Origin of the sequence: Clostridium sp. AM54-37XD (assembly GCF_003478225.1) — a bacterium.
Lineage (GTDB): Bacteria > Bacillota > Clostridia > Lachnospirales > Lachnospiraceae > Coprococcus > Coprococcus ammoniilyticus.
The window spans coordinates 230685-288355 of sequence record NZ_QUEV01000001.1 but is presented as its reverse complement, the minus strand read 5'-3'; the positions used below and the strand labels follow the sequence as shown (position 1 = coordinate 288355).

Genomic DNA, 57671 nt, shown 5'->3' with positions numbered 1-57671 from the left:
TACCCGCGGAGCCATGAGTCCTATACCGTCGCCGACATCAGTGCTCTGATCTCCGCACACATACAGACGGCGCATCATCTGGCGCGTTTTTATCGCATTCGTATCTGCATACCCTGCCATGCCATTTCCCGATACAATAGTTGCATCCGGGCACTGCATCAGCAGTTCGCGTACCAGCATCGCCTTCTGATCCGGTTTGTCAAATGCTTCACACACGATCGGATATCCACCGAATAATTCCTTTACATTGTCCGGGGTTACTTTCGTCTGCACTGTCTCATACGTCAGATATGGATTGATCTGATACAGGGTTTCGAGCAGGGCTTCCGTCTTCGGCTTCCCGAGCTGGGATATAAAGTACATCTGACGATTGAGATTCGTCACATCCACCACATCGAAATCCACCAGAAGCAAATGTCCGACGCCACTTCTTGCAAGCATGACTGCAATATTTGACCCAAGTCCACCGATACCTGCAACAGCCACCTTCGCCGCACGTAACTTCACCTGCATCTCTTTCGGAAATCTTGCATCAAATGCACGATCCAGTTCTTCCTGCGAGATCAGTTCCTGCATTTTCTTCTGCATCTCTGTCATGTCTCAACCTCCACCAACAAATCGTAATACCTCGATCACATCTTCATCCTGAATGATCGTATTGCCAAGTTCATCTTTTGGAATAATGTCCAGATTGCGCTCTACAACGACACGCTCCGGCTCAAATCCGGCTTCCTTCAAATATTCCAGAAGATTCTTACCGGCAATCTCTTTTTCTTCACCATTGATTTTTACCATGTATGTTCTCCTATCTTTATTAATTACACATTCTCTGCACTACAGGACATATGCCCTGTAACACAAAAAGGCACCGGATCATACAACTATAACGGTATGATCCGGCGCCTGTTATCTTCCTTGTGAAAAGTGGTGCCCCCAGTTCACAAATATTCATGTAAAATCATTTTACCTTATGCAGGGTGTTTGTGCAAGGACTTATTCATTTCACTATTGCAAACCGGAGTTTATTAAAGACGATTACCACTCATCTACTTCTATAAGTTTTTCCTGCAATGTCTCCTCAAGATCTGTAAAACCTGCAATACTTTCCAGGCAAGTTCAAAAGTCAGATTAAACTGAACGGTAACACCCATTCGATATATAGCATTGCTGTCTGCTAGATCAAAATCTGCTTTGCCTTGCCATTTGTAAATTGTATAACCGGTCCTGAAATTATAACCGTAATGATCGTACACGCTCCAAACTTTCCTCCCAGGATTACACCTGTCACGACCATTAAAATATCTAATATCATACGAACGATCTTAACCTGCCAGTTATTTTTCTCTGCCAATGCAAAGGTTACTGCTTCATAAGAACCTCTGCCAAGAGATGCAGATGCATACAAACCTGTTCCAACTGCAAATAAGATCACCCCTGCCAGCATAATGAAGAAATTTATCCACATATATTTGCTGTATATATGGCATTTTGCAAACAAATCCACACACCCACTGTACACAACCTGATACAAAAATGTTCCTATATGAATCTGCGACCTGTCATAAATAGCCGCAAATAAGATCATCACAACAGCTACAACAAACGAAGCCATTCCGATACTTATATGAAATGTTTCTGAAATACCCTGCCACAAAACTGCAAGTGTTGCGCCTCCAAATCCCGCATACAAGGCAAGTGTGATTCCATAAGCTGCAATAACAGAACCTACTATAATTATCACTATTTTTTCAACCAATTCTTTGATGACATCATGTTCTTCCTCCATCTTCTGTAATTACATAAATAAAAAAGACTATAGAGCATACTGTTATGTTCAGAAACAGCAAAATCTATAGTCTTCTTTAACGCCGAGACAAGCATTTATATTGTTCTATATATACTGCATTGTATTGTTTTTGTCAATTTCCTTACTTCTTTATCATTCCAATTTATTTTTCACTTGACTATAATTTCATTTTTTTGCTAAATACGAAAGTTGCAAAAGACAAATGCACAAATGAAATCCAGAATGAAGATGCGCAGATCGTTGAGAATGCAATGTATTAAATTCTGGTCACATGGAAATTACAGCAGTCATCCCCCTGTGCCAGCGTCTTCGTCCGATGTAACTGCCCGCCTTCATTCCGGTAATTCCGCTCATCCATATTGCACAGACACGGAACAAATTCAAAACAGTTTTCCCTCTTACCGAGCTTACAGATACCACATTCCGTATATGTATTATAGAATTCATCGATTCCTTTTTCATAATGGAATTTCCAGTCAAGCTCATATTTTGATGTCTGGCTTGCTATACTTTCCTGCACTTTTTTATCCTGTACCTCATCTGTAAATAACGTACATTTTTTATTTGCATGTGCCTTCACCATAAACGGTGAGTCAAATACGGCAGTTACCATCTCGTTTACAACATCGGGATCAATCTTATCCGGCTCTGCTTTATGTAAGGAGAAAACAAATGCTGCAATATACAGATTCATTTCCAACGAACTGCCCCCTATGTCCGGGGTTCTCAAAAGCATCGCCTTGAATTCACGTTTTACCTTTTTCTTGTAGTCTTTCATATCCATATCCGGGTATATCTCTGCAAGTCTGGCTAAGGCTGATTTAAAACATAACAATTCTACTGCTTTTGCATAAATTCCGTATTTCAGCACACTTATCATCTATCCTTTCGTTTTCCAATGGCTCTTATTTCTTCAGGATCTGTGCGATCTCACTTTAAAAAAGTGTACAGATCCATGCAACTACAGCACAGATCGGAATATAAATAATGAAATGTAATATGTGTGTCTTCTTGTTATATCCGAACATATGCGGACCCACAACGCCTTTCAGTTCCGGATAGAAATGTGGGAAGAAGTTCGAATGACAGAGAAGCACCCAGTCAAAAAAGCAGATATCATAGATCTCCATACAATAAAGCATGATAAAGAATCGTGCAAAGAAATTTAAAAATCCATAATCATTTTTTACACCATCCCATACGCCTAGAACAACTGCACCTATAAACATAAGAAGTGCGATCACTTCTATGACCCAGCCGATCGCATGCGCACCACGGAACCGCTCTTTTGAATCAGGAATGACTTCCAGATTCTCCTTTGGTGCAGACGAGAAAAACCTCTTATCCTGAATAAAACCGACTACTCCATATAAAATGAGGAAATACGCCACCCAGATCATAACCGTTGCAACTATCGTTATCACCATTTTACTCTCAACCTCCTAAGTACTTTGAGTTAGTTCTATCTAACGATTATTATAGCATACTGACTTATGATTACAAGCCACTTTCCCCTTATAATTCCTTATATAAAAAGATGGGAGCCTGTGCTCCCACCTTCATAACCTAACTTAATTTTTCTACCTTGTTTCTCTGTATTTTCTTCAAAAATACATATCCCGCTAGGCATGAGACAAATTCTGTAATCGGGAACGCCCACCAGATCAACGAAACACCCATCTGACCATTTCTTACAAAAACAGAAAAAATAGCTGCCAATGGCAATATGATCACAAGCTGTCTGAGAAGTGATATTATCAGCGACTCAAGACCGCCATTCAATGCCTGATAGATGCCCTGATATGCCACATTGATTCCGGCAAATACAAAACTGATCGAGATAATTCTCATTGCACCGATAAAATACGCTCTTGACTGACCTGCATTGAACAGCGAGGCAAAGGCATTTGGAAAAATCTCTGTGATGAGAACGCCCAGGATCATCAATGCTATGGTATAAATAAGACCATAGCGGATTCCATCTTTGATCCTTTTCTTGCTTCCCATGCCATATGCAAAAGCTATGATCGGAGTGATTGCATCTCTCAGTCCAAATGCAAGGAACAATACAAACTGCTGCACCTTATAAAACAATCCATATGCCGTCTGGGCAGAAGGATTGAATTTTAAAATAAGATTCATCGCATAAACCATAATTGACATAAGTGCCTGTGCAATGATTGCAGGAAGACCAATGGAATAGATTTCTTTCATAGTTCTGGCACTCGGCTTCATATGTTTTATTCCATGTTCAAATTCCTTATTTAACTTCAGATGAAATACCAGAAGCAAACCGGCAGATACGATCTGTCCTATGACGGTAGCATATGCGGCTCCCGCTACTCCCATTTCCGGAACAGGGCCAATACCATAGATCATGATCGGGTCAAGAATAATATTTATAACAGCTCCCGCAACCTGACCGATTGTTGAATAAAGGGAACGTCCTGTTGCCTGTAATAATTTTTCAAACAATGAAAAGAAGATAATGCCAAAGGACAACACACAGCAGATCCGCAAGTATGTTGTTCCCATCGAGATAACTTCCGGATCAACGGTCTGTGATGAGATGTAGGCTTTCACTCCAAAGATACCAAATAACAGACATACCACATAAATAATTCCACCAAGAAATAAGCTGTTGCCTGCAACTCTTGCTGCTTTTTTCACATCTCTCTGTCCAAGTGTCATGGCAAGAAGTGCATTTGTTCCTACACCTGTTCCGATTCCTACAGCCACCATAAGCATCTGAACCGGAAATACCAGTGTGAGTGCATTTAATGCCGCTTCACTCCCCACCTCCATATTGCCTACAAATGCACTGTCCACAATATTATAGACAGCCTGCAATGCCATCGATAAGATCATCGGTATTCCCATCTGAACCATCAGCTTATTTACCGGCATCTCCCTCATCTTATTACTTTCCACCATCTTAATTTAATCCTCCTTTTTCACACAAAAAAAGTGTGTACTTATCTTATAAGTTGGACTTACGCTGATAAGCTACACACTTTCTAATGGCAATATATAATTAAAAAAACGAGCAGCAAAACTGGATTTACGCATGTTTGCTACTCGTTCAAGACGTTATTATATTTCTCATTTTCGAAAAAGTCAAACGGAAAATTGGGATAGCTTTAATCCGACAAACTCTGCCCGACTTTCTTGGTTTGCTGTGTGGCTGCTCCTTTGATACATAACTTCCAGCCAGATGAATGCGGTTAAAATATGCCATATGAAACGAACTCCTTATTTTCTCTTATCCCGGACAAATAATGATCCGGCGTTTTTCTGTTACACTCATAGTTTACATTGAAATATCACGCAAAAAAAGTACGCACTTTTTTATTACATAGTCACCTTTTCGTAACCACTTACTTCATTAAAAAAGATCCAGCATATTATCCAGATAGACAGCCTCCCGGACGTGCAGTTGATATTCCGGTTTTGTCATATAATAAAGCAAAAATTCCAGGACCAACGCACTGCCAAGACTCCGCCCCTCAATCTTAAAATGAGAAAATCCCATCGGCAGATATGTTTCTTTTATATCATTGATTCCGATAAATCCCGGATTTGTCATTGCCTTTGAAAAACGATAACCGCCCATGACATCCGAAGCCGTACACTCATGCTCCGGGCAGTCCTCTCCAAGATTCTTGCGACTGACCGTTTCATAACATTTGCGTCTGTCCTTGCAGCCAAAGGAACAACATTCATTACACAGGAATTCCACTTTATCCCTCTGCGACTGTGTCAGTGTTTCCCATTTGTCCCATGCCTTATTCAATCGGAAATCCGGCACAACATAACGGAAATCTTTCCGATCTGTCTCCTTTACCAACTCCTCAAAATCTGTCAGAACCTTTGTAGTCGATGATACAAAATAAAAACCCGGATATTGCTTTTTCAGGTAATCCAACAACAGCTCCGAATGCACGATCACCCCATTTTCTGCCTTTCCGTTTTTTTCAAATAATCTGCAAAGCTCGTTACATCTCTTATCTGCCAGATGCTCCTCGCAAAGCAGCGAGTTACTGAAGGTCAGCCGGGCTGAGATTCCATACTCGTCCATCAATTCCCGAACATCCTCCGGATCACAATCACCATATCCAACACGTCCGCCACCCCACAGGCAGTCCGCCGGAGCACCATAGATCGAACCGATCTCGCACCAGTCATAGAAATATTCTCTGTGCTCACGGAACAATGGCAGGAAGATACGATACAGCTCATAGAATTCGAACAGTCCCGGCAAATGATAATATGCTGTTTTATCTGTATGAATACATGCGTTTTTCGGTGCTTTACTAAATGTAATTGTAAATGGCTTCTGCATATATTACCTCATTTTATACTTTTTTTATATTTTCCTTTATTTTATACTTTTTTACAAGATAATTTCTATAAAGTAAGAATGCCGATAGTTCCCGGCTCTCGAACGTGACCATTATATAAGAAAAAGCAACCCGGCAAACATGATCACCCCGATTACATTTGCTTTTGCCGGAAGTTTTGTTGGCAGGATCACGATTGCAAGCGGCAGCAGATTAAAAATACATGCCCATGCCGGAAGTGAAGTTTTTCCTGCCACAACAGCAATAAAAAATGCTGCCGCAAATACCAACATTCCCAGATATCCCAGATACATCGTATAACAGGTTGTCTTAAAGAAATCCCATACCGCGTGCAGAGCTTCTTCTGTCAGATTTAATTTTACAAAAAACCATTCAACCAGACAACAGAACAGATGATGCAATACAAGATTGATAAACATGACAAGTGTTGCTATCAGCATGATCAGATAATATGTTTCTGAATACTGCTGCATCCAGTCACAAAGAGCTATGTATCCGAATATCTCAAGCGTCATTGCACACACGCCCAACAACATCGCAACCGACAGATTCTTCAGTGGCATTCCATGAAAGGCTACCTTGGATTTTTCATAATCCTTAAAATTTGTCAGATCGACTTTTCCATTTGGAGCATATGTCAGAAATCCATCTGAAATCCCACACAATATATGCCCGATCAATGCCATCACCATAAATATTTTCCACTGTAACATAATATCTATTCTCCTTTATAAAAAAAATATGCCAATACAGTTAGCCTCTGCTAACTATATTAGCATATTCTTCATCAACCATGCAAATGCTTTCGCCGTCCGGAGCACCATATTAAATTATAAACGTTTCCAGATCATCCGGGATCAGAAGATTCCCACTGAAATATTTTCTTCCTTCTTCATAATACAATTCTTTTCGATGTGAAAGATTCCGATCCTCTGTATGATACAGCAACAGATTTTTCACATGCAATTCTTCTGCAAACTCACAGGCATTTTTCACTGTTGAATGATGCTTCTCGTATGGATGGAATATATCCGCCTGACTATCCAGACAAAATGCTTCGTGCAACAACCATGTACTGTTCTCTGCATACTTCTTTTCACATGGATTGTATGGTTCATCTCCGCAGCAGGTTAATCTCTCTCCATCTCCCAGTTCCATGCAGAAACCGAACTGTTTCGCTTTTGTGGATTGGATATCAAAAAATGTAACCCGTTTATTCAAAATTTCAACAGACTCTCCATTTTTAACTGCTATCAGATGCAGCCGTTTACCGATAAAATCTGTCTCTTTCTTTGGCAGAAGTTTTCTGGCCAGATCAAGCAGCAGATCAATGACTTCATCATGTGCATATATCACAGCTTCGCCTTCATATTCGCCCTGCTTCATATGCTGGCATATCATACGGATCATCCATATGATACCCGTAATGTGATCGATATGTTTATGTGTCACAAAGATAGTTCTAACCTCTTTCCAGTCAATTCCAGCATGCTTTAACTGATGCAGAATGGCACTTCCACCGCCACCATCCACCATAAAATATTCCTCATTTTCCTGCAACACAAAACAGGTGTTATAACATTCCGTAACAAGTGCATTTCCTGTTCCAAGCATCGTAATATTCATAAAGTATCACCTTCTTCTGATCGTTCCTTTTGTTCGTTCCATCACCCATGCAAATGCTTTCGCCGTCCGGATTCCCGGTTCTTTAAAATGATTTCCCGAATTCCATTCCAGCATACTGTCAATCTCCTGCTCCTGCAGCCATCCATACAATTCCCGGATACAATCGCCTACCGCAGCCATAACCTGATTCTTCGTTCTTTCTTCCCGATCACCAAGACTCAGATAAACAGCAGGGCTTGCAATCCCATATTCTTTCACATACGAAAGAAATCCCGGAAACCAAACCGACGGGGATGCTGCCGCTATCCCGGCAAACCTGTCCGTCTGGCAGGATGCCCAAAGTGCAAACAGCCCCGCAAGGGAATATCCACCAAGACAATAAGTCTTACTTTCATCCTTACACAATTCCAATATCTGTGCCAGTAACGTCGACGCACCCTCGCCAAAATCTTCATTTCCAAATACAGCAGGTGCTCTCCACGGAGACAGATCCTGATTCCAGCTATCTACTTTAACTGCGACCATCTGAAATTCCAGAGAAGTCCTCTTCTTTATCTCTGAAACCTCATTTTCTATATCATGCACATCATGATCTCCCACTGGCTGAATCAATACAATATTTGCTTCCGGATCACCATATTTATATACAACCATTTTTGCTCTCCAAATTTAAGTATATTATTATAATATCTGAAACACCACCACTCCGCAAACACATAATATACTTCCCTTTCTCCTGAAATACCGGACAAAATAACGCTATCTGATCAAGGCACTTCGATTATATTGCTGACTCTGATATACGTTCCATTTATATATGCCTCAAGCCAGATCGATGTATCCGGATATGTATATTCTGCCGGCAGCTGCAATTCACCTCCTGCTGCTCTATCCAAAAGAAGCGAACCATCCCGCTCAATATGCCAGCCCAGATTATCATATCCTTCGACTTCATCTCTTGTGATCACGCCATTTTCATAAGTCAGTGTAAATGCTTCAACAACCGGTGTTTCTGCAATTAACTGATATCTGTGCGAAAAATACCGGATACTTCCAAATCTTCCGTTTTTCTTTTTATACACAACCGTTGCATCGCAGTCTCTGAAATTAATACCGGCTTCCCTGCCAACGATCGAGCCGGTTTCAGGGCCGGGTGTTCCAACCATACCTGATACATTTACATTTATCCAGTCTTCAGAACCATAAATTTCTCCGCCTGCAATTCCTACATACGTTCCTCCAGACACATATGCCTTTTCAAAAGTGATATTCTTCATCTGCAAGGAATAAGAATATCCTACAAATCCGCAATGTCCACCGTATTTTGTATCTATATGCATATTTTTTATTATATGATTTTGTCCATCTATAAGCCCCACAAATGTAGTGTGCTCAAGATATCTGTCTGGTCTGTACCATCCGCCCATCGGAACCCATTCCAGACCGTCAAGATCTATATCCGCCTCAAGGTAGAGTTCCACGGAATCATTATACCCTTTGACTGCATTGACATAATACACAACTCCAGCCAGTTGTTCCTTTGTTTCTACATGAAACACGGGAGCATTTTCTAATGCCCAGTCCGTGTCCGCAATCTCCATGATCGAGCCGGTATCCCCATAATTTTCCCAGTCTGTTTTTGTCGGATCATAGTCCTTGTTGTTATAGGTTTTCAAGTTACCTCGTCCGGCAGCATATTCCGGATCTGGATACGGATAGTCCCCATAAACACTGTCCTCTGAGTCTGCATATGAATATTCTTCATAAGTACTGTCTTCCAGATCTGCATCTGTATAATTCTCATATATTGATCTTGGAATAAATATGCCGAAAAGCACTCCGAATATAATTATAAATATTTTCCACATAGTAATTTCCCCTTCCCAATTATATAAACCCTATCTTTTTGTTACTACTGTATCAAAGACATATTTTTCTTTTATCTGCTTTAACATCTCCATATGCGGCATCTGCAAATGCTTCTGCTGATCCTCCTCCGATTCCCATTCCTCTACGAGCAGCAGTTTGTCCGGATCTTCGACATCCTCATAATAATTATATGACACACATCCTTTTTCCTTCCGAATCTGATCTAAAATCCCGGATGCCATCACAGTCTCAACAAATTTCCCTCTCATCCCTGATTTTGTTGTATATCTGACAAGCAAAACGATGTTTTTCATTTTTTCTCTCCTGTTATTTATAATTTTATTAGTCATGCCTAACCTCCGTAATTATAGCATGCCTTTATTAAATTATAAATTTTCCGCCGCATATAGCTTCCTTGTCTGTTTCCGGTTACGTCGGCGTCCCAACCTCGATCAGATTTCCATCCAGATCATAGAAACGAACCACCTTCTGTCCCCAACTGTGAACCATAAGTGGATTTACATATTCAATCGATGGATATAACCGCTCCAGCTTTTCAACAAAAGCTTCGATATCCCGCTCCTCAAAATATAGCTCGGCGGAATTATTGTGGGATATCACATCTCTTTTTAGAAAATCTTTCCATATCCTCTCATCCTGCAATACAAGTCCTTCCGTCAGGATCAGATTTCCGTCATTATCTAATATTGGTTCGAGTCCAAACAGATCATGGTAAAATTGCTTTGACCGTTCAATATCTTTCACAACAATTAACACATTCCTCAGTCTCATTCCACACCTCCATATTTTTATCTGTTTTAAATGATTTCCGGTCTTTCACATAAAAAGTCACATTTACCTTCGGACTCAAACAGGCACTTGTATTTACCGGCACTATGCATCTCATTACGAAATCTTTGGTAATGTCAATATATAATTAACTGGATGCAGTTATAACTCCACCTTTATTTTTTCTATTTTCTAATATATGACTCTGCCATAGACAGCAGCGTTTCTCTGTTGTTCAACTCAGGACTGCCAAGCACCTGATTCAGAAGCTCCTGCAGGATATCGCCGATCTCTTTTCCCGGCTTTACGCCAAGTGCGATCAAATCCTTTCCATTGATGGCAAGCTGTTTAATCGTCAGACAATCTTTCGCATCCGTGATCTCCTGATACAATTTCTCCAGATGCTCGATGCTGCCTCTCCGTTCTTCTAACTTATAATCACTCTGCGCCGCCATATCCGCCCGGCGGATCTTGATATAATAAGGGAAGAAATCTGCTCCCATCCTGCTGAGTGCTTTTCGGAAGGTTGTCTTTTTCAACATCTCCCCTAAACCATAATCATGCCACAGCACCATCTTGCATACCAGATCTGTCGTTTCATTGTCAAACCGCAGTCTGCGAAGCACCTTACGGGCAATCTCTGCCCCCTTCTCATTATGTCCATAGAAATGGTCGATACCATTTTCATCCACGGTATGACATTCCGGCTTTCCCACATCATGAAGCAGCGCAGCCCATCTGCATACTGTAGTTGGCTCGATAACCTTAACTGCTTCCATTGAATGAACGCCTACATTGTATTTATGGTATGGATTATTCTGCGGCTGTTCCATCATTCGGTCAAATTCCGGCAGGATATATGCTGTTATGCCTGTCACATATGCTTCCATCAATTTCTCCGGATGCGCAGAAGTCAGCAATTTGTCAAGCTCCACGCGGATACGTTCGGCACTGATATCCTGTAAGAACTGTGCCCGCAGGATCATCGCCTTTCTGGTATCCCTCTCGATCGTGAAATCAAGCTGGCCTGCAAACCGGATCGCCCGAAGGATTCTCAGAGCATCTTCATCAAATCGTGCCAGCGGATCACCGACCGCTTGATGACCTTATTGTCAGATCATCCATTCCACCGAACAGATCGATCACACCTGCTGAAGGACTGTATGCCATAGCGTTGATCGTAAAATCCCTACGCTTCAGGTCTTCTTCTAAATTTGCAGTAAATTCCACAGAATCCGGTCTTCTGTGATCGGAATATTCTCCATCCACCCGGTAGGTGGTTACTTCATATGCCTCTTTACCAAACATAACCGTAACCGTACCATGCTTAATTCCGGTATCGATCGTCCGTCTGAATAACGCCTTTACCTGTTCCGGTCTTGCTGCTGTCGTAATATCCCAGTCTCCCGGTTCTCTGCCAAGAATACTGTCTCTCACGCATCCACCAACAATATAGGCTTCATACCCGGCAGCTTCCAGTGTCTCTATTACCTTTTTCGCATTCTCCGGCATCCTGATCTCCATATCACAACCTCCTCCTTGGGTATTTCTATGCCTTTCTGTACACAATACCATTACTTTATTTTTTGATAGGGTATCTCTCATCTTCTCTTCTATTATACCCTATGATCTATCCTTCACTTGGGTATCACTTCTGTTTTCTAGCTGTCATACCCACGCGCCTACCCTTCGGCGGGGTATTAACAAGATTTTTCATCCAATATACCCTTAAGCGCCACCATCTACGCCATATTTCATGATTGCGCCACCATCTATGCCATATATTTCATGATATCAATTAAAAACAGCATATTCCATCCCAAATATATATTACATTAAAATAGGTGATAACAATCTATTAATATGTTTGTTATCACCTATTGCAAGTATCATAAATTCCGCAAAATCAAATACACTACTTATCTATCATCTGCTAATGGCTGGTCTTTCTTTTATCATACTTTGCCAAAGTATACCATAGTCTTTGCCGGTGTTCCTCTTAGTATGCCTTGCCAAAGTATACCATAGTCTTTGCTGGCTTACCGCAATGTACACAGACATCGGACAAATGCTCCTGCTCAAATGGCATACATCTGGTTGTTGCACCGGTCTCATCCTTGATTGCTTCCTCACAGGCTCTGTCGCCACACCACATAGCCTTGATGAATCCCTGCTTTCTTGTCAGAATGTCAGTGAATTCTTCCCAGTTATGAGCTCATGTGTATTGGCATCTCTGTGAGCAGTTGCCTTTGCAAGCATGTCTGCCTGCATCTTCTCAAGGATCTCTCCAACTGCTTCTGTAATATTATCTAATGAAACAACTGTCTTTTCTCTGTTATCACGACGCACGATAACTGCCTGACCAGCTTCAATATCCTTTGGTCCGATCTCGATACGAACAGGGATACCACGCATCTCCTGCTCAGAGAATTTCCAGCCTGGGTTCTTATTAGAATCATCCAGCTTAACTGTGAACTTCTCAGAAAGAGCAGCCTTGATCTCCTGTGCCTTTTCAAGAACACCTTCCTTCTTCTGGTTGATCGGAATGATCATAACCTGTGTAGGAGCGATTCTTGGTGGAAGCACCAGGCCGCTGTCATCACCATGAACCATGATGATCGCACCGATAATTCTGGTTGACATACCCCATGAAGTCTGGTGTACATACTGTAATTTATTATTTGCGTCTGTATACTGAACGCCAAATGCCTTGGCAAATCCATCTCCGAAATTATGGCTTGTACCGGACTGAAGTGCCTTACCATCATGCATCAGAGCTTCGATCGTATAAGTAGCCTCTGCACCTGCAAACTTCTCTTTATCTGTCTTACGTCCCTTGATCATAGGAATAGCCAGAACCTGCTCACAGAAATCAGCATAGACATTTAACATCTGGATGGTTCTTTCCTCTGCTTCTTCTGCTGTAGCATGTGCCGTATGACCTTCCTGCCATAAGAATTCCATCGAACGAAGGAAAGGTCTGGTTGTCTTTTCCCAACGAACAACTGAACACCACTGGTTATAAACCTTTGGAAGATCTCTATATGAATGAATGATATTCGAATACAGATCACAGAACAGAGTCTCTGATGTAGGTCTTACACATAAACGCTCCGGAAGTGGATCCAAGCCACCCTGTGTTACCCATGCAACTTCAGGTGCAAATCCTTCTACGTGATCCTTCTCCTTCTGAAGAAGACTTTCAGGAATGAACAATGGCATATATACATTTTCTACGCCTATTTCCTTGAATCTTCTGTCGAGTTCCTTCTGTATATTTTCCCAGATGGCATAACCGGCCGGTCGTAAAATCATGCATCCTCTTACACTTGAATAATCTGTAAGCTCTGCTTTCTTTACAACATCTGTGTACCACTGGGCAAAATCTTCGTCCATGGAAGTAATAGCCTCTACTAATTTCTTTTCATTAGCCATCTCAATTTTCTCCTTTATATACTTATAAAAATAATTCTATCGTGCAGCCTTTTAAATGTGTCTGACATCTATACCTGTCCTTTAAAAAGTTACATACCTTCTGTCATTATATAGATATAACCTGATATTTTCAAGGGATTTTTGCCGGTTCTGCCAGAATGTAAAACATTTTTTCTTGCAATTTGCACTGTTTCTGTATATATTATCCATGATGAAAAGCACTAAACACAGGAATGAAAAATCATTTGTCTGCAACGGATGATCTTTCCATATTCCAAACAAATAATGAGGGTAAAATAATGAATAAACAGGAGTCAAATACATCTTTCCATTTGAAAGGCGAATCAACAAAAACCGGAAAACTTCCGGTCTCTGAACAATATCTGGAAGATAAGGAAATCCAGGATCAGACAGAACAATTAAAAAATCAGACAGATATATCAACAGAAGGTCTGACAGAGACAGCCATTCTTCGTTTAAAAGCGGAGCAAACTTCTGCAAATAAGTCAAATGGTATCTCCGGTGCCACTTACAGCATCAGCACCTCCTACCACGAGGCAGTTGGGGAACAGCAGGCATCTCTGACAAGACAGCGCAAGAACCGCCATACCTTTGCAATCGTCCGGAAAACCATAACACTTGTTGTAATCTTTGCAATCCTGGTTGCAGGTATCTACTTCCTGTCCACACATCTCCGGAATCTGAAGCCACACGATGACAAATCCATGCAGGAGCTTCTCTGTGAATCAAAATGGACAATAGAAGATCTTGGCAGTTTCATATTCACAGAAGACAACAAAGTGATCAAAAAGAAAGGCTCCACCGAAACTGGAACCTATGAAGTAACAGATGACGACATTTTGATCATGCATTTCAAAAAAGAAGATCTGAGTTATCTGTTGGAAACCAGTTCAGATGGAACCGTAAAATGGGTACACAGCTATAATGGCTTTGAAGAAGTCATTATTCCGAATACCATTCCAATTACAAAATAATATTAAAATTCATCCAGCTCGATGATCTCAAAGGCTTTGCCCTCCGGCTCATTCTTAAAGATCATATGCTCACCCGTCACCGGATGTTCGAATTCCAGTCTGGATGCATGCAGACCGATCTGCTTATAAGATTTCTTTGTTTTCTGGAACTTTGGATTATACTTTGTATCGCCCCAGATTCCGGCTTTTTTACCAGCCATCTGTACACGGATCTGATGGGTTCTGCCTGTGATAAGATTGATCAGAACATAACTTAAGATTCCATCATCTGTCTCCATGACATCTAACACTTCATAATCCAGCTCCGCTAATTTGGCTCCCGGCGTATCTTTATCCACAATTCTTGTGACATTTGTCTTGTTATCGTGAATCAGATAATTCGTAATCGTTCCGGCATCATTCGGAAGTTCTCCGGTTAAGATTGCCTGATAATATTTGACCATCTCGCCATCTTCACTCTGCTTTGACAGCTTCGAAGCAGCCTCCTTGTTCTTGGCAAATAACATAATGCCGCCAACCGGACGATCCAGTCTATGGATCGGAGCCAGATATGGTTCCTCTGTCCGATGCTCTTTCTCAAAAATGCGAAGCTTCAACATACTGACCATATTTTCAGAATTCTTCTTGTCCGGCTGGGATGGCAGCCCATACGGCTTCACCGCAACCAATATATCATTATCTTCATATAATACTTCTATCTTCATCTGTTATCTCCTTATCAGAACCTATCAAAATCCAAAGCTCTGATGCACACTCTCCCATCTGTGCAGGCTCTGTCCTCACACTTTTTCACTACATTCTGAATCGGTATCCAACGCCCCATACAGTTTCGATGTACTGTGGCTTAGATGTATCAAATTCGATCTTCTCACGGATCTTCTTGATATGAACCGTAACGGTTGCGATATCTCCGATACTCTCCATATTCCAGATCTTGTTAAACAGTTCATCCTTTGAAAATACCTTATTCGGATTGCTTGCAAGGAAAGTCAGAAGATCGAATTCCTTATTTGTAAATACCTTCTCTTCTCCATCCACATAGACACGACGATCGGTCTTGTCAATCTTTAATCCACGGATCTCAATGACATCATTCTGCAATGCGGTTGAACCAATCAGACGCTCATATCTGGAAATATGTGCCTTTACTCTGGCAACCAGCTCACTTGGACTGAATGGCTTTGTTACATAATCATCAACACCAAGTCCAAGTCCACGGATCTTATCAATATCATTCTTCTTTGCTGTAACCATGATGATCGGAATATCCTTCTTCTCACGAATCTGACGACAGATTTCAAATCCATCCAGATCCGGAAGCATCAGATCAAGCAGGATCAGGCTGTAATCATTCTCTAATGCCTTATCCAGACCCTTTGCTCCATTTGTCTCTATCTCAACCTCAAAATCATTCAACTCCAGATAATCCCGCTCCAGCTCTGCTATGCTAAGTTCATCTTCAATTATCAGTATTCTGCTCATCTTTATTTTCCTCCTTGATGTATTTCTTCAATGTGAAATAGATCGTTGTACCTTCACCTTTCTTACTGGTCGCCCAGATCTTTCCACCATGTTCTTCCACGATCTTCTTGCAGATAGCAAGCCCCAGTCCGCTTCCACCTCTGGAACGTCTTGCACTGTCTGCACGATACGTTCGGTCAAATATATGCGGCAGGCTCTCTTTGTCGATCCCCCGTCCATCATCATTGATCGATACCTTGATCATTTTCTCACTTTCTTCTATAGAAATGTCAATATGACCTTCCTCTTTATCTGTATACTTGATCGCATTTGTCACAATATTGTTGATAACACGCTTCAACTGATCCGGATCAACAACAACCTTTACATCTTCCGCACAATAATTGTTATAGTTCAGTGTCATATTATGTGATAACAGATCTGCCCGAACCTCTTCCATACAGTCATTAAAATAGTCTTTTACCGATACTCTGTGGAATTCATACGGAATCGCATTGTTCGTGATATTGGTATATAGCGACAATTCGTTGATCAGCGCATCCAATTCATTTGCCTTATTATAGATCATCTTCAGATAACGATCCTGCTTCTCCGGTGTGTCTGCCACACCATCCATCAGACCCTCAACGTATCCTTTGATCGTTGTGATCGGAGTTTTCAGATCATGAGAAATGTTACTGATCAGCTCCCTGTTTTCTTCCTCATACTGCATCTTAAGCTCAACCGATTCATTCAGGCGCTCTCTCATGTCGTTAAATGACCGGCACAATTCTCCAATCTCATCTTTTCTTCCATCACTGACCTCTACCGGCTCTCCCAGATTCCCGGTACCAATCTCCTCTGCTGCCTCCTTCAGACGAACCAGCGGACGGATGAACTGTACATATACCAGTGTCGACAAAGCAGTTGTCAGAACCAGCATGATCAAGAACATCATAAGGATAAATCCAACCAGCGCACTCTTAAACTGGCTGACGTAATTACCATAATATGTAACCAGGAAAATACTGATCGATTTGCCATTGATCTGATAATCGATCTCATTACACAGATATGCCTGTGGAGATGTCAGCATATATTCATAAGTTTTGCCATATTTTCCAAATGCATATGAACCCTGATCGCCCATTTCCCCGGAACCGGACTCTGATGAACTGTTTTCTACTTCCTCCTGCTTGATTCCCTTCTCACCATTTATATAGATTGCACGTTTGGTAAGTAAAGACGCTTCCAGTTTTTCTACTTCATCTTTTATACCGGAATATGTAAATTCACCATCAATATAGACAAGCACCGATGTCCTGTAATTTCCGGCTTTCTGGTTCAGACTGTCCAGATATTTCTTATCATAGAATTTGCCCGGATCTGTCTGCAGATCCTCCTGCACATCCGACATGATGATCGACAGATTCCGGTATGTTTCCTTAATCGGATCGCTGATCGAATATAATGACTGTATACTGTAACCGTCACCAAACATTTCTGACAAATAACTTCGTCCAATCACGATCGTACCTACCAACATGATCAGCACGATAAAGATCCAGACGGAAACCAACGCCCATTTAACTTTTTTTATGATCTTCATATGTTTTCCTTTATAATTGTTTTTCCTCGCATTGCTCCAGATTTCTCTCGCATCGCTCATCTCGTAATCCTTCGGATTTCTCTCGCAATGCTCATCTCGTAATCCTTCGGATTTCTCTCGCAATGCTCATCTCGTAATCTTTCAGATTACTCGATGTCCGTGCTTCGCACTATCAGATCATAAAAATAAATCAGGTCTTGTGCAAGCACAACCTGGTTTATTTTTATGATCTGGCATTGCTCGGCATACGCTCATTATATCACGGATTCAATTTCTCTTATATGAAGTTTTTATAAAGAAAGACTAACAGATGGATGAAGCTGGCATATGTTCTTATTTATTCTTCTTACCAAATAATCGTTTTTTCTTTTTTCCTCCGGCTTCTGCTGCCGCGATCTCCCGTCTGGTCTGCTGCATTTCCCGGATCACGGTATCCAGTCTCTGATACCGTTCCTCTGCCCGCTCATCCTGTTCCTTCATAATAACATCCATCTGCTTTGCGATCTGCTCTGTTGCTTCCGCAGTTACTGCCTGACTGATCGGCTTGATATTCTCCTTTATCGAATTTCCCACAATCTTCGTCATCATCGACTGGAACTGTACCAGCTTAAAATCAACAATCCGCTCCTGATCCTCACCCGGCTCCTCCGTGATCTGGGTAACTGTATTGACCAGTTCCGAGGTGAAATCTGTTTCAACCTCCTTCGATGCCGTTTCAACCGGAACTCCATTTTCCAGAATATCATACATTTTCTGCACCAGTTCATGGATCGCCTTTAACTGGATCCCCCGATCCTTCAGCTCCTTTATCTTCTTCAAAATTCTGATATCCTGCTCATCATAGTACCGATGTCCCATATCATTTCGCTTGATCCTCATATCCAGTTCTTCTTCCCAGTAGCGAAGCACATGTGGTTCAACATCCACCATTTTTGCCGCCTCTTTTATCAGATATTTATTTCCCATTTGAATAGCACCCTCCTGATATTTTTTGTGAACCTCCCAGAAGGCCTGTCCACTTCACAAAATAATTCTACATTTATCTTCCCCTCTCTACAATTCTTATCGTGAGCATTCTTTTTACAGCTTTCTACATAAAAAAACATCCCGGTCAGAACATTATCCGGATTCCTTTTCAGCTTCCGGGCAACATCTCCAACCGGGATGTAATATCATATATTTGCAGGCTAATTATTGATCTTTACAATCTTATAAACCCCATCCGATGTCATGCGAAAATAAATATTCTTACTTGCTGAACCGATCAGCCATGCATCACCATCCCTACTCTTCCGCAGGTTATCGATTGCATCGGTTCCTACTGCCTCCAACAGCTTATCTGTGAAGATCTGATCAGCCGGGATCGCCATCAGCTCATCTATATTTGCAATGGACTCTCCGCTTCCAAGTTCCTGCGGATAGTTCAGGATCTCAGACAAGCCATTGACATCCTTATTCTGGAACACCGTTATGATCTGTTGTGCAAATGCTTTACTTTCCGCCTCTGCATGCTCAATTACATCTTCTCTCTCATCATAATGATCCTCAAATGAAAGCAACGGAAGGATACTGTCTACAACTGAATCCTCTGCTGTTACATAGATGTACAGACAATAATGAATATTCGTATCACTCCAGAAAACAACCCTGCCCGGATTCAGCTTATAATACGTTGCATTGTATCCCTGAACCCCTGATACCAGCATATCTCCGGTACCGGTATTCGTTACCCCTGCCAGATCAAAATCACTGTATACCGCAGACGCAAGGAACTGACAATCAATTCCGTTATAAACAAATTTTATACAGGCGATCTCTTTATTTTTGATCTCGTATGAAACATCCTTAACCATATTTGAAGAAGCAACATCAATGATCATGCCAAGCCGCTTAAAATCCTCCGGACCACTGACCGGGCCGTCAGTTACAACCTCTGTTGTCTCTTCTTTTGGCTGACTGTCGGCTTTTCCACAAGCAGTACAGACCGCAAGTAATCCTGTTAAAATGCACAGACTATAAATCCATTTTCTGAACTTCTGCACGTTATTTCCTCCTAATGGCAGCCATTCTGCTTGCACTTATACTGCATATTTGGATCGGTTGGATCCCATGTGTGCCAGGATGGCAGCTTATATGCAGTTGGCTTTGGAAATGGATCACTGCCCTTTTTATTTATGATCGTAACCTTTGTTCCGACCTCACAATTATCATATAACCATTTTGCATCTCCGGCGGTCAGTCGGACACATCCGTGAGAGCAGGTTGTCCCCAGCTTGTTATATGCATATACACTGAGTGCGTTATTATTATTTACATCATTATAATATACGGAATGGAACAGATATCCTTCATAGATACCGGTACACCACTGTCCCCAGCAAGGTCCCATCAGTTCATGCCATCTGTAGTGACTCTGTGTATGGAAGGTTCCAAGCGGTGTGCTCTGACCTGTAGAACAAATAAAGGAACGGACCGGAATGATATAACCCTTATCTCCATCCTTCGCATATACCGTAACAACATTTGAATACTTATTTACAATGATCTCATAAGAATCCTGCTTGCCAATAACATCATCCACTTCTACCGCACGTTTTCCGTTTGAGCAGAAATAGAACTTATAACCATCCACATATGCCCATTTCTTGCGATACATCACACCATCCGTACCGAAATAATAATAGGCATCCTTGATCTTCTTATAACCTGTCTGCGGATGTCCGTTATTATCGCAATAGTATGTATTTCCATCTATAGTGACAAGCCCTGTCGCATTTGCAAGTTTTCCATTTGTCCGGAAAATATAGATCTTACCGCTGATCGTATGTGGACCTGTATATGCAGTTCCGGTCCTGTCAAAATAATATGTATTCTTGTCAACGGTCTTCCATGCTTCCTTCACAGCCGCACCATCAGATTCAAAATAATAATACTTGCCATTGATCTGTTTCAGTCCGGTTGCCGCATATCCGGTATCCTCCATATAATAAAGCTTTCCATTATATGTTATGAACTGATTTCTGTAGAGCACACCATTCTTATTGAAATAACAGGTATGTCCATCGACAGTTGCAAGTCCGGTTGTTGCCTTTCCGTTACTGCCAAAATAAAACTTCTTGCCATTGATCGTGCGCCATTCATTCTGGATCATTCTTCCATATTTTGTAAAATAATAATACGTTCCCTTTACCTTTTTCAGACCGGAGAATGTATATCCCTTATATCCAACAAAATAAATATTTCCATTTACTGTAAAGAACTTGCTTTTCTGAAGTACGCCATTCTTATTAAAGAAATAACGATGTCCGTCAATCGTACAGAAACCTGTCTTTGCCTTTCCATCATAGCCAAAGTAGAACTTTTTGCCGTTGATCGTTTTCCAGGTCTTAACTGCCATTCTGCCCTTTTTGCTGAAGTAATAATAAGTTCCCTTTACCTTCTTCAGGCCGGAAAACGTATGTCCCTTATATCCAACAAAAAAAGTCTTTCCATTTACCTTGAAAAATTTGCTCTTCTGCAGCTCACCCTTATCATTAAAGTAATACCGGTTGCCATTAATCGTACAGAATCCCGTTTTTGCCTGTCCGTTATAGCCAAAGAAGAATTTCTTACCATTGACTACTTTCCAGACCTTCTTCTGCATTCTGCCATACTTATCAAAGAAATATCTGGCATCACCGATTTTCTTTTTACCGGTAACTGCCTGACCATTTTTCTTACTGAAATAATAGGTCTTTCCGGAAAGAACCTTCCAGCCCTTTACTGCCTTTCCATTCTCGTAATACTTCCGTCCGCCTTTTACATTTACCCAGCCGTTTTTCACTGTTGCCAGTTCTGCACCGGCTGTTGTCTGTAATTCTGCATCCGTAGCCTCTGCCTCATTTTCAGATGTATAAGCCTCTTCCGCTCTGGATGGTATTGATATTGCTCCTGCCATACATACGGCAAATGCCATCACCGCCAGTAAACCTCTAAGTATCTTTTTCATTGTTCTCTCCTCATCTAAGATATTCTTGAATATTTTCGATTCACCTGCTGTCTCCGTATTCCGATCACAAGTCCAATCTCCATTAATGTACATATGATGGCAGAACCACCTGCACTGATAAATGGCAGCGATACACCTGTATTCGGAAAGAAATTCACAGCCACACAGACATTGACTATAATCTGGAAAATGATATGTAAGATCACCCCGATCACAACCACACTTGCATATATATTTCTGGACTCTTTCACAACAATAACCATCTGATACAAAAGATATCCAAACATCAAAAACATAATAATAACACCGATCAGTCCAAGCTCCTCACAGATGATAGCAAAAATCATATCATTCTGTGCTTCCGGAATGTTGCTCAGCTTCTGTGTACCATTTCCAAGTCCCTTGCCAAGCAATCCGCCGCTTCCGATCGCATACAGAGACTGTAATGGCTGATAGCCAAGCGTACCTGCATACCGTTCCGGATCCAGCCATCCGAAGAATCTCCGAATCTGATATGGGTATTTGTCCATCTCACTGTCAAGCGGCATATTCGCCTTTAACCACATGATAAAGATAACAATCATTACAATACCAACCGCTGCAATGATCAGATGCATTTTTGGATGTTTTCCAACAATAAATGTCAGAATAAATACCATGAGCATAAGGATCAGGCAACTGCTCAGATTGGATGATATCTTCAATATCAGTCCCGCCTGAAGTGCAACTAACAGCCATAAGATCAAGGTATATCTGAATTTATCAAATTCCTTCCAGAAACGGTTCACATACCAGCCCATAAAAACGATCATACAGACCTTTGTTGCATCCGCAACCTGAAGCTGCATAAATCCCAGATTCAGCCATCTGGTCGCACCACCGGAATTAATACCAAGTGGTGTCTTTAACATAACGATCAAAACCAGAGATATAACATACGCCAGGATTCCACATTTCTTGATCAGCTTATACGGAACCCAGTTAAGGAATGCAGCAATAATAACTCCAAGTGCCATTACCTTCAACTGCTTTTTAAAGTAATATGCCGAATCGTAATTCGTGACGCGGCTGATCGACGATGTATAACTGGACGCACTGAAGATCATAATAAGTCCAAATGCCATAAGGAACACAACTGCAACTATGATCTTGATCTCTACTCCTGGGGTATAGGTATATCCTTTTTTCTCTGTCTGTCCGTTCTGTTCCACTTTTCCCCGAACACTCATATCCTGTCCGTTTGAAACCATGGTTACCCCTTTCTCACTTTAACGAATTTTTTATTTAATAGTAAATGTAAATTTCTCAACCAGCTTATCGGTATCATCATATACATATAAGGTTGCATCTCCCTTGATCGCAGATGACGGATCAATGCTCATCCATGTTGTATAACGATTCTTTACCTCTCCAAATGTAATGTCATTACTCTTTGTACCATCTGAATATATTACATACCCTTTCAGACTCATAGATGCATCATTTTCATTCAGATACATAGTATGTACATAGATCGTCTTGCTGGAATCCGCAGATGTCTTCTTATTTTTGTAATCATCCAGTTTATCATTTACAAATGATTCTACTGTCCATCCGATCAACTTTGTATAATCATCTTCTGCCGAACCATAATCTGCATAACGAAGATCACAGAGATAACTCATCGTTGTCTCATCACTGCGATCCTTATGATCCTTTACATAAGCTGCTTTTGCCTTGTTGATCTTATCCGTTACATCTTTCTTTGTAACCTGCTCGTATTTCTCAACAGCACCCTTGTAATCCTTGCTCTTGTAAAGAGAGCTTCCCCATTTTGTATAAGCACTGTCAATCTTCTTTGTGCAATCTTTATACTTGGAATCCACCTCACCGTAAGTCTTGATCGCATCCTCAAACTTCTTATCTGCCAGATATGTCTCTGCCTGCTTGATCAGACACTCATTTGCCTTATCGGAATAATCGGAATATTCTGATTTCAGGAACAGCTCTTTTGCTGCCGCATACTCTTTAGCTTCCATTTTGTCAGATGCATTATTGTAGTAACATTCCTTGATCTTATCTGCGGCATCCTTATAATCTCCGGCTGTCTCGTATGCCTTGACTGCCTCATCATATTTCTTCTGCTCTGCAAGTGTCTCACCATTCATGTAAGAACACTCTTTTACTTTTTCTGCCGCTCCGGTATAATCTCCTGCCTTTGTATAATACTCAGCAGCTTCTGTATATTTCTTCTCACCGTAGAGCTTCTCTGCCTGATTGAAATAACACTCTTTTGCCTTATCTGCTGCATCCTTATATTCATCTGCAACTGTTTCCAATGCAATTACTTTCTCATAAGATGCCGCCGCATCAATATAATTGCCTTCTTCTGCAAGACTTGCTGCATACTCATAATATACGCCGCCATTTACCTTAGTCTCTGCATCCTTCATCCAGCCGGCTTCTTATACAGTTCAACTGCATCATCGATCCGTCCATCCTTATAAGCCTCTTCTGCCTTGTTATAATTCAGATACTTTGGAACAACATAAGCAGCTCCACCGCCAAGAGCAAGAACAACTACGATCAGAATAATGATCAGTGCTACTTTTCCACCCTTGCCTTTTTTCTCTTTTGGCTGCTTTGGTGCCTTTGGTTCTTTTGAAGCCTTTGGAGCTTTCGGCTGTTTCGGAGCCTTTTCCTTTTTTGACTTTTTATCTTTCTTTTTTTCATCCTTTTCATTTACAGGCATACCACCCATAGCACCTGGCTGGCCAGGGATTGGTCTTGGCTGAAATGGCGGGATCCCATTCTGTGGTGCTGCACCCGGCTGACCCTGCATTGGTCTTGGCTGGAATGGCGGAACCATCCCATTTGGTCCCGGCATCGGACGGCCATTTGGTCCCGGCATTGGGCGGCCGTTTGGTCCCGGCATCGGCATTCCCTGATTCTTCAGCATATCGGCTGACAGAACCGTTGTACCTTCTTCATCCTCATTTTCTTCAACCTTCTTATCCAGATCAACTGCCTTTAATACAGTCGTCCCTTCTTCTTCCATTTCATCTGTATCAACAACAGCAGCATTTGCCTCTTTGCTGATGTCCGGCAATTCCTTTCCTATATCCTCATTTTTTGATACATCTGCTACCTGGGAAGCTACATCCTCCATTCCGACACTGTTACCGTTGTCAGCTGCCATATCCTCAACTTTTTTCCCGCAAACAGGACAAACCTTCATATCCGGTCCAAGTTCGCAACCACAATTATCACAATACATGACAGTTCCTCCTTATTTAATCTTGAAGAAAAATTCTTCATTTGAAAGCTGTATCGTACTATTATCCGGGATCACAACCTCAATATTGCTGTAAAGCATCTCCCCATTCAGGTATGTGTGATTGGTTGAATTATTATCCCTTAAATAATAAACACCATTTATATTTGTGATATAAGCATGTCTTCTGCTGACAGATTTATTGTCTGTAATCTTGAAATCAACACCCTGGTCTGCCTTACCCATACAGAATACCTGCTTATTAATATAAATCTTCTCTCCGGTTCTTTTTCTGACAAGAATTGGACGCTTCAGACCATCACTTAATGATTTCGACAATACTGTTGTCTCATCCTCGCTGTCATCCGGCTTTCTGGTTTGTCTGTCCTCGGACAGTCTGCCAATCTCTTCGTTTCTTCTTCGAACCTCCATCGCCAGTTTTCTGGCTTCTTCATTGTTCTTTCTGGCTTCATATTCTGCACGCATTCTGGCTTCCTCTGCGCGCATCTCTTCTTCCCGTGCCAACCGAACTTCTTCTGCCAGTCTTTCTGCTTCTGCCGAAGCTCTCCGGAATTCTTCTTCCGCCTGACTTGCCTGTTCCTCTGCCAGTAATCTGGCTGTATTTATCTCTTTTTTAGAATTCTCATCCTCCGCTTCCCGCATCTTACATGCATATAAAACTGCGGTCTGTGATTTGTTATTATATTCTTTTTCTGCGGCCTGTTTGTCAATCTCTGCCTGTATTCTGGCAGCTTCAGCGAGCATCCGCATCTCCTCTGCAGATCTGGCAACATTTGCCTGCTGTTTTGCATACTCTGCCAGCCGTTTTGCCTCACTCTCGGCGTGGAGCCTTGCGATCTCGGCATTTCTGGCAGCTTCCTCGGCACGAAGAATATTAATCTCCATCTTCGCATGATTTGCTGCAATCTCTTTGGTCTTTGATGATGTTTTCTCCGTATTTACCAGCAACTGGCTCTGCGCCCGTAACTCCCGGATAAACAAATTGAACTGGATCGCATTGAATTCCTTGTGTCCATTCAGATACTCTATGATCTGATTTGCACATTCGATCGCCGGTGTATGTGCATAGACAAGCACTGACAGAAAACTTCTGATAAACTCTTCTACACCTGTCATATCTGATGGATTATCAAATGGGAGAAATATCAACTGTACACTGAAATCATTCAATCTTACATACATATATTTCAGGTCAAATACGATCTTTCCCAATTTCAGACCGTTATGTACCATAGACACCATCTGTCTGCTGATACTGTACAAATACTCTACCAGTTCATCCCGGAATATCGGCTTCCCGATCAACTGTTCCATCGTCAGATCACCTTCAATACAGTATTCCAGTATTCTTTCACCTTTTACAAATGTTTCTTTACAGGTATTTGTATTTCCCGCAAAAGGCACATTATATATCTTTATCTCTTCCTGGTTCAGTGTCATTGATTCATCTAATTTGTAACGAACTCTCTGTTCCCTGCTCTTTTGCGTCATAAAGCCCTCCTCCACAAAGGAATCTTTCATTTATATGTCTCCTGAACGCCCCTTTTCTGTTACTCAAAAATAGTTTCAGAAAATGGGACAAACTCCCAGAGTTATTATAACAAACCACTTTGTAAAAGTAAATGCACAACAAAAAAGAGACTGGAAACATTCCAATCTCTTTTCAAGAGGCGCGAGCCGGATTTGAACCGGCGATGACGGTGTTGCAGACCGGGGCCTTACCACTTGGCTATCGCGCCATTTATTAAATTTTAAAGCTTTCGCTTTAAGCTCCCCGAGTAGGCTCGAACCTACAACCCCTCGGTTAACAGCCGAGTGCTCTACCATTGAGCTATCGAGGAATATCCTTCGTCAAAATCCATCCAGCAGGGCTCCTGCAATGCCATCTCCCTACAAATTCTATCATTTAGATAAAATACGCAGAAGGAGGGATTTGAACCCTCGCGCCGCGCGAACGGCCTACACCCTTAGCAGGGGCGCCTCTTCAGCCACTTGAGTACTTCTGCAAAATGCCTAAATGAAATGTTCCCACCAGGGATATTAAATTTTGACGCTAGTACATGATAACAAAGGATATATTGTTTGTCAAGTTTTTTTTACTCAATATTCATATATAAATGCCATGTATAGGATGCCTTATATGTGTTCCTGCCAACCTGAACCTCTGGAATAACATACATTGCTGTATATTTTCCCTCAATACAATTATTATATTCATAGGAATTTGTTCCGGCACCAACCGTTGCAACCTCATACCATTCCGGCTTTTCTGCCTTGATATCATTACATGCATATACATGATATTTTGTTACATTCTTTACACTTTCCCAGTTGATCTCTACAGAATTTCTTCCGGTACGCTTCATACTGATCTTTGCCTGTGGGATCACAGTCTGCATATCTGTCCATTTACCAAAATACTTCTTGCCATTGATCTTGACATAGGCTCTGACACGAACCTTGAAGCCTTTATTTTCAACGGAAGGAATGTTGATACTGAGCTTTGTTTTTGTAGAATAATACAAATTCAATCTTCTTCCTTCCAGTGAATATACTTCCATCTGATATCCGGTTGGATCATACTTATCACCAGCCGCTTTTGTCCATCCAATTGTTACAGTATTGCTTTCTGTTGGCTGCCACAATAAATTGTTATACCGGAATGCCGCTACTCTCTTTGGTCTTTTTGGTGATGAATAGAAATCATATGCTTCGATATTTCCACCCTTTGCCATAAAGCCGGAGCTGGAACGCTTTACAGGTACAACACGGACATTATTAACAGATCCGGTTCTGACACGGATCGATACCGCATTTTTCTTTACAACCGCTTTTTTCTTATCATTTACATATACAATATAACGGTTTGCACCTCTCACCTTATCCCACTTAAATCTGATATAATGAGGAGTCGCCTTGATCTGCTTGATCGTAGATTTTGCTGTCTTAGATGGCGAAGTTACTACTTCTAATCTCTTTCCTGCAGGTCCGATCTTATATTTTCCATTTTCTTTTTTATAAACAGCCTTTACAACTACATAATATGTTCTGCTTGACGTAAGGTTACTAATTTTTTTCTTTGTATTTTTACTTCCTACAACATCACATGTTTTATTTGTCAGGCGCTTATATTTTCCATTTCCTGATGAAATAAACACATCATAACCATATGCATTTTTCAGGCTCTTCCAGCTCACCGTAACCGAATCCTCTTCTGACCGGGTCTGTGTGAGTCCCTTTACTTCGCTTGCTGCAGATGCCTTCAATGTTCCGTTTGAAAAAAAACATACTGCCATCATAACAAATATAAATGCCTTTAATATTGATAAGTTTCTGTTTTTCATGCCAATCATTTCCTTTTTGTTAAAAATATATTACAAAAATATCAAATTTTTGATACATAGTCAACATTTATTTTCATCTTTTTAATGTCTACCGGCAGTTATTAATATACCAGTTTTACATGTGTATACCAGGTCTTATCTGCGGTATATTGTTTTCCTTTTATCTTTACAGTTGGAATAACATAAAGTCCCAATGACTTTCCTGGTGTTAGAAGTTTTGTCACGAAGCTGGTTTTGTTTCCCTTAACGGTTCCAAGCTTGCGATATATCCGGTTCTCGATTGGATCAAATGGATTTTCACATAAATAGATCGTATATTTTACTGCTTTGTCGACCTTCTTCCATTTCAGTCGCACATTATATCGTCCTGCCATGGTAGTCGATGTAATTTTTGCACCCGGTATGATGGTTTTAAGATCTGACCATTCTCCATAACACTTCTTATTATTGATCGTAATATATCCGGCAACCTTACATTTGAACCCTTTGTTTTTCACATCTTTTCGGCTAAAAGTCAGATATGGATTTGTGCTTGCATAGGTTTTAAGCTTTTTCTTTCCATCTGCGGAATAAATAACTATCTTATAACCCTCTGCATACACTTCATCTTTCGGATTTTTGTCCCATTTGATATTTATACGGTCATCTTTCAGTCTCCACTGTAAATAATTTTTTTTAAAAGATGCCAGATTTTTCACTTTTTTTGGTGTTGTTTTTATATTATAAACTCTGCGAGCCCAACTTTCCAGTGCTTCGCCTTCTTCTGTCGTTCTTCCTGCAACAAGCAACAGGGTTCTTTTTGTTCCGGCTTTTGCCTTTATGGTAACTGAAGTTTTTCCAACTACTGTTTTCAGAAGGTTTCCATTTTCATCCAGAACCTTATAATATTCTGCTCCCTCTGAAGCATCCCACTCAATCGTATAAGAATCTGTAGTTGCCTTTGTCTGTCTGATATTATTTACATATGCCGGTTTTGGTTGCATACCCCATATGTCGCTGTCTTTGTATCTTCTGTCGCTGCCCGGCTCACCAGATCTGTTGATCCGGCAATCACCAATGCCATGATCAATAATGCATATCTGACAATTTTGTTTCCCATTGTTTTTCTCTTCATCATATCTCATTCCCTCTTTCTTCAATATATTTGTGTATTCCGTCATTTTTATGGTCTTTATTATATATCATTCTGGTCTTGAATCCTAGTCCCTGATTATAAGATTGAAATTATAAAAAACACTGGAAAAACCATCAAAACTTATGATTTCTCCAGTGTTTTTTCAACTAAATACTTTTATGATTATTAAAGTAAAATTTTAATAATACTTGCTCATGTACATACTCATATACCATGTGGCATCTGCCTTATATGACTTCTTACCGATCTTTACAGTTGGTATAACATAAAATCCTGCATAATTACCGGTTTTCAGCTTTTTAACAGTATATGATGTTGTTTTCTTTCCTACTTTTGCAACCTTATACCATTTTTTATTGCTGGTAAATGAACCTGCATTCTTGCATGCATAGATAGTATAGCCTGTAGCATTTGAAACTTTCTTCCATGATAATTTTACAGAAGTCTTTGACTTTCTTGTAAGTTTAACATCTGCCTGAGGAATTACAACCTTAGTTTTTGACCATTTGCTGTAACACTTCTTACCATTTACTACAACATAACTTGAAACCTTTACTCTGAATCCTTTATTCTTTATTGCCTTCAAGCTAAATGTCTTGCTTCTTGTATATGAATTGGTAATATTATATGTTTTCAGCTTTTTCTTACCATCAACTGAATAAACAGCAATTCTATATCCCTGTTCATAGAACTCATTATTATCATTTCTATCCCAACCAACTGTTACTTTAGTTTTGCTATATTTATCCCAACTTATATTATGATAGGCTAAACTTGCAACTTTAACAGGAGCCTTAGGTGCAGTTTTAACACCAGATATCGATTCATAATTATAACTATAGATTGCTTCATATCCTGTTGAAGATACTCTTACAGGATATACATAGTATGTGCTTTGTGTTCCTGCTTCGGCTTTAAGCTTTACAGAAGTCTGTGAGCCCTTAACTTCTGCTACTTTTACACCATTTGTCATATTATTATCACGATATATAACATATTTTGTAGTACCATAAGAAGGTGACCACTGTATTGTTACTGAATTATATGTTGCACCAATCTGTTTAACTGTGCCCAGTGCGTCTGATGACGGTGCTGTAACAATTTCACCTGTAGCTGCCAAATTCTCTTTTGCATTATAAACATAACCAGTGCCACTTACATATGTTTCATATACAGGCACGGCTTTTACTTTATATGTACATCCCACACTTAAGCCAGTATAAGTATACTCTGGTTTATAACTATCTGGATAAATATCATCATCTACTCTTTTCCATTTAGCACCATTATTTGATGAATAATAGATGTAATATCCTTTTGCGCCATCAGCACCATTAAATTCTATCTTGGCTCTATTCTGCCCTACTTCTGTCTGCCTGATATTTGTAACATTTGTCGCTGCCATAGATGTAATACTCATCGCAAACAGCATAATACTTGTAATTGCCAGTAAAAGTAATGATTTACTGAATACTCTTTTCTTTTCCATAGAACTCTCCTTTACTTTTTAAAACTTTTTGCTCTGGCTGATTCAGCCCAAGAATCAGCCTATAATAATAATTTACGATATATTTGATCTCGTGTCAATTTGATGTTATTAGTGAATACTGCCAATTTTATTTATGCAGTTTGTACACATTTACACAGATTTTAAATACATCTTGCATATACTTTATATAAGTGTACGCATTCAAAGCATTTCCTTTTTATACAGTATTTTTTTCTAAATGATTTATTTGTCGTACGAGATCAACTGATTGATTGCATCCTCTCCTTCCTGATAAAATACTTTGATAGAATCTCCCGGCTGAATGAGGATCAGACTTTCATTTTCAGCAAAATCCTGCTTGTAGACATTTCGTTTTTCATCTGTAATATACACATAGGTACTATCCTCTAACTGGATGAACTGAATGTCTTTGACCGTGATCTGCTTGTTTGGAAGATTGTCGGACAGATCTTTGCCCGTCTTTAATCCATTCTGTGCCAGCAGTTTATTATAAGATATCAGTGTTTCCTTCTGTGTATTTCCGGTTGCTACGATGTTGTATTTCTCGACATCAACCAGTGCATACATTTTGACAAGACCACCGTTATCCTTTAATACCATGATATAAGTAGGAATACCACCAATATTTATTAATGAAGGGAAGGATGCTTTATATCCAAGGTGCTGTACCTGTCCTTCTGCTGATGCCATGGCAGAATGCTCTTCCGCTCCTGCGATTGAATAATATTTACTCTCTCCGGTACGAAGATTGATCATAACAAAACCGATATTGGATTCATCTCCATTTACGGAAGTTACGCCGGTGTATACCCACACATCTCCGTTCATGACCTTATAACCATAATCATCTGTTGTCGTTTTGCATCCCTTATTTCCAAATACACTGTTCCAGTAGCCACCGGATAATTTTCCGTACCAGTCATATTTTCTGCATGCAAGATCTCCGTCATAGACACGGTCTACCCATTTTGGTACATCACCGACTGCATGATATTCAGTATCACCGGTACATGGATCACAGATTACGATGCCCTTTACATCCTTTGCTCCGAACAGACCTGCATTTGCTGTCAGTACCGGACAGATATAATATGGATTTCCGTTATCATCCAATTCCAGATAAAAGCCTTCAAACATAGCCGTCGGATATGCCATTTGCACATGACGGTACAGATTCTGATTAAAATATGCAGAAGGTGAATAGATCATTGGTTTTTCAAGCTTTACATATTTTGCTTCATTCTTTACCGGATCGACGAGTACATATCCCGGTATACCGCTCTTTTTATTATTCATATATTTGATGAATCCGGCATATTCCAGAGCTGCTACCTTCATCGGACTTCCATTATAATCGATCGTACTGTAGTCACTGCTTACTTCGTACTGGCTGACTACATCAGATAAAGAACCGATCGCACGTTCACCGATAATAACTGCGGTATCTGTATCCATCAGTGCTATATCATTGATCTCTTTGCTTTCTACGATATCAGTCTCAAAATCACCATCTTCGATCTGTATCAGTCCGGCATATTTGGAAGATGCAAATAATTTGGATGATCCGATCCATCCAACAAGTGCTGCCAGAATCATGATTCCGATCACAATACCAAATATCTTCGTCAGTTTTGGTGATACAGGCATATCATCCATCTGTTCTGCCTTTAAATTCAATGTACAAATAAAAAGTGCAACAACTGTTACGATCATCCATATCCAGAATTCAACACTGTGAAGATTGATTGTCGGCGTTAATACATAATATAATACTGCTTCTATTACGATGATTACTGCCAGCATGATAAAATTCCATTTACCAAATTTTCTGCCGGATTGGTCTGCATCATAATAACTTTCTTTTTTCTTTTTGTTCTTACCCATATCCATCACTCTCCTTTTTTACGGAAAAAATGCGCCAGGAACATCCCAGCGCATCTCTCTTAAACATTTACTATTTAAATGGCTTTGAACATCACAATGCTATTGTAACCTGATGCACATAATTATGTATAGCTGTGAATATCCCTATTATAATTCTTTAATATATCAATTTTGATATAATAGAACGAAAACAGCTTTATTCTATATTATTCCTGCTGTTTCAGATAATCTGCAACCGCTGTTTCGTACAGATTATTTCCTTTGCTGTCAATTACTACAATAACAGGCAGATTTTCAACTGTCATCTTACGGATGGCTTCTGTTCCCAGATCATCATATGCAACGACCTCTGATTTCTTGATACATTTGGAAAGGAGTGCACCTGCACCGCCTACCGCAGCAAAATATACTGCCTTATTTTCTACGATGGCATCAATAACTGCCTGACTTCTCTTTCCTTTTCCGATCATTCCATTCAAACCTTTTGAAAGAATGAGTGGTGTGTATTTGTCCATACGACTGCTGGTTGTTGGTCCTGCCGATCCGATGACCTGACCTTTTCTTGCAGGTGTTGGTCCCAGGTAATAGATCACATTTCCATCCAACTGGATTGGAAGCTTTGATTCATCATTTTCATTCTCGATCAATGTATCATACATTCTCTTATGTGCAGCATCTCTGGCACTGTAGATCACACCTGATATATATACATAATCTCCTGCATGAAGGTCTTCAACCTGTTTTTTATCAAATGGTGCTGTAATATGCTTATCCATTTTTCTCATCTCTCTCTTTTTATTCTTCTATAAAATAAATTCTGTAATTCATATCTGCCATGTATTGACCTTAATGACAGTCTTTGAGATCCATTACAGAATCCTTGTTACATGTCTGTTGACATGACAGCACATATTTACTGCAAGAGGCATTCCTGCGATATGTGTTGCATAAGTCTCGATATTAACTGCAAGTGCTGTTGTCTTACCGCCCAGACCACCCGGTCCGATTCCTGTATGATTAACGGCATCCAGAATCTCACTCTCAATTCTTGCAATATGCTCATATGGTGAATGTTCTCCGGCTTTTCTGGTAAGAGCTTTCTTTGCAAGCTTTGCAGCCATTTCAAAATCTCCGCCCAGACCTACACCTACAAACATCGGAGGACATGCATTGGGACCTGCATCCTTGACTGCCTGAAGAACGGCTGCTTTTACGCCTTCTTCTCCATCAGCAGGCTTTAACATGAACACACGGCTCATATTCTCGCTTCCGAATCCCTTTGGTGCGATCGTAATCTCTATATTTTCGCCCGGTACAATATCATAATGTATGATTGCCGGTGTATTGTCCTTTGTATTTTCACGGATCAGCGGATCTCTTACAACAGATTTACGAAGATATCCTTCTGTATATCCCTGTCTGACTCCTTCGTTCACTGCATCAGTCAGATTCATGCCTTCTACATGAACATCCTGTCCGACATTAATGAAAAATACCGCCATTCCTGTATCCTGACAGATTGGTATCTGATCCTCTGCTGCTATATCCAAATTTTCACATAACTGCGAAAGAATCTGTCTTCCAAGTACACTGTCCTCTTCTTCTGCAGCATTTCTGACTGCCTGTTCCATATCCTCTGACAGCTTCAGATTTGCCTCAATACACATTTCTTTTACAGTCTGAATAATCTCATCTGTATTAATTGTACGCATTTTCTTATCCTCTTTTTTTAGTTATCCAGAAAATCATCATCATTCTTTTTGTAATATGGATCTTTTCTTCGTTTCATATATCTGTATATATGAGCCATCAGTGTCAAAAATGCCAGTGCAATGACCAGTACGATCATTATATACAGGATATCCATAATATAACTGGAAAGACCTGCCGTATTATTGGATGATTCCAAAAATTTACTTAATCTGTCATTTTTGGTAATAATATTCTGTGCTTCCGTTGTTGCCTCTGTTGTTGCTGTTTTAAATACAATGCCGTTGATAGCATTATATAACCCCAAATATATTTTAGCTGGCATATCCCACCTCCAATTTTTAGTAACTTTTTACCTTCTTTATGAATACCGGCTGATCTTATTCAGCCGGTATCCTTTATATTATTCTTCTGTTGAATCTTCTTCCGATGACTGTTCTTCTGATACTTCTGTATCTTCTGTTTCTTCCGGATTTTCTCCTTCCGGATCCTCATCGTCAAATTCTTCTTTTTGTACTTCTGTCATGGATGCTACCTTGACATTATTATCATAGTTCAGGTTGATAATCTTTACACCGGAGGTTACTCGTCCAAGTGTGGATATTCCATCACAGCTTGTACGAATAATAATTCCTTCTGTGGTAATGATCATAACATCATTTTCATCGGTAACGATCTTCGCTCCTACAAGATCACCTGTTTTTTCAGTGATCTTATAACATTTAACACCTTTACCTCCACGGTTCTGTACGTTAAATTCTGAGATTAATGTCCTCTTACCCATACCATTTTCGGTAACAAGCAGGATTTTTTCTCCCTGTGAACTCATCTGCATGGAAATTACGATATCATCTTTTCCAAGATGGATACCCTTTACACCCATGGAAGTTCTTCCGGTCTGTCTGACGTCTTTTTCATTAAAACGAATCGACATACCCTTCTTTGTAATCAGGAAGATATCATCATCTCCATTTGTTGCTTTCACTTCGATTAGTTCATCATTATCACGCAAAACAATTGCTGTAAGTCCTGTCTTTCTCACATTCTGATATTCTAAGATATCTGTTTTCTTTACCATACCATTTCTGGTTGCCATGAACAGATATTTACCATCCTCGTAGCTCTTTAACGGAATGACTGCTGTGATCTTCTCACCTGCCTGAAGCTGAAGTAGGTTTACGATTGCAACACCTCTGGCTGTTCTTCCTGCTTCCGGTATCTCATATCCCTTCAGACGGTATACTCTACCGGTATTTGTAAAGAACATCAGATAATTATGTGTCGTTGTTACGATCAGATTCTCAATGTAATCTTCATCGATCGTCTGCATACCACGGATACCCTTACCACCACGATTCTGTGCCTTGAAGAGGTCTTCCGGCATACGCTTGATATAACCGAGCTTTGTCATGGCTATGACAATATTTTCTCTCTCGATCAGTTCTTCGTCTGTTACTTCGTCAACATCTCTGCCAAGAGCGGTTCTTCTCTCATCACCATATTTCTGAGAAATAACAAGAAGCTCATCTTTGATAACTCCAAGTAATTTCTTTTCATCTGCAAGAATTGCTTTCAGATAACTGATCTTATCCATCAGTTCTTTATATTCTGCCTCTAATTTCTCACGTTCCAGACCTGTCAGAGCACGAAGTCTCATATCTACAATTGCCTGTGCCTGAATCTCTGTCAGTCCGAATCTTTCGATCAATGAATTCTTCGCATCCTGTACACTCTTGGAACTACGGATAATGTTGATAACTTCATCGATATTATCGAGTGCGATCAACAATCCCTTTAAAATATGTGCCCGTTCCTCTGCCTTATTCAGGTCATACTTTGTACGTCTGGTTACGACATCCTCCTGATGCTTCAGATAATATCCAAGCATCTGGCTAATATTTAAGATCTTTGGAACACCATCTACAAGTGCCAGCATATTAACACCAAATGTATCCTGAAGCTGTGTATGCTTATATAACTGATTCAGAAGTACATTTGCATTTGTATCTTTCTTTAATTCGATGACAACACGGATACCTTCTCTGGAGGATTCATCTCTTACATCCGTGATTCCTTCTACACGCTTGGTCTTTACCAGCTCTACGATCTTCTGGATCAGTAAAGCTTTATTTACCATGTATGGAAGCTCCGTTACTACAATCTTATGCTTGCCATTTGGCATTGCTTCAATATCTGTAACGGCACGAACCTTGATCTTACCACGACCGGTTCTGTATGCTTCTTCAATTCCACGACGTCCAAGGATTTCTGCTCCCATAGGAAAATCAGGTCCTTTTATGATCTGCATGATCTCATCAATGGAGGTTTCTCTGTCTTCTTCTATACGATTATCAATGATTTTTACGGTTGCACCGATTACTTCCTTTAAATTATGTGGTGGAATATTGGTAGCCATACCAACCGCAATACCGGTTGTACCATTTACCAATAGATTAGGAAAACGTGATGGAAGTACCGTTGGCTCTTTTTCTGTCTCATCAAAGTTTGGTACAAAATCTACTGTATCTTTATTGATATCAGCTAACATTTCCATACTTATCTTTGATAACCTTGCCTCTGTGTATCGCATCGCAGCAGCGCCATCACCATCTTCTGAACCGAAGTTACCATGACCATCTACCAATGGATATCTTGTATTCCAGTCCTGAGCCAGTTTTACGAGAGCATCATAGATGGAACTATCTCCATGTGGATGATATTTACCCATGGTATCACCGACGATACGGGCACATTTACGATGTGGCTTATCCGGACCGTTGTTCAGTTCTATCATTGAGTGAAGGATTCTTCTCTGAACAGGCTTCAAACCATCTCTTACATCAGGAAGTGCTCGTGCTGCAATAACACTCATGGCATAATCTATATAAGACCGCTCCATGGTCTTCTTGAGCCCGACTTCACTTATTTTGTCAAAAATCTTATCGTCATCCATGTTCTTCTCCCTTTCGTTTAAATGTCAAGATTCTTAACGAACTTGGCATTTGTCTCTATGAACTGTCTTCTAGGTTCAACTTTATCTCCCATCAGTACATTGAAGGTCATATCAATCTCTGATTCATCATCATCATCAATCGCAACTTTTAATAAAATTCTCTTTTCCGGATCCATGGTTGTCTCCCATAACTGTTCTGCATCCATTTCACCAAGACCTTTGTATCGCTGGATCTTATTTGACTGATCTCGTCCAACTTCATTCAAGATACTGTTCAGTTCATCATCACTGTAGGCATACCAGATTTTTTTATTCTTCTCCAACTTATAAAGTGGTGGCTGTGCCAAATATACATGTCCTTTTCGGATCAGATCCGGCATAAACCGATAGAAAAATGTCAGAAGCAGGGTTGCGATATGAGCACCATCTACATCGGCATCCGTCATAATAATAATCTTATTATATCTGAGCTTATCAATATCAAAATTCTCATGAATACCTGTACCAAATGCTGTGATCATTGCTTTGATCTCGGCATTCTCAAGGATTCTGTCGATTCTTGCTTTTTCTACGTTTAATATCTTACCACGGAGTGGAAGGATAGCCTGTGTTGCACGGGATCTTGCTTTCTTTGCAGAACCACCGGCGGAATCTCCCTCTACGATGTAGATCTCACAATTCTTCGGATCTTTATCGGAACAATCTGCAAGCTTTCCGGGAAGTGCCATATTATCTGCAAGATTTGCTTTTCTTGCTACATCTCTGGCTCTTCTTGCTGCAATTCTCGCACGCTGAGCCATTACAGATTTATTTATAATTATTTTTGCTATATTCGGATTCTGCTCTAAGAAATAAGTAAGCTGTTCACTTACGATACTTTCTACAACAGGTCTTACTTCTGAATTTCCAAGCTTCTGCTTTGTCTGACCTTCAAACTGAGGTTCACCGATCTTTACAGATACGATCGCAGACATACCTTCCCTCAGATCTTCACCGGACAGATTATCCTCTTTTTCTTTTAACAGATTATTCTTTCTTGCGTAGTCATTGAAAATCTTGGTAATGGCTGCCTTAAAACCTGTTAAATGTGTACCACCTTCCGGTGTATTAATATTATTTACATAACTGTGTATCATTTCGTTATAGGAATCATTATGCTGCATAGCAACTTCTACATATACACCATCCTTGAGTCCCTCACAGTAGATTACCTTGTCATAGAGTGCTTCTCTGTGTCTGTTCATGTATTCAACAAACTCTTTGATACCGCCCTCATAATGGAAATGTCTCTCCTTTGGAGGATCTACACGAAGATCTGTTAATGTAATCTTCAGACCCTTTGTAAGGAATGCTGTCTCACGAAGTCTTGTCCGTAATGTATCATAATCATAAATCCAGTCATCAAATATCGTCTTATCCGGAAGAAATGTTACCTTTGTTCCTGATTTATCTTCCGGTGCATCGGCAATGATCTGCAATGCACTGTCTACATTACCACGCTTATAAGTCTGCTTATATATATGACCATCTCTTATAACTTCGACCTCTAACCATTCGGAAAGAGCATTTACAACAGAAGCACCTACACCATGAAGACCACCGGATACCTTATATCCTCCACCGCCAAACTTACCACCGGCATGAAGAACGGTAAATACTACTTCCAGTGCTGATTTTCCCGTCTTCTCCTGAATACCTACAGGTATACCACGTCCATTATCAACAACCGTTATGGAATTATCAGAGTTAATAAAAACTTCTATGTGATTACAATAACCAGCCAGAGCTTCATCTACAGAATTATCAACAATCTCATAAACAAGATGATGCAATCCTCTTGTAGACGTACTTCCTATGTACATTCCCGGTCTTTTTCTGACAGCTTCAAGTCCTTCCAGAACCTGTATCTGTTCAGCATCATAATTATTTGACATTTTTTTCCTCCTTAATATTCCATAACAAACGAAACTTATATCTTCGTAACGGTTCCGTTTGTAACATGATACACATTATTGATCACTACTTGTTCTTTTATAAAATCATCATAACCTGTACAGGTTATGATTGTTTGTATATCTTTGATCTCCTCTAACAACGCTTCTCTTCTGCTGCTATCAAGCTCTGACATAACATCATCCAGGAGAAGTATCGGATTATCATTTATAATTTTCTTTACCAACTTTATCTCTGCGATTTTCAAAGAAAGAGCGACTGTTCTCTGCTGTCCCTGTGATCCAAATCTTCTTGCATCGATTCCGTTTATCATAAACATGATGTCATCTCTGTGAGGTCCTGTCTGGGTGCTCATATAATTCAGATCTACATGAACCTTATCTGACAACACCTGTTCAAATTCATCTTCACCAACATTCTTATCATAGATGATCTCCAGCTTTTCTTTTCCGGAAGTCAGCTTCAAATGGATTTCTCCGATCAGATCATTTAACATCGTTATAAAATTCTGTCTTTCTTTTATAACCTTTCTTCCGTAATCCACAAGCTGCATGTTCCATACATCTAAAGTATCCATCAGACTTTTATTATAAGCAATCTGCTTTAACAGATTATTTCTCTGATTCAATATCTTGGAATAGGAAGACAGATTCTGATAATACAATCTGCTTAACTGACACAACTCCAGATCCAGAAATCTTCTTCTCTCAGAAGGACCGTTTTTTATGATAGATAAATCCTCCGGCGAAAAAAATATCACATTTAATAAACCAAAAAGTTCAGTTGTACGTCTGATAGGCAGTCCATCTATAGCAACTCCTTTATTCTTGCTTTTACGCAAATGCATATCAATTCGATGACTTATATCACTTTTTTTGATGCAAAGACGAATATGTGACTCTTCTTCACCTATTTTTATGATTTCCCGATCCTTACTTCCACGGTGGGACTTGGTTGTAGCTGCCATATAGATAGATTCCAGTATATTTGTTTTTCCCTGTGCATTATCACCATATAAAATATTGGTATTCTTATCAAACATAATGAATAACTCATCATAATTTCTATAGTTGTTAATATTCAGTGATTCAACATACATACTATCTACCAGCCACATGTGTAGAATTATTTCTGGATACTGATCTTATCTCCATCAAATTCTACTTCATCTCCATCATACAGTTTTTTTCCTCTTCTGGTCTCAATCTCACCATTTACGATAACAAGACCCTGAGATATAACCTCTTTTGCTTCTACTCCTGACTCTACAAAACCGGCTGCCTTTAATGCCTGACCTAGTTTTATAAATTCATCTCTCAGCTTGATTATTTCCATTTTTTCTTATCTCCAATCCTGGATTATCTGCTTCCGATACCCATTGGAAGGATCAGATAAATATAATTCTCTTCTTCATCCTTGATTACACAAGGTGATTTTGTATTATTCATGTATATAGTAATATCATCATCGTCAATTGCACGGATCGCATCCATTAAGAATTTTGGATTGAATCCAATGATGATATTGCTTCCCTCTTTATGAATCTCTATCTCTTCATTCATTGAACCGATCAGAGAATCTATCTTCAGATATAACATGTTATCTTCTATCGTGAGCTTGATCGGTTTCTTATCTGATTCTTTGATTAGAAGAGATGAACGATCCAGACAGTCAAGAAATTCTCTCTTGTTGATAGTGAACTTGATCTGATAATCAACATTTAACATATTATCAATTCTGAAGAATTCACCTTCTACCAGACGAGATACAACCTTTGTTCTGTCAAATTCAAATAATATATTATTATCTGCAAAGTAGATATTTACATCATCATCTACTCCACCATTTACAATCTTACTAATATAACTGAGTGCCTTGCCAGGAACGATAACCTTCACATCCTGACTCTCATCCTTTAATTCTACATTACGGATAGCGATACGATGTCCGTCAATAGCTACAACACGAAGTCTGTTATTAGAAACCTCAAATAATTCACCTGTCATAACGTTATTGTATTCGCTGTCTGAAATTGAAAAGATCGTCTGGTTGATAATCTCTCTTAATGTAAACTGTGAAATTGTAATATATTTGGATTTTTCAACAACCGGAAGACTGGAAAAATCCTCTCCTGATTTTCCTGCAATGGTAAATAATGATTTCTCACATTTGATAGTTGTCTTGAAATCTTCATTTGTTTCCATATGTATCTCACTATCCGGAAGCTTTCTTACGATGTCCGATAAAAGCTTTGCTTCGATCGCAACCTTTCCTTCTTCGATAACAGTTCCTTCAACATAAGATTCTATTCCAATTTCCATATCATTTGCTGTGAGTTTTATATTTCCATTTTCAGCTTCAATGAAAATACATGAGAGAATTGGATGTGTGGTTTTTGTAGATACAGCTTTTGATACATTACTAATTCCCTGCATCAATTTTCCCTTCATACACGAAATCTTCATTTTGTTTATAAACTCCTTTCCCGGTTGTCTGTAGATATATATTTAATAATAAAAGTAGTAATAACAGTAGTAGTAGGTGTGGATTTGTTGAAACTTCAAAATATCCTTATAAATTCTTATGAAATCAATTATGTGTCTATGTTAATTTTCCTGATATTCAATGTTATTGTAAGTGGACTTATAAACATTTGAAAATCGTCTGAATTGATTGAATTGTCAGATACTAACATTTCATAACAATAGTACAGACATTCATCCACATATAAATAACATTAGCTGTGAGGACTGAGCTTCTTGATAATGACATCAATCGTCTCTGCATATTCAGGATCACTTTCAATCCTCTTATCTACTTTGTTGATATTACTTAAAACAGTCGAATGGTCTTTACCGCCAAATACATCTCCGATGCTTTTTAATCCCTTTGTTGTAAATTTACGGCATAGATACATGGATATCTGTCTTGCATTGGCTACATCCTGACTACGTTTTGAAGATTTGATATCATCAACACTGATATTTAAGTGTTCGGAAACGGTATTAATGATAAGATCAGGTGTGATCGTAACGTTGGTTTCCTTGGATATCATATCTTTTAATATGTTCTTTGCAAGATCCTCTGTGATCGTAACATTTCCAAGTTCGGCATATACACTGATCTTGTTTAATGCTCCTTCCAGTTCTCTTACATTATAGGTAACGTTATTTGCAATATATTCCAGAATGTTGTCACTGATATTCTTGTATCCGTTCATCTCAACTTTATTTTTGAGAATTGCCATTCTGGTTTCATAATCAGGAGCATGAATATCGATCGGTACTCCCCATTCAAATCTGGAACGGAAACGCTCTTCCAGAGTTTTAATTTCTTTAGGAGGCTTATCCGATGACAGAATGATCTGCTTTCCTTCATCGTGAAGTGCATTGAAGGTATCAAAGAACTCCTGCTGGGTACTCTCTTTACCGATAAGATATTGAATATCATCGATCAGTAATACATCAACGGTTCTGTACTTTTCCCGGAACTCGTCGGTTTTGTTTTTCTTGATCGCTTCTACGATTTCATTTGTAAATTTATTGGAAGGTACATAGAGAACCTTCATATTCTTATTATGTTGTAAAATATAATGTGCGATCGACTGCATCAGATGTGTTTTGCCAAGACCTGCTCCACCATATAAAAACAGTGGGTTGAATTTGTCCAGTCCCGGTGAATCTGCGACAGCAAGACATGTTGCATGAGCGAGCTTGTTGCTCTCACCTACAACGAATGTATCAAATGTATATTTTGGATAGAGATTGCTCTTGGTGATCGCTTCGTTGTATTCTTCTTTGGTAACCTCTTCTTTGGAGGTTTTGTTCAGATTACTTTCTACGTCAATTACAATCTCGATAGAATCGTCATCCAGCACTTCTTTTATAGAAGTAACCAGGAACATATCGTACATTTTTTTATTAATAAAATCGATGGCTCTTGAACCCATACTATCATCAACTGCAAAATACAGTTTTTTTCCTTCGACAGAATATAACTTCAAAGGTTTGATCCATGTTTTAACAACAATAGGGGATAATCCATGTTCTGTCTCGAGAAGAGAGAGTATCTCGTCCCATTTTGATAAAATTAATTCTTCCATTCTTCCGAAAATCCTTTCCGTCCAGTCGTTGTGTCTATGGAGTTATAGGCATAGAACCACGTATTTATATCTTATAACAAAATGACCATTTTTTCAAGTTTTATTACCCTCTGACAGACATATGAGAAAAATTTTTTATATAATAGGAAGAAACTCATTTTGATATATGTTAAAAAACTGTTTTGAAAAAGAAGGTGTATAAGTTACATAATAATTATGAAAAAGTATTGTTATGTTAAGTAAAAAAAATGTTACCTTATAAATTGTGAACATCAAAAAATAAGATAAAATATGGATTTATGGAAGAAAGAAAACAATGAATCAAGATGTTATCCACAAGTTATTAACAATTTGTGGATAACATTATGTAAATTGATTATGGTAAAGTTCATATCAATGGATAAATGTGGAGAAAAAGAAAAACCACTAGATTTTGTATTTGAAAATTATATAGACACCAATTTTTGAAAAATATAAAATCACATTTTTCTAACTAAGCGTTTTATGATATGAAAACCCTTGATTTTAAAGGAAAAATTCAAAAAAAACTTGACTGTATGGGGTTATTTATTTATAATATGCAAGGACTTTGTAGGTATCTGTATGTGTTCGTTTGAGTCTGTTATAAACAGAGGAAACGAATGGATGTGGATAAATCATGGTCATAATAAATAAAGGAGGTGTGTAGATATGAAGATGACTTTCCAGCCTAAAAAGAGACAGAGATCAAAGGTTCATGGTTTCAGAAAGAGAATGAGCACTGCTAATGGCAGAAAGGTATTGGCCGCTAGACGAGCTAAGGGTAGAAAGAAATTATCAGCATAGGTCACAAGGTTGTGGCCTTTTTTAGTTTTTCTAATTTTCAATCAATGATTTGGTGGTTATGTTATGAGTAATTTTATTACGTTAAAAAACAGCAGAGAGTTTGGCAGTGTTTATAACACAAAGGATTCGGTGGCCAATAAATATTTAGTTATGTATCTGAGAGCCAACAGCTTGGAATACAATAGACTTGGAATCTCTGTTAGTAAAAAAGTTGGTAACAGTGTGGTAAGACACAGGGTAACCAGATTGATTAGAGAAGCTTATCGATTAAACAAAGACTGTATTTGCAGTGGTTATGACATTGTGTTCGTTGCCAGAGTAACAGCGAAGGACAAGGGGTATCATGAGATAGAAAGTGCTATGATGCATCTGTTCAGGCTGAAGAAGCTGACGATAGTCAGAGATGGTGAAAATTAAAAATGAAAAGAATGTTAATTGGTTTAATCAGATTTTATCAGAGGTATTTGTCCATGTTAAAAGGACATCCTACCTGCAAGTATTTTCCAACCTGTTCACAATATGCGATCGAAGCTTTGGAAAAGTATGGAGTGATAAAAGGTGGCCTCCTGGCTGTATGGAGAATACTTAGATGTAATCCTTTTTCTAAAGGAGGATATGATCCCGTTCCATAAAGGAGGACAAGATGTTTCTAACAGTAGAAGACGGTATGATCTTAGGACCGATATGTTGGTTATTCGGTAAGATTTTCGATCTGATGTATAAATTGATCGAGATTATCAGTAACAGCATGGGAATAGGATATGTTAATCTTAGTATCTGCGTTATCTTATTTACGTTTTTCATAAGAGCTTGTTTGTTTCCATTGAATTTCAAGCAGCAGAAATCTTCTAAGATTATGAGTTTTATCCAGCCGGAGATTAATAAGGCAACAAAGAAGTATAACAATAAAACAGATCAGGAATCCCTGATGAAGAAGCAGCAGGAGACACAGAAAATCCAGAAGAAGTATGGTGTAAGTCTTACATCCGGATGTCTGCCAACTCTGATCCAGCTTCCTGTATTCTACGGTCTGTATCGTGTTATCCAGAACATTCCTGCTTATGTAGGAGATATGAAGGATAAGTACCAGTATATTGTAGAAAGTATGCAGAAAGTGGCTATTGATAAGATTGATGCTTCTAAATTAAGTTCAATTAAGCTTGATTCTAGTGCAAATTATTATGATATCATCAATGCAGTAGCAAGTGATTCAGATGGCAGGGTATCTACAGCTGTTACAGCTTCCAATCAGATGATGGATGCAGTATCAAAAGGTAATCTTACAGATAATAAAGTTATCGATGTACTGGATAAGATATCCACACATGACTGGTCGCAGTTACAGGATATTTTTGGATTTACAAGTGGAAAAGAAGCAGATTATATTCATAACTTTGAAAATATGAACAGATTTTTATTTAATCTGAATATCGCAGATGCTCCCGGACTGAAGCTTTCAGCAGCACTGATCGTTCCAATCCTGTCAGCAGTATTGCAGTTTGTATCTTCAAAGATCAGCATGAGTGCTTCTAACACAAATTCAAATGATCCTACAGCAGCACAGGCAAACAGTATGATGAATATGATGACTTACGGTATGCCGCTTATGTCATTATTTATCTGTATTAATCTGCCAATCGCTATTGGTCTTTACTGGATCATAGGTTCTGTTATCACGATTATTACACAGCTTATTATCAACAATTATTATAAGAAGTGTGATAAAGAAGCAGTTCTTGAGAAATGTAGAGTAAAAGCAGCTAAGAAGCAGGCAAAGAAAGAAGCAAAGCATCCCGGTAAGAAGTCATTTTATGAGAAAATGATGGACGCTCAGAATGGTAATGTAAGTTCAGATAGCACCCAGTCTGAAAGTATTAACAAAATGGCATCTTCAAGACTGAAAAGTTATACGAATCCGACAGTTGATGAAGTGAAACAGTCAGAAAACAATGTTCATTACAAATCTGGAAGCATTGGTTCCAAAGCAAATATCATGCTTCAGTATCAGAATAAGAGTAATGATAAGGGAGGAAATAAATAATGGAGTTTGTAGAATTTAAAGGTAAAACTTTAGATGAGGCACTTATGCAGGCAAGCGTTGAGCTTGGATGTGCCAGTACAGACCTGGAATATAATGTAGTCAGTGAGGGAAGCACAGGTTTTCTTGGACTGATCGGTTCAAAGCCATTTGTCATCAGTGCCAGAAAGAAGAAAACATTTGTGGATGATGTAAGAGAATATCTTGAAACATTATTCAAGGCTATGGATATTCAGGCTGACATTAAGATCGAGTTTAACGAGACAGACAATCTTCTTGATATCGATGTAGAAGGACCGGAGATGGGAATTCTGATCGGTAAGAGAGGTCAGACATTAGATGCACTTCAGTATCTTATTAGTCTCGCAGTAAACAAAAAGAGCGACTCTTATATCAGAGTAAAGCTTGATACAGAGAATTACAGAGCAAGAAGAAAAGAAACTCTTGAAAATCTTGCCAAGAACATTGCATTCAAGGTAAAGAGAACAAAGCGTTCATTTGCACTTGAACCAATGAATCCTTATGAGAGAAGAATTATCCACGCTACTTTACAGAATGATAAGTATGTATCTACAAGAAGCGAGGGTGAAGAACCATATCGTAAGGTTATTGTATATTTAAAGAAATACGACAGAAATAACAAATAATAAAGTATTTTGCTAACAGATACTTGTATAAAAACAGAAAAACATATGTAAATATGAATTTCTGAAAAATATGATTTCCGGAAAATGAAAAATCAGGGTAACGGCTCTGATGAATCGGCTTCCGGAAATTTTTTTTAGGGATAGAAAAAAAGTATGTATAGGTGTATTATCTAAAAGTATGTTAGTATAAATAAAGTGATATGATAATATATGTTATTTGTTATGTCAGTGAATGATATATAGAATATTGATCAGATAGAAACAGGAGAAATCATATGCTTGTAAATGATACGATCGCAGCGATCGCAACCGGTATGGGAAATGCCGGGGTTGGTATTATAAGGATCAGTGGTAAGAATGCAGTTGAAGTTGCTTCAAAGGTGTTCAGGCCGGTAAATGAAGAGAAAAAAATAGAAAGCATGAAAAGCTACACAGCAGCATTTGGACAGGTATATGATGGTGATAAAGAGCTGGACGAGGGTATTCTGCTTCTGATGCGTGCTCCACATACTTATACTTGTGAAGATGTATGTGAGTTACAATGTCATGGCGGAATGGTTGTATTAAGGAATGTACTTGCTGCAGTAATTAAAAATGGTGCAAGACTCGCAGAACCGGGAGAATTTACCAAGCGGGCATTCTTAAATGGAAGGATCGATCTGTCACAGGCAGAATCCGTCATGGATCTGATCAGTGCCAAGAATGATTTTGCGGTGAAATCTTCTCTTATGCAGCTTCGTGGTGATCTGAAGAATCAGATCGTAGATATGAGAGAACAGATTTTATATAATGTAGCGTTTATAGAATCAGCACTTGATGATCCGGAACATTACAGTCTGGATGGTTACCCACAGAAACTACAGACAATTGTGGATAAGTTGGGTGATAATGTGGATAAATTACTGCAAACTTTTGATAATGGAAGGATCTTAAAAGAGGGAATCAAGACGGTTATCGTAGGTAAGCCAAATGCAGGAAAATCCTCACTTCTCAACATGTTTCTGGGAGAAAACAGAGCAATCGTTACGGATATTGCAGGAACGACAAGAGATACCTTAGAGGAAGTTGTCAACATAAATGGTATTATACTGAACATTGTGGATACAGCAGGTATCCGGGATACCGAAGATATTGTGGAAAAGATGGGTGTGGATAAGGCACTGGAATTTGCATCACAGGCAGATCTGATCTTATATGTGATCGATGGATCTGTACCGTTAGATGACAACGATAAGCAGATAATATCAGAGATTAAGGGCAAAAATGTTATTGCCATTATGAATAAAAATGACTTACAAACAGTTGTGGATAAAATGTGGATAACATGCGAGCTTGGTTGTGATATTGTAGAGTTATCTGCTTCTACAGGAGATGGAAAAGAAAAATTATATGATCTGTTAAATGACAAATTTTTTTCCGGCGAATTGGAGTATAATGACCAGTTGTACATTACAAATGCGAGACATAAAGAAGAACTGATGAAGACCAGAGAAAGCCTTTTAAAGGTAAGAGAAAGCATTGATATGGGTATGGAGGAGGATTTTTTCTCAATCGACCTGATGGATGCTTATGAACATCTGGGGCTTATTATAGGAGAAACGAACAGAGATGATCTTGCAGATAAGATATTTGAAGAATTCTGCATGGGTAAATAGGAGGATGGATAAATGCCAGTGGTTGAAGAAAATTATGATGTGGTAGTTGTGGGTGCCGGTCATGCAGGCTGTGAAGCTGCACTTGCTTCTGCCCGTCTTGGACTTGAAACAATTCTGTTTACAGTGAGTATGGACAGTGTTGCCATGATGCCCTGCAATCCAAATGTAGGCGGAAGCTCAAAAGGACACCTGGTAAGAGAACTGGATGCACTTGGTGGAGAGATGGGTAAGAATATTGATAAGACTTATATTCAGTCCAAAATGTTAAATGCATCAAAAGGACCTGCTGTTCATTCTCTTCGTGCGCAGGCAGATAAGTCAAATTATTCCCGTACAATGAAACATACATTAGAGAATACCGATCATCTGGTATTACGTCAGGCTGAGGTAACAGAGCTGATGGTAACAGATGGCGTTGTTAAGGGTGTTAAGACATTTTCCGGTGCAACCTATTATGCAAAGGCAGTTGTTCTCTGTACAGGTACTTATCTGAAAGCAAGATGTATCTATGGAGATGTCGTAAATCATACAGGACCAAATGGACTTATGGCAGCCAATCATTTGTCTGATTCCATGAAAGAAGCCGGAATCGGTATCCGCCGGTTTAAGACAGGTACACCTGCAAGACTGGATAAGAGGACAATCGATTTCTCTCAGATGGAGGAACAAAAAGGTGATGAGCATATCGTTCCATTTTCCTTTACAAATACAGAAGAAGATATCAAGCGGGATCAGGTATCCTGCTGGCTTTGTTATACAAATGAGGAGACACATGAGATAATTCGTGAGAATATCAACCGTTCTCCATTGTTTTCCGGTGTGATTGAGGGTACAGGACCAAGATACTGTCCTTCGATCGAAGACAAGGTTATGAAGTTTCCGGATAAGACGAGACATCAGATTTTTATAGAGCCGGAGGGTGAATTTACAAATGAGATGTATATGGGCGGAATGTCCAGTTCTCTTCCGGAGGATGTTCAGTATAAGATGATACGGAGCATGAAAGGACTTGAGAATGTCAGGATCGTAAGAAATGCTTATGCGATCGAGTATGATTGTATCAGTGCGATCAATTTGAAACATTCACTGGAATTTAAGAATGTGGAAGGTTTATTTGGCGCAGGTCAGTTAAATGGAAGCTCCGGTTATGAGGAAGCAGCAGCGCAGGGTCTTATGGCAGGTATCAATGCAGCCAGAAAGGTACTTGGAAAGGAGCCTGTTGTATTGGATCGTTCACAGGCTTATATCGGTGTATTGATCGATGATCTGGTTACAAAGGAGACAAAAGAACCATACCGTATGATGACTTCCAGAGCAGAATATCGTCTGCTGTTAAGACAGGATAATGCGGATCTTCGACTGACCGATATCGGTCATGAAATCGGTCTGATCGACGATGAGAGATATGAGAAATTCTGTCAGAAACGTGCAATGATCGAAGAAGAAACAAAGCGTTTAAATGAAACCATGGTTGGCGGAAACAGTAAGATTCAGGAATTCTTACGTTCTATGGAGACAACGGAGTTAAAGACAGCAGTAAGTCTTGCAGAGTTGATCCGCAGACCGGAGCTTTCTTATGAGAAGATTGTACCGATTGATCCGGACAGACATCCGTTGCCTGCGGATGTGATCGAACAGATTGATATATCGATCAAGTATGAAGGATATATCAAGAGACAGACAGAACAGGTACATCAGTTTAAAAAGCTGGAAAAGAGGATGATTCCGGCTGATCTGAATTATGATGATGTATCGAATCTTCGAAAAGAAGCCAGACAGAAGTTAAAGGATATCAAGCCGGAAAATATCGGTCAGGCATCCAGAATCTCCGGTGTATCACCGGCAGATATATCTGTGCTGCTGGTTTATCTGAAGATGAAGCAGCATGACGTAGAATCAGAAAATAAATAAAAAAGCAGATATGAAGATAATATAAAATTATCTGTAGGTAAGTGTTATTTTTGAAAGCATATAATTTGAGATGTAATATATATGTTCAGAAATATATAGAAAGGATACCATAAATATGGATCGACTATATGAAGTAGTAAAGAAGATAGATATTGAATTAAATGATCATCAGTTAGAGCAGTTTCAGAGATACTATGAGCTTTTGGTAGAGTGGAATAAGGTTATGAATCTGACAGCCATCACAGAGAAGGAAGATGTCATTATAAAGCATTTTGCAGATAGTCTTCTGCTTGCAAAATATAAAAAGCTGGATGAATCTTTATCAGTCATAGATGTAGGGACCGGAGCAGGATTTCCCGGAATACCGCTTAAAATCGCTTTTCCGGGTTTAAAGGTAACATTAATGGATTCCCTGAATAAGCGTGTAAAGTTCTTAAATGAGGTTATCCGGACACTTGAGATGGACGATATAGAAGCTATTCACAGCAGAGCTGAGGATGGTGGAAGAAATGCACAGTATCGTGAGAAGTATGATCTTGCGGTATCAAGAGCGGTTGCAAATTTATCCTCTTTATCAGAGTTTTGTATGCCATTTGTTAAGACAGGTGGATATTTTATTCCATATAAGGCATCCGGACTGGATGAAGAGATACATGCAGGAAAAAAGGCGATTCGTATCCTTGGAGGACAGGTGGAAAATATCTTCCATACAACGATCCCGGATACGGATATGGAGCGTTGCTTTGTATTTGTAAAGAAGATGGCAGCAACACCGGAGGAGTATCCAAGAAAAGCAGGAACAGTGACAAAGAAGCCTCTTGGATTGAAAGAAAAATAAAAAAGTATAGTAGAAATGAAAAATATATAATATCAATGAAAGACATTATATAAAATGAGCAGGTATTTGTAAACCTGCTCCATTTTTATTAGGAAAATATACAGAAAAATGATCTGTTCGTTTTATTATCAAATGTTAGAATATTATCTTGTAGCACGAGTGTGCCGTTTTTCTTTACGTCTCTCTCGAATTTCTGTCTGTTTTTGTTTGATAGCTTCAACACCGTTTTTATCTATTGGTTTAATTGTTTTAACAACATAGTATTTTCCGTTATCAAGTGGTTTAAATTTTATCTTTCCACTGAAATAACCATGGTGCCAGCATTTCCCTGCACAGATGTAAGAAGACGGACTGTTTGAAAACCATTCAAGCCTCTTATTGATCTTCTTGTTACATTTGTAGCATCTTATACAGGCAATATCTTTATCGTCCATTGCTTCCTGCTTGCTTGAAAATTCTCTTGTAATGTATTCATACTGATTATTATGTATGGCTACAATTTCCTCTTCCTTTTTTGTAGGATGAATATACAGATCGAAGCTGTATAAATCTTTCAAATTTCTTGGATGCATCTCTTTTAAAACAAGAGCGGTATATCTGGCATCGTTTACAGCAGAATGAAAAGGTTCATCTTCCGGTATATTAAAATCTGCAACTGCTTTTTCCAGTTTACTGACGGTAGAACCGGTTGGGTCGACCATGTTTGCATATATCTGCTGAAGATTTAAAAATTTCAAAGGACGAGGAAGCTTGTCCATATAGTAGAAAGCCATATTTGTCTGTAATTCGGTAAGATCCATGGGACCCCAGGTACAGAAGATATAATCTTTACCGCACCATTCCAGAAATTCCGTACAGACTTCTTTAAATCCTCTTCCTTTTGCCAGATCCGTTTCATCATAATTTAAAATGGTTCTGATTTTTGAATGTAATTTTTTATAGATCCGGGGTTTTATCAAACTGGAGTATTCATCAATGATGCGATAGTTCTTATCTACTTTAACCGCACCGATTTCGATTATTTCAAACGGCATTCGGGGATGTTCTCCGATATGACCGGAATAACTTTGATTCCACTCAAGATCCATTACGATATAGTTCATGTGTATTGATCCTTTGATTTGTTATATGAAAATAACTGTCGTATACTTTCAAATTAATTTATATGCACTAAAATGCACCTGGCGGGATTCGAACCCACGGCCTTCCGCTTAGGAGGCGGACGCTCTATCCTGCTGAGCTACAAATGCAGAAGGGGAAAATATATTATAAACCCAACATTACTATGATACCCAAGAATGTAAGAAATGTCAATTTCTTAAAAAATAACATTTCCCTGGAGCCAGATTTCGCCTTTGAACCGGCGACCTGGAGCAGGTGTACCGAGCAGATCTTTTTCATTGATCGCTATAGCCATCAGCATTTCATTTGTTTCCACATTCAGAAGGTATACAGGTTCCTTTGTATAATCATTTTCGCACAGGCTGCAGTCCAGAATATTTCCTATGATAGAATAATGTTCTGTTTCAATGCCATATGGCATGAAATTCGTTTCTACGATAGAAAGGATATCTTCGTAATGTGCACGGCGACTTACCTGTGTATAGATATCCATATCATCTAATGTAAGGCTTTCCATGGCGGAACGGTCTCCTTGTCTGGCAGCTTCGATCAGTTTGTTTCGATTAACAGAGGAACATTTATGTTCTCTGTTTGCAGGTGGAAGCTGTTCAATATCAAGAATAACTTTACCGCTTGTTGACAGTCCGGACATATAAGCCTTAGTGATCAGATGGTTGGAATAGTTCATCCATTTTGTATTTGCATAATCAGAAATATTTGTCAGAAAGAAGATAAGTGTCATGCCCAGATTATAGTCTTCACAGACACCGGCATAGGATTCTTTATCACCATGTTTTTCTATATAGATCCGTTCCTGATTCATAATGAAAGAACTGCGGACATAGGGAAAATAGTATTCAAATGAAATGGTATTATCGATGTCCATTTCTCCGACAAGAGAGATACCGAAGTGTTTTCCAAAGTCCTTATTTAATTGAACCAGACGGGTGTCTGCATCAACAGTTACAATGTTTTTTGTTGTTGGGTTGGCAATGATCTCCTTTGTGATCGGAGTTAACTGCCGTCTGTTTTTAATGTCGGAAAATCCAATGGAACGTAAATAACTGTGCACACAGACACCTCCTTTCTGATTCTTAACTTATTTTACTATGGTCAAAAAAGTATATTTAATTAATAAATATGGAATTAAGCTTCAATCTTATCTTTTCCACCCATGTATGGACGGAGTGCTTCCGGAATTCTTACAGAGCCATCTGCCTGAAGATTATTCTCAAGGAAAGCAATCAGCATTCTAGGTGGAGCAACAACAGTGTTGTTTAAGGTATGTGCAAGATACTTCTTACCGTCTTCACCCTTTACACGGATCTGAAGTCTTCTTGCCTGAGCATCACCCAGATTTGAGCAGCTTCCTACTTCAAAGTATTTTTTCTGACGTGGAGACCATGCTTCTACATCCAGTGATTTAACCTTCAGATCTGCAAGATCACCGGAGCAGCATTCCAATGTACGTACAGGAATATCAAGTGAACGGAAGAGGTCAACGGTGTTCTGCCATAATTTATCAAACCACATTTTGCTTTCTTCCGGTTTGCAGACAACGATCATTTCCTGTTTCTCAAACTGATGAATACGGTATACACCACGTTCCTCAATACCATGAGCACCTTTTTCTTTTCTAAAACAAGGTGAATAGCTTGTAAGTGTCTTTGGAAGTTCTTCTTCCGGAATGATCTGATCGATGAATTTACCAATCATGGAATGTTCAGATGTACCAATCAGGTAGAGGTCTTCGCCTTCAATCTTATACATCATGGCATCCATTTCTGCAAAGCTCATAACACCTGTAACGACGTTACTTCGAATCATGAAAGGAGGAACACAATAGGTAAATCCTCTGTCAATCATGAAATCTCTTGCGTAAGAGATAACAGCAGAATGAAGTCTTGCGATATCACCCATCAGATAGTAGAAACCATTTCCTGCTACACGTCTTGCTGAATCAAGATCCAGTCCATGAAGATGTTCCATGATCTCTGAGTGATATGGAATCTCAAAATCAGGAACAACCGGCTCACCAAAACGTTCAATTTCTACGTTTTCGGAATCATCTTTACCAATAGGAACAGATGGATCAATGATATTTGGAATTACCATCATGATCTCTTTTACTTTTGCCTGAAGTTCAGTTTCTTTTTCCTGTAATTCAGATAAGCGTTCTGCCTGTTCTGTTACCTGTTTTTTTACTCCTTCAGCTTCTTCTTTTTTGCCCTGTGCCATTAATGCACCGATTTGTTTGGAGAGCTTATTACGATTCGCTCTCAGATCGTCAGCCTCCTGCTGAGTTGCTCTTGCCTGGGCATCAAGTTCAATTACTTCATCAACAAGTGGAAGTTTGCTGTCCTGAAATTTGTTCTTAATGTTCTGTTTTACTACATCTGGATTCTCTCTTAAAAATTTAATGTCTATCATTTTTTGATATTCCTCCTGGTTCATATGGAATAAGGTTGTTTATACTTATTCTCACATGCTTTTATATTTTTTTGACTATAGTCAATTATAATTATTTTTTATTATATTTAATTGTTTTTTATTATGATTTATTATTCTTCTTCCATAATATCAGCAATCTCTTCATCAAGCGTTTTTGCACGTTCAATGGCTTCTTTTTCTTCATCAGAAAGAGCTACATAGGATTCACCTTTGATCAGCTCTTTTGCATAAGCGAAGCATCCTTCTCTGGAATGCATACAATTTAAAACTACACCATTGTTACGACTGTCGAGAAATGCAATTGCGAAGCTAAGACTTCCGCCCATTCCCTCAAATGCATCATATTTGACTAATCCGATTTTGCTGATACATGCTGCAAGTGTTTCCTGGATCTCTTTGTGTTCTTTTGTAAGCCGCTTGGAATTGTTCTTCACAGCATCCATTTCAGCAAATCGATCCAATATAATTTCTTCCATATCACCTGCCGTTTTACCACTTAAAAGGCGTTTGATATCTTTATTTCTTTTCTTTATATTCGCCATAAGATAGAATACAAGTCCAAATAAAACGATGACGAGTACAAGAAGTATGATTAAAATAATGGCAGGGTCAATACCAATCTTATCTAGTAAAGAACTGTTCATTCTGATATTTCCTTTCCAATTATTCTCTGTGAATAGAATATAACATCTCTGTTATTCTTTCCAATTCTTCCTGAGAATAATAATTTATTTCAATTTTTCCTTTATCATTGTTTTTTGATTTGATTTCAATCTTTGCACCCAGAATATTTTTCAGACGGCTTTCAATATCATTGTAGAAGATAGAAAGATCTTTTGTGTCTACATTATTCTGCTTTGGTTCTTTTGGTGCACTAAGTAGTTTCTTGACATAGATTTCTGTATCACGAACACTTAATTTATTATCAAATATAAAGTTTGCAGCTTCTGTCTGTAGAGCAGCATCCTCAATCGGAATTAACGCTCTGGCGTGTCCGGTTGTCAGCTTGTCTTCAATGATCATCTGACGAACTTCATCACATAATTTCAGAAGTCGAAGAGAGTTTGCAATCGTTGAACGATTCTTTGAAACCTTTTCAGCTACTTCTTCTTGTGTAAGACTGTATTCGTTGATAAGACTTTCATATGCCATTGCTTCTTCAATCGGATTCAGGTCCTCACGCTGAATATTCTCTATGAGAGAAATCTCCATAATTTCACGGTCTGTGTATTCTCGGATTACAACAGGTATTTCCTTTATTCCGGCCATCCTGGCAGCACGCCATCTTCTTTCACCGGCAATAATCTCATAGAACTTTCCTTTTTTTGTTACAATAAGAGGCTCTAATACTCCGTATTGTTTGATAGAATCAGCCAGCTCCTGTAAAGCATCTTCATCAAATTGCTTTCTTGGCTGTGATTGGTTTGGTTCAATCTGTGTTATTTTAATTTTCTGTTCTACTTCTTTTACAACTTCCTTCACAACTTCTTTTGTGACAGTTTTTGTTGTCCCACTGGAAGCAGATTTTGATTTACTCTTTGGTGGATCATTTGTAGGAATTAACTGATCCAGACCTCTGCCTAAGCCTTTTTTTACAGGCATTTTATTTCCTCCTGTGAGTCATTTGATTTTTATTTGTAATAATCATTTGCTATGACTTCATCAGCCAGCATCATATAATGTTCAGCTCCGGCAGATCGTGGATCATATGCAATGATTGGCATTCCATAGCTTGGGGATTCAGCCAGACGAACATTTCTTGGAATAATAGTGTTGTAAATATGCTGATTCAGATTTTGTTTTACATTATCTACAACCTGCATTGACAGATTGGTACGGGAATCGTACATGGTAAATACAATCCCTTCAATCGTAAGTAGTCTGTTTAATTGTTTCCGTATCAGATTAACGGTGTAAATTAACTGGGATAATCCATCTAATGCAAAGAACTCACATTGAATTGGAACTAATACAGTATTGGCTGCTGTTAAGGCATTTACTGTTAACATTCCAAGAGCAGGAGGGCAGTCAATGATAATATAATCAAATTTACGTCTTACATTCTTGATATGGTTTTTAAGAATATACTGTGGATCTTCCACTGTAACAAATTCTACTTCTGCACCTGCAAGCTCTCTGCTGGCTGGGAGAAGATTCAGTCCTTTGATATCAGGGTAAACGTCGATAAGCATACATTCGCCTAAATTGCAGTCACCGTTTAACATATCATAAACACTGTACTCAAGGGAATTCTTATCAACTCCAAGTCCACTGGTCATATTTCCCTGTGGATCCATGTCAATTGCTAAGACTTTCTTTCCTTTTTTTGCAAGACATGCCGCAAGATTGATTGCAGTTGTAGTTTTTCCTACGCCACCC

Annotated in this window: 54 protein-coding genes, 4 tRNA genes and 1 pseudogene (2 of these 59 cut by a window edge); 9 read left to right on the top strand and 50 right to left on the bottom strand. The window is 39.1% G+C overall.

Annotation, left to right across the window (positions count from 1 at the left end; genetic code table 11):
• The 16 genes and pseudogenes from thiF to proS form a co-directional block, all read right to left on the bottom strand.
• Positions 1–597, bottom strand: partial view of a sulfur carrier protein ThiS adenylyltransferase ThiF gene (gene thiF, locus DXA07_RS01270; protein WP_118482984.1) — the 5' portion only. It extends 57 nt beyond the left edge of the window; 597 of the gene's 654 nt are visible here — the first part of the coding sequence; its start codon is at positions 595–597; its stop codon lies beyond the left edge, outside the window.
• Between the two features lie 3 nt (positions 598–600).
• Entirely contained in the window at positions 601–795 is a 195-nt protein-coding gene (gene thiS, locus DXA07_RS01265; protein WP_118482982.1) for a sulfur carrier protein ThiS, read from the bottom strand.
• A 379-nt stretch (positions 796–1174) separates the two neighbouring features.
• Positions 1175–1786, bottom strand: a complete 612-nt coding sequence (locus DXA07_RS01255) for a YitT family protein (protein WP_118482979.1) — start codon at positions 1784–1786, stop codon at positions 1175–1177.
• 277 nt (positions 1787–2063) lie between these two features.
• Positions 2064–2678: an L-2-amino-thiazoline-4-carboxylic acid hydrolase gene (locus tag DXA07_RS01250; protein ID WP_347559483.1), complete on the bottom strand. Its 615-nt coding sequence runs from the start codon at positions 2676–2678 to the stop codon at positions 2064–2066.
• A gap of 64 nt (positions 2679–2742) precedes the next feature.
• Entirely contained in the window at positions 2743–3234 is a 492-nt protein-coding gene (locus DXA07_RS01245; RefSeq protein ID WP_118482975.1) for a hypothetical protein, read from the bottom strand.
• A gap of 139 nt (positions 3235–3373) precedes the next feature.
• Positions 3374–4741, bottom strand: coding sequence for an MATE family efflux transporter (locus DXA07_RS01240; protein WP_118482973.1), 1368 nt, complete (start codon positions 4739–4741; stop codon positions 3374–3376).
• Between the two features lie 451 nt (positions 4742–5192).
• Positions 5193–6149 carry a hypothetical protein gene (locus DXA07_RS01235; RefSeq protein ID WP_243013839.1) on the bottom strand — a complete coding sequence of 319 codons (957 nt, stop codon included), beginning with the start codon at positions 6147–6149 and terminating at the stop codon, positions 5193–5195.
• A gap of 111 nt (positions 6150–6260) precedes the next feature.
• Positions 6261–6881: a DUF6796 family protein gene (locus DXA07_RS01230; protein ID WP_118482971.1), complete on the bottom strand. Its 621-nt coding sequence runs from the start codon at positions 6879–6881 to the stop codon at positions 6261–6263.
• A gap of 112 nt (positions 6882–6993) precedes the next feature.
• Complete coding sequence (locus DXA07_RS01225; RefSeq protein ID WP_118482970.1) at positions 6994–7794, bottom strand: MBL fold metallo-hydrolase; 801 nt, start codon at positions 7792–7794, stop codon at positions 6994–6996.
• A gap of 6 nt (positions 7795–7800) precedes the next feature.
• A complete protein-coding gene (locus tag DXA07_RS01220) occupies positions 7801–8448 on the bottom strand; it encodes an esterase (protein WP_118482968.1) in 648 nt (215 codons plus the stop codon).
• 113 nt (positions 8449–8561) lie between these two features.
• Positions 8562–9662, bottom strand: a complete 1101-nt coding sequence (locus DXA07_RS01215; protein ID WP_118482966.1) for a hypothetical protein — start codon at positions 9660–9662, stop codon at positions 8562–8564.
• A gap of 30 nt (positions 9663–9692) precedes the next feature.
• Entirely contained in the window at positions 9693–9977 is a 285-nt protein-coding gene (locus DXA07_RS01210; protein WP_182427481.1) for an antibiotic biosynthesis monooxygenase family protein, read from the bottom strand.
• A 115-nt stretch (positions 9978–10092) separates the two neighbouring features.
• Positions 10093–10455, bottom strand: coding sequence for a VOC family protein (locus DXA07_RS01205; protein ID WP_117807987.1), 363 nt, complete (start codon positions 10453–10455; stop codon positions 10093–10095).
• Between the two features lie 182 nt (positions 10456–10637).
• Positions 10638–11438, bottom strand: coding sequence for an HDIG domain-containing metalloprotein (locus DXA07_RS13855; RefSeq protein ID WP_348980714.1), 801 nt, complete (start codon positions 11436–11438; stop codon positions 10638–10640).
• A gap of 100 nt (positions 11439–11538) precedes the next feature.
• Positions 11539–11976 (bottom strand): hypothetical protein, encoded by a 438-nt coding sequence (locus DXA07_RS13850; RefSeq protein ID WP_348980713.1) that lies wholly within the window; start codon positions 11974–11976, stop codon positions 11539–11541.
• 475 nt (positions 11977–12451) lie between these two features.
• Positions 12452–13887: pseudogene (gene proS, locus DXA07_RS01195) on the bottom strand (proline--tRNA ligase).
• Positions 13888–14186: 299 nt separating this feature from the next.
• Here proS and DXA07_RS01190 point away from each other — a divergent pair.
• Positions 14187–14882 carry a hypothetical protein gene (locus DXA07_RS01190; RefSeq protein WP_117784560.1) on the top strand — a complete coding sequence of 232 codons (696 nt, stop codon included), beginning with the start codon at positions 14187–14189 and terminating at the stop codon, positions 14880–14882.
• A gap of 2 nt (positions 14883–14884) precedes the next feature.
• Here the strand turns inward: DXA07_RS01190 and DXA07_RS01185 are convergent, their stop codons facing one another.
• From DXA07_RS01185 to dnaA, 27 genes are all read right to left on the bottom strand, one after another.
• Positions 14885–15586, bottom strand: a complete 702-nt coding sequence (locus tag DXA07_RS01185) for an RluA family pseudouridine synthase (protein ID WP_021944247.1) — start codon at positions 15584–15586, stop codon at positions 14885–14887.
• An 88-nt stretch (positions 15587–15674) separates the two neighbouring features.
• On the bottom strand, positions 15675–16364 hold the full coding sequence (locus tag DXA07_RS01180) for a response regulator transcription factor (RefSeq protein WP_008399752.1): 690 nt from the start codon (positions 16362–16364) through the stop codon (positions 15675–15677).
• Positions 16342–18075, bottom strand: a complete 1734-nt coding sequence (locus tag DXA07_RS01175; protein ID WP_243013837.1) for a HAMP domain-containing sensor histidine kinase — start codon at positions 18073–18075, stop codon at positions 16342–16344. The genes DXA07_RS01180 and DXA07_RS01175 overlap by 23 nt, the downstream gene beginning before the upstream one ends.
• A 210-nt stretch (positions 18076–18285) precedes the next feature.
• Positions 18286–18918 carry a helix-turn-helix domain-containing protein gene (locus DXA07_RS01170; protein WP_021944249.1) on the bottom strand — a complete coding sequence of 211 codons (633 nt, stop codon included), beginning with the start codon at positions 18916–18918 and terminating at the stop codon, positions 18286–18288.
• 221 nt (positions 18919–19139) lie between these two features.
• Entirely contained in the window at positions 19140–19994 is an 855-nt protein-coding gene (locus DXA07_RS01165; RefSeq protein ID WP_117807980.1) for a hypothetical protein, read from the bottom strand.
• 11 nt (positions 19995–20005) lie between these two features.
• Positions 20006–21940 (bottom strand): L,D-transpeptidase family protein, encoded by a 1935-nt coding sequence (locus tag DXA07_RS01160; protein ID WP_181983887.1) that lies wholly within the window; start codon positions 21938–21940, stop codon positions 20006–20008.
• Positions 21941–21954: 14 nt separating this feature from the next.
• Positions 21955–23190 carry an FtsW/RodA/SpoVE family cell cycle protein gene (locus tag DXA07_RS01155; protein WP_117807976.1) on the bottom strand — a complete coding sequence of 412 codons (1236 nt, stop codon included), beginning with the start codon at positions 23188–23190 and terminating at the stop codon, positions 21955–21957.
• Positions 23191–23220: 30 nt separating this feature from the next.
• On the bottom strand, positions 23221–24372 hold the full coding sequence (locus tag DXA07_RS01150; RefSeq protein ID WP_118482962.1) for a tetratricopeptide repeat protein: 1152 nt from the start codon (positions 24370–24372) through the stop codon (positions 23221–23223).
• Entirely contained in the window at positions 24369–25196 is an 828-nt protein-coding gene (locus DXA07_RS01145; RefSeq protein WP_118482960.1) for a zinc ribbon domain-containing protein, read from the bottom strand. The genes DXA07_RS01150 and DXA07_RS01145 overlap by 4 nt, the downstream gene beginning before the upstream one ends.
• Before the next feature lie 12 nt (positions 25197–25208).
• On the bottom strand, positions 25209–26735 hold the full coding sequence (locus DXA07_RS01140; RefSeq protein WP_021944254.1) for an FHA domain-containing protein: 1527 nt from the start codon (positions 26733–26735) through the stop codon (positions 25209–25211).
• A 147-nt stretch (positions 26736–26882) separates the two neighbouring features.
• Positions 26883–26953 (bottom strand) — tRNA-Cys (locus DXA07_RS01135).
• Between the two features lie 31 nt (positions 26954–26984).
• Positions 26985–27055, bottom strand: a tRNA-Asn gene (locus tag DXA07_RS01130).
• Between the two features lie 77 nt (positions 27056–27132).
• Positions 27133–27220, bottom strand: a tRNA-Ser gene (locus DXA07_RS01125).
• 90 nt (positions 27221–27310) lie between these two features.
• A complete protein-coding gene (locus DXA07_RS01120) occupies positions 27311–28558 on the bottom strand; it encodes a fibronectin type III domain-containing protein (RefSeq protein WP_021944255.1) in 1248 nt (415 codons plus the stop codon).
• A 101-nt stretch (positions 28559–28659) separates the two neighbouring features.
• Positions 28660–29541 carry a hypothetical protein gene (locus DXA07_RS01115; RefSeq protein ID WP_118482958.1) on the bottom strand — a complete coding sequence of 294 codons (882 nt, stop codon included), beginning with the start codon at positions 29539–29541 and terminating at the stop codon, positions 28660–28662.
• Entirely contained in the window at positions 29517–29675 is a 159-nt protein-coding gene (locus DXA07_RS12950) for a hypothetical protein (RefSeq protein ID WP_182429551.1), read from the bottom strand. The genes DXA07_RS01115 and DXA07_RS12950 overlap by 25 nt, the downstream gene beginning before the upstream one ends.
• Positions 29676–29871: 196 nt before the next feature.
• Positions 29872–31182 (bottom strand): fibronectin type III domain-containing protein, encoded by a 1311-nt coding sequence (locus DXA07_RS01110; RefSeq protein ID WP_118482956.1) that lies wholly within the window; start codon positions 31180–31182, stop codon positions 29872–29874.
• A gap of 243 nt (positions 31183–31425) precedes the next feature.
• Positions 31426–33087, bottom strand: a complete 1662-nt coding sequence (locus DXA07_RS01105) for a hypothetical protein (protein ID WP_117807968.1) — start codon at positions 33085–33087, stop codon at positions 31426–31428.
• 206 nt (positions 33088–33293) lie between these two features.
• Positions 33294–33863, bottom strand: a complete 570-nt coding sequence (locus DXA07_RS01100) for a Fe-S-containing hydro-lyase (protein WP_117822434.1) — start codon at positions 33861–33863, stop codon at positions 33294–33296.
• Between the two features lie 93 nt (positions 33864–33956).
• Positions 33957–34799 (bottom strand): fumarate hydratase, encoded by an 843-nt coding sequence (locus DXA07_RS01095; RefSeq protein ID WP_021944259.1) that lies wholly within the window; start codon positions 34797–34799, stop codon positions 33957–33959.
• A 17-nt stretch (positions 34800–34816) separates the two neighbouring features.
• On the bottom strand, positions 34817–35122 hold the full coding sequence (locus DXA07_RS01090; RefSeq protein WP_021944260.1) for a hypothetical protein: 306 nt from the start codon (positions 35120–35122) through the stop codon (positions 34817–34819).
• 78 nt (positions 35123–35200) lie between these two features.
• Positions 35201–37750: a DNA gyrase subunit A gene (gyrA, locus tag DXA07_RS01085; RefSeq protein ID WP_118482954.1), complete on the bottom strand. Its 2550-nt coding sequence runs from the start codon at positions 37748–37750 to the stop codon at positions 35201–35203.
• 17 nt (positions 37751–37767) lie between these two features.
• A complete protein-coding gene (gene gyrB, locus DXA07_RS01080; RefSeq protein ID WP_118482952.1) occupies positions 37768–39684 on the bottom strand; it encodes a DNA topoisomerase (ATP-hydrolyzing) subunit B in 1917 nt (638 codons plus the stop codon).
• Between the two features lie 35 nt (positions 39685–39719).
• A complete protein-coding gene (gene recF / locus DXA07_RS01075; protein ID WP_118483100.1) occupies positions 39720–40802 on the bottom strand; it encodes a DNA replication/repair protein RecF in 1083 nt (360 codons plus the stop codon).
• Positions 40803–40828: 26 nt separating this feature from the next.
• A complete protein-coding gene (locus tag DXA07_RS01070; RefSeq protein ID WP_008401671.1) occupies positions 40829–41038 on the bottom strand; it encodes an RNA-binding S4 domain-containing protein in 210 nt (69 codons plus the stop codon).
• A gap of 23 nt (positions 41039–41061) precedes the next feature.
• Positions 41062–42168, bottom strand: a complete 1107-nt coding sequence (gene dnaN / locus DXA07_RS01065; protein ID WP_021944264.1) for a DNA polymerase III subunit beta — start codon at positions 42166–42168, stop codon at positions 41062–41064.
• 272 nt (positions 42169–42440) lie between these two features.
• A complete protein-coding gene (dnaA, locus tag DXA07_RS01060; RefSeq protein WP_021944265.1) occupies positions 42441–43805 on the bottom strand; it encodes a chromosomal replication initiator protein DnaA in 1365 nt (454 codons plus the stop codon).
• 690 nt (positions 43806–44495) lie between these two features.
• Between dnaA and rpmH the strand changes: the two genes are divergently transcribed.
• The 8 genes from rpmH to rsmG all read left to right on the top strand — a co-directional run bounded on the left by rpmH (position 44496) and on the right by rsmG (position 51719).
• Positions 44496–44630 carry a 50S ribosomal protein L34 gene (rpmH, locus tag DXA07_RS01055; RefSeq protein WP_004852723.1) on the top strand — a complete coding sequence of 45 codons (135 nt, stop codon included), beginning with the start codon at positions 44496–44498 and terminating at the stop codon, positions 44628–44630.
• A 63-nt stretch (positions 44631–44693) separates the two neighbouring features.
• Positions 44694–45047: a ribonuclease P protein component gene (gene rnpA / locus DXA07_RS01050; RefSeq protein ID WP_021944266.1), complete on the top strand. Its 354-nt coding sequence runs from the start codon at positions 44694–44696 to the stop codon at positions 45045–45047.
• A 2-nt stretch (positions 45048–45049) separates the two neighbouring features.
• A complete protein-coding gene (gene yidD, locus DXA07_RS01045; protein ID WP_084770674.1) occupies positions 45050–45262 on the top strand; it encodes a membrane protein insertion efficiency factor YidD in 213 nt (70 codons plus the stop codon).
• Positions 45263–45273: 11 nt separating this feature from the next.
• Positions 45274–46671, top strand: coding sequence for a YidC/Oxa1 family membrane protein insertase (locus DXA07_RS01040; RefSeq protein ID WP_117784571.1), 1398 nt, complete (start codon positions 45274–45276; stop codon positions 46669–46671).
• Positions 46671–47315: an RNA-binding cell elongation regulator Jag/EloR gene (jag, locus tag DXA07_RS01035; protein ID WP_118482950.1), complete on the top strand. Its 645-nt coding sequence runs from the start codon at positions 46671–46673 to the stop codon at positions 47313–47315. Before DXA07_RS01040 ends, jag begins: the two co-directional genes overlap by 1 nt.
• A gap of 275 nt (positions 47316–47590) precedes the next feature.
• Complete coding sequence (gene mnmE, locus DXA07_RS01030; protein WP_118482948.1) at positions 47591–48970, top strand: tRNA uridine-5-carboxymethylaminomethyl(34) synthesis GTPase MnmE; 1380 nt, start codon at positions 47591–47593, stop codon at positions 48968–48970.
• Positions 48971–48982: 12 nt separating this feature from the next.
• Complete coding sequence (mnmG, locus tag DXA07_RS01025) at positions 48983–50881, top strand: tRNA uridine-5-carboxymethylaminomethyl(34) synthesis enzyme MnmG (RefSeq protein ID WP_118482946.1); 1899 nt, start codon at positions 48983–48985, stop codon at positions 50879–50881.
• 115 nt (positions 50882–50996) lie between these two features.
• Positions 50997–51719, top strand: a complete 723-nt coding sequence (gene rsmG / locus DXA07_RS01020; protein WP_118482944.1) for a 16S rRNA (guanine(527)-N(7))-methyltransferase RsmG — start codon at positions 50997–50999, stop codon at positions 51717–51719.
• Between the two features lie 143 nt (positions 51720–51862).
• Here the strand turns inward: rsmG and DXA07_RS01015 are convergent, their stop codons facing one another.
• From DXA07_RS01015 to DXA07_RS00985, 7 genes are all read right to left on the bottom strand, one after another.
• The gene (locus DXA07_RS01015; RefSeq protein WP_021944272.1) at positions 51863–52822 is read right to left on the bottom strand and encodes a 3'-5' exonuclease; all 960 of its coding nucleotides are present in this window, start codon (positions 52820–52822) and stop codon (positions 51863–51865) included.
• A gap of 73 nt (positions 52823–52895) precedes the next feature.
• Positions 52896–52969 (bottom strand) — tRNA-Arg (locus DXA07_RS01010).
• A gap of 68 nt (positions 52970–53037) precedes the next feature.
• Positions 53038–53913, bottom strand: a complete 876-nt coding sequence (locus tag DXA07_RS01005; protein WP_021944273.1) for a DUF3881 family protein — start codon at positions 53911–53913, stop codon at positions 53038–53040.
• A gap of 74 nt (positions 53914–53987) precedes the next feature.
• Complete coding sequence (gene serS, locus DXA07_RS01000) at positions 53988–55271, bottom strand: serine--tRNA ligase (RefSeq protein ID WP_117822441.1); 1284 nt, start codon at positions 55269–55271, stop codon at positions 53988–53990.
• Positions 55272–55402: 131 nt separating this feature from the next.
• Positions 55403–55936 carry a DUF4446 family protein gene (locus tag DXA07_RS00995; RefSeq protein WP_118482942.1) on the bottom strand — a complete coding sequence of 178 codons (534 nt, stop codon included), beginning with the start codon at positions 55934–55936 and terminating at the stop codon, positions 55403–55405.
• A gap of 19 nt (positions 55937–55955) precedes the next feature.
• A complete protein-coding gene (locus DXA07_RS00990; protein WP_021944276.1) occupies positions 55956–56894 on the bottom strand; it encodes a ParB/RepB/Spo0J family partition protein in 939 nt (312 codons plus the stop codon).
• Between the two features lie 29 nt (positions 56895–56923).
• Positions 56924–57671, bottom strand: the 3' portion of a protein-coding gene (locus DXA07_RS00985; protein ID WP_021944277.1) for an AAA family ATPase. Its footprint extends 32 nt past the window's final position; only the last 748 of its 780 coding nucleotides appear in the window; its start codon lies beyond the right edge, outside the window; it ends in the stop codon at positions 56924–56926.

Excerpts from the sequence above, each read along its gene's own strand:
- thiS (WP_118482982.1), bottom strand. The coding sequence starts at position 795 with ATGGTAAAAATCAATGGTGAAGAAAAAGAGATTGCCGGTAAGAATCTT.
- DXA07_RS01255 (WP_118482979.1), bottom strand. The coding sequence starts at position 1,786 with ATGGAGGAAGAACATGATGTCATCAAAGAATTGGTTGAAAAAATAGTG.
- DXA07_RS01245 (WP_118482975.1), bottom strand. The coding sequence starts at position 3,234 with ATGGTGATAACGATAGTTGCAACGGTTATGATCTGGGTGGCGTATTTC.
- DXA07_RS01240 (WP_118482973.1), bottom strand. The coding sequence starts at position 4,741 with ATGGTGGAAAGTAATAAGATGAGGGAGATGCCGGTAAATAAGCTGATG.
- DXA07_RS01235 (WP_243013839.1), bottom strand. The coding sequence starts at position 6,149 with ATGCAGAAGCCATTTACAATTACATTTAGTAAAGCACCGAAAAACGCA.
- DXA07_RS01230 (WP_118482971.1), bottom strand. The coding sequence starts at position 6,881 with ATGTTACAGTGGAAAATATTTATGGTGATGGCATTGATCGGGCATATA.
- DXA07_RS01225 (WP_118482970.1), bottom strand. The coding sequence starts at position 7,794 with ATGAATATTACGATGCTTGGAACAGGAAATGCACTTGTTACGGAATGT.
- DXA07_RS01220 (WP_118482968.1), bottom strand. The coding sequence starts at position 8,448 with ATGGTTGTATATAAATATGGTGATCCGGAAGCAAATATTGTATTGATT.
- DXA07_RS01215 (WP_118482966.1), bottom strand. The coding sequence starts at position 9,662 with ATGTGGAAAATATTTATAATTATATTCGGAGTGCTTTTCGGCATATTT.
- DXA07_RS01210 (WP_182427481.1), bottom strand. The coding sequence starts at position 9,977 with ATGAAAAACATCGTTTTGCTTGTCAGATATACAACAAAATCAGGGATG.
- DXA07_RS01205 (WP_117807987.1), bottom strand. The coding sequence starts at position 10,455 with ATGAGACTGAGGAATGTGTTAATTGTTGTGAAAGATATTGAACGGTCA.
- DXA07_RS13855 (WP_348980714.1), bottom strand. The coding sequence starts at position 11,438 with ATGATCCTGCGGGCACAGTTCTTACAGGATATCAGTGCCGAACGTATC.
- DXA07_RS13850 (WP_348980713.1), bottom strand. The coding sequence starts at position 11,976 with ATGGAGATCAGGATGCCGGAGAATGCGAAAAAGGTAATAGAGACACTG.
- DXA07_RS01190 (WP_117784560.1), top strand. The coding sequence starts at position 14,187 with ATGAATAAACAGGAGTCAAATACATCTTTCCATTTGAAAGGCGAATCA.
- DXA07_RS01185 (WP_021944247.1), bottom strand. The coding sequence starts at position 15,586 with ATGAAGATAGAAGTATTATATGAAGATAATGATATATTGGTTGCGGTG.
- DXA07_RS01180 (WP_008399752.1), bottom strand. The coding sequence starts at position 16,364 with ATGAGCAGAATACTGATAATTGAAGATGAACTTAGCATAGCAGAGCTG.
- DXA07_RS01170 (WP_021944249.1), bottom strand. The coding sequence starts at position 18,918 with ATGGGAAATAAATATCTGATAAAAGAGGCGGCAAAAATGGTGGATGTT.
- DXA07_RS01160 (WP_181983887.1), bottom strand. The coding sequence starts at position 21,940 with ATGAAAAAGATACTTAGAGGTTTACTGGCGGTGATGGCATTTGCCGTA.
- DXA07_RS01155 (WP_117807976.1), bottom strand. The coding sequence starts at position 23,190 with ATGGTTTCAAACGGACAGGATATGAGTGTTCGGGGAAAAGTGGAACAG.
- DXA07_RS01150 (WP_118482962.1), bottom strand. The coding sequence starts at position 24,372 with ATGAAGGATGCAGAGACTAAGGTAAATGGCGGCGTATATTATGAGTAT.
- DXA07_RS01145 (WP_118482960.1), bottom strand. The coding sequence starts at position 25,196 with ATGTATTGTGATAATTGTGGTTGCGAACTTGGACCGGATATGAAGGTT.
- DXA07_RS01140 (WP_021944254.1), bottom strand. The coding sequence starts at position 26,735 with ATGAAAGATTCCTTTGTGGAGGAGGGCTTTATGACGCAAAAGAGCAGG.
- DXA07_RS01120 (WP_021944255.1), bottom strand. The coding sequence starts at position 28,558 with ATGAAAAACAGAAACTTATCAATATTAAAGGCATTTATATTTGTTATG.
- DXA07_RS01115 (WP_118482958.1), bottom strand. The coding sequence starts at position 29,541 with ATGCAACCAAAACCGGCATATGTAAATAATATCAGACAGACAAAGGCA.
- DXA07_RS12950 (WP_182429551.1), bottom strand. The coding sequence starts at position 29,675 with ATGATGAAGAGAAAAACAATGGGAAACAAAATTGTCAGATATGCATTA.
- DXA07_RS01110 (WP_118482956.1), bottom strand. The coding sequence starts at position 31,182 with ATGGAAAAGAAAAGAGTATTCAGTAAATCATTACTTTTACTGGCAATT.
- DXA07_RS01105 (WP_117807968.1), bottom strand. The coding sequence starts at position 33,087 with ATGGGTAAGAACAAAAAGAAAAAAGAAAGTTATTATGATGCAGACCAA.
- DXA07_RS01100 (WP_117822434.1), bottom strand. The coding sequence starts at position 33,863 with ATGGATAAGCATATTACAGCACCATTTGATAAAAAACAGGTTGAAGAC.
- DXA07_RS01095 (WP_021944259.1), bottom strand. The coding sequence starts at position 34,799 with ATGCGTACAATTAATACAGATGAGATTATTCAGACTGTAAAAGAAATG.
- DXA07_RS01090 (WP_021944260.1), bottom strand. The coding sequence starts at position 35,122 with ATGCCAGCTAAAATATATTTGGGGTTATATAATGCTATCAACGGCATT.
- gyrA (WP_118482954.1), bottom strand. The coding sequence starts at position 37,750 with ATGGATGACGATAAGATTTTTGACAAAATAAGTGAAGTCGGGCTCAAG.
- gyrB (WP_118482952.1), bottom strand. The coding sequence starts at position 39,684 with ATGTCAAATAATTATGATGCTGAACAGATACAGGTTCTGGAAGGACTT.
- recF (WP_118483100.1), bottom strand. The coding sequence starts at position 40,802 with ATGTATGTTGAATCACTGAATATTAACAACTATAGAAATTATGATGAG.
- DXA07_RS01070 (WP_008401671.1), bottom strand. The coding sequence starts at position 41,038 with ATGGAAATAATCAAGCTGAGAGATGAATTTATAAAACTAGGTCAGGCA.
- dnaN (WP_021944264.1), bottom strand. The coding sequence starts at position 42,168 with ATGAAGATTTCGTGTATGAAGGGAAAATTGATGCAGGGAATTAGTAAT.
- dnaA (WP_021944265.1), bottom strand. The coding sequence starts at position 43,805 with ATGGAAGAATTAATTTTATCAAAATGGGACGAGATACTCTCTCTTCTC.
- rpmH (WP_004852723.1), top strand. The coding sequence starts at position 44,496 with ATGAAGATGACTTTCCAGCCTAAAAAGAGACAGAGATCAAAGGTTCAT.
- rnpA (WP_021944266.1), top strand. The coding sequence starts at position 44,694 with ATGAGTAATTTTATTACGTTAAAAAACAGCAGAGAGTTTGGCAGTGTT.
- yidD (WP_084770674.1), top strand. The coding sequence starts at position 45,050 with ATGAAAAGAATGTTAATTGGTTTAATCAGATTTTATCAGAGGTATTTG.
- DXA07_RS01040 (WP_117784571.1), top strand. The coding sequence starts at position 45,274 with ATGTTTCTAACAGTAGAAGACGGTATGATCTTAGGACCGATATGTTGG.
- jag (WP_118482950.1), top strand. The coding sequence starts at position 46,671 with ATGGAGTTTGTAGAATTTAAAGGTAAAACTTTAGATGAGGCACTTATG.
- mnmE (WP_118482948.1), top strand. The coding sequence starts at position 47,591 with ATGCTTGTAAATGATACGATCGCAGCGATCGCAACCGGTATGGGAAAT.
- mnmG (WP_118482946.1), top strand. The coding sequence starts at position 48,983 with ATGCCAGTGGTTGAAGAAAATTATGATGTGGTAGTTGTGGGTGCCGGT.
- rsmG (WP_118482944.1), top strand. The coding sequence starts at position 50,997 with ATGGATCGACTATATGAAGTAGTAAAGAAGATAGATATTGAATTAAAT.
- DXA07_RS01015 (WP_021944272.1), bottom strand. The coding sequence starts at position 52,822 with ATGAACTATATCGTAATGGATCTTGAGTGGAATCAAAGTTATTCCGGT.
- serS (WP_117822441.1), bottom strand. The coding sequence starts at position 55,271 with ATGATAGACATTAAATTTTTAAGAGAGAATCCAGATGTAGTAAAACAG.
- DXA07_RS00995 (WP_118482942.1), bottom strand. The coding sequence starts at position 55,936 with ATGAACAGTTCTTTACTAGATAAGATTGGTATTGACCCTGCCATTATT.
- DXA07_RS00990 (WP_021944276.1), bottom strand. The coding sequence starts at position 56,894 with ATGCCTGTAAAAAAAGGCTTAGGCAGAGGTCTGGATCAGTTAATTCCT.